Below are 48,533 nucleotides of genomic sequence, written 5' to 3'. Positions count from 1 at the left end.
CACCAGCAACGAGGCACGAGCAGCAGCACTTGCAGCCTGGATCGAGCACTACAACACTGAACGCCGCCACAGCGCACTCGGAGGACGACCGCCCATCAGCCGGCTACCAACCTAACGGCCGGATACATCTAGCGCACCGGGAGGAGCCGCGGGTCCGTCGTGCCGGTCAGCCAGGCTCGCAGGACCTCGTTGAACAGCGCGGTGTCCTCCACGTTCCAGATGTGGTGCATGCCCGGCGCGAGCCGCACCTGGGCCTGCGGGGCGATGCGGGCCAGCGTCGCCAGGGAGCGGCGCACCACCACGTCCTCCTTCTCGCCCGCGATCGCCAGCAGCGGGCCCGCGTAGTCGCCCACGCCCGCGGGCACGCCGCCCGCGTACACGTCGGCGAACATCGCGGACGCGGTCTCGCGGCGCACCGACAACCCGTGCGCCACATAGCGTTCGCGGGCCCCGGCCGGCAGCCCGAACCCCGCGGCCAGGGCCCGCCAGAACCACGGCGCCCGCCAGAACAGCAGCTGCAGCCGGGCGACCAGGCGCACCGCCGCGCCGGGCCGCGCGAGCGGCGCCCCGGTCAGGAACGCCGAGCGCACGCGGCCGGGATGCCGGGCCAGCACCCGCACCGCCGTCACCGCGCCCAGCGAGAGCCCGACGAGATCGAACGGGCCGTCCACGCGGCGCGCGCTCACCCGGGCCACCACGTCGTCGGCCACCGCGTCCAGACCCGGCCAGTCCTCGCCGCCCCGCTCCCCGAACCCGGGCAGGTCCGGGGTGAGCACCGTCCGATCCGTCAGGGCGGCGACCTGCGGCTCCCACATCCAGTTCGCCGCGTTGCCGCCGTGCAACATCACCAGCGGCGGGGTGCGCGGTGTCCGTGCGGGCGGGGTGCACCTCGGGGAAGCCGGTCACGCGATCTCCTCCTCGACCGCGTCGAGCCAGGCGAGTTCGGTGCGCAGGTGCGCGATCCCGTTGTCCAGCGTCGCCAGGCGGAGCCGGGCGCCGCGGTGGTTGCGGATCGCATGTCTTCGAAACGCGCCAGCCGCGCCCGGACCTCCTCCCGTGCCGGGCGAGCAGCGGCCGGAGGCCGTCGTCGTCGAGACCGTCGCCGAAGAACACACGCGCCAGGAACGGGTTCCGTTCGACGTGGCGCTCCGGCTCACTGGCGAGCCACTCGGCGAGAGCCGCCCGGCCGGCCGCGGTGATGCGGTGCTCCTGCCGGTCCGGCGCCCGGTCCCCGGCCACCTCCCCGAGGCCGGCGGCGACCAGCCGGGCCAGCGTCCGGTCGGCCGATCAGAAGTGCCCCACGGTGGAGTCGAAGTGGCGCTGGACAATCCACCTCTTCGACCTGTCATCTAGCTGTGCTCGGAGACGAGCACCGCGCGCGTGCCGGGTTCCAGGGCCTGGAAGATGTGCTCCACGTCGCCGGGGTAGGCGATGTAGTCACCGGGGGCGAGTTCCACCGGCTCGTCGACCAGGCCGACCAGGGCGCGGCCCGCGCTGAGGACCACGTGCTCCACCACGCCCGGCATGTGCGGGTCCGAGCGGCGCGGCGGGCCCGGCTCGGCCGCGATCCGGAAGAGGTCGCGGCGCGCGTTCGGCGGGCAGGACGCCACCAGCGTCGCGACGTAGTCCGAGCGCTCGGAGTAGAACGTCGGGCCCTCGTCGGCGCGGATGACCTGCACCTGCGGCCGCACCGGTTCGACGAGCCGCGCGAACGGCACGTCGAGCACCACGCTCAGCGCCCACAGCGTCTCCACGCTCGGGTTGCCGCCGCCGGCCTCCAGCTGGGACAACGTCGACTTGGCGATACCCGCCCGCTTGGCGACCTCCGTGAGGGACAGCCCAGTGCGGGCGCGTTCGCGCCGCAGGGAAGCCGCGATGACGTCGAGTGGTGCGCCGCGCTCGGCCATGCTTGTTCGCTCCAGAAGTCCGGTTGTTCGGCTTGACGAACGGTCGTGCGTCTGTTCAGTATAGAAGGCGATGCGTACGATCTACCGAACACTCGACCGTCGCCTGGTGCGCGACGTCGCCCTGGTGGCGCTCGCCGACGGGGTCGTCGGCGTGTCCTACGGCGCCATCAGCACCGGATCCGGCTTCGGCGCCTGGCTGCCGGTGGTGATGTCGCTGCTGGTGTTCGCCGGTGCGTCCCAGTTCCTGTTCGTCGGGCTGGTGGCCGCCGGGGGCAGCCCGTTCGCGGCGGCGGTCGCCGGGCTGCTGGTGAACAGCAGGCACTTGCCGTTCGGTATGGCGGTCAGCGACGTGCTCGGCCGCCGCGGGCGCGTCCTGGGCAGCCACCTGATGACCGACGAGAACGTGGCGTTCGCGATGGCGGAAGAGGACGCCGGGCGCCGCCGCGCCGCGTACTGGGCGTGCGGGATCAGCATCTTCGTGTGCTGGAACGTCGGGGTGGTCGCGGGTGCGTTCGCGGGCACGGCCATCGGCGACACCGACGCGTTCGGGCTGGACGCCGCGTTCCCGGCCGTGTTGCTCGCACTGGTGCTGCCGTCGCTGCGGGACCGGCCGACCCGTCACGCGGCGCTGGCCGGCGCGGTGATCGCGCTCGCCGTGACGCCGGTCCTGCCCGCGGGCCTGCCGGTGCTGCTCGCGCTGGCCGGCGTGCTGGTGCTGGTGGGGCGGCGATGACGACCCTGCTGATCGCGATCGCGGTCCTGGCCGTGGGCACGTTCGCGTTCCGGTTCGCCGGGCCGCTGCTGCAGACCCGGATGCCGCCCAGGGTGCAGAACCTGATGACGATCTCGGCGACGGTGCTGCTGGTCGCCGTGGTGGCGACGAGCGCGCTGACGGAGGGGCACGGTTTCGCCGGGTTCGCCCGCCCGATCGGGGTCGCGGTCGGCGGCGTCCTCGCCTGGCGGAAGGCGCCGTTCCTGGTGGTGGTCGTGACCGCCGCGGCGGTCACGGCGCTGCTGCGGCTGGCCGGCGTGCCCTGACCCAGCCGGTGGCCATTGCCCGGTTGCGTTTGAGCCGGTTGATGCAGCACTCCACCGCGTGCCGCTGCTTGGCGACCTCTGGAGCTGGGGCATCCGTAGCGCGGGCCTAACCGTGCAGCCTGCTGGCCTCCGCGCGGATCGCCTCCGACAGGGCCGCCGTGGGGCCGCGTGGTGTGGCCGACCGGGTCGTCAGCAGGAACTGCACCTCGCCGGGGTCGGGCAGGCCGTGGCCGGGCGGCAGTTCCACCAGCCCGGCCGGGATCAGGCTCCGCGCGAACACCACGACCCCCAGCCCGGCCAGGGCCGCGGCGCGCAGGCCGTTCAGGCTGCCGCTCGTGCACACGATCCGCCACGGCTTCCCGTTGTCCTGCAACGACTCCAGTGCCCGGGCGCGGGTGATGCTCGGCGGCGGGTAGGCGATCAGCGGCACCGGCGCGCCCGGCTCCAGCGTGAACCCCTCGCGCCCCACCCACACCAGCGGGTCCGTCCACAACGGACTACCCGGTTCGTCGCCCGCGCGGCGCTTGCCCAGCACCAGGTCCAGCTCGCCCGCGCGCAGCTTCTCGTGCAGCACACCGGACAGGTCCACCGTCAGTTCCAGGTCGACCAGCGGGTGCAGCCGCCGGAACTCACGCAGGATCTCCGGCAGCGGCCCGACCACGAAGTCCTCCGAGGCGCCGAACCGCACCCGCCCGCGCAGCTCCGGCCCGGCGAAGTAGGCCAGCGCCCGCTCGATGTCCTCCAGGATCGTCCCGGCGAAGCCGATCATCGCCTCGCCGTCGGGCGTCAGCGCAACCGAGTGCGTGTCGCGCAGCAGGAGTTGCTGCGACGTGGCCTCCTCGAGTTTGCGCACGTGCTGGCTCACCGTCGACTGCCGCAGCCCGAGCCGCTGCCCGGCGCGCGTGAAACTACGCGTCTCGGCCACCGTCAGGAACGTCCGCAGCCACACCGGATCGAGCACCGCGACCTCCATCGCGAATCGCGATAGCAGTTATGCCCTTCATCATACTTCACAATCGGCGCACTTCAGCGGACGATCGAAGACGTGAAAAGCCCAGCCGCGCTCCTCGCCAAGCTCCGCATCGACCCGTTCATCCTCGGCATCCTCGCCGCGGTCGGGATCGCCTGCCTGGTACCGGCGCGCGGCCAGGGCGCGGAGGTCGCCTCCTGGGTCACCTCGATCGGCGTCGGCGCCCTGTTCTTCCTCTACGGCGCGCGCCTGTCCACCGCCGAGGCCGTGGCCGGGTTCAAGCACTGGCGGCTGCACCTGGTGATCCTCGTCTCCACCTTCGTGCTGTTCCCGCTGCTCGGCCTCGCCACGAAACTCCTCGAACCCGGCGTGCTGACCCCCGCGCTGGTGGCCGGCGTCATCTTCCTGTGCACGCTGCCGTCGACGGTGAACTCCTCGATCGCGTTCACCTCGATCGCCAAGGGCAACGTGGCCGCCGCGATCTGCGCCGCGTCGTTCTCCAGCCTGCTGGGCGTCGTCGTCACGCCGCTGCTGGTCGCCCTGCTGCTGCACAGCACCGGCAACGGCTTCTCGCTCGACGCCGTGACCTCGATCGTGCTGCAGCTGCTCGTGCCGTTCGTCGCCGGGCAGATCGCGCGGCGCTGGATCGGCGGTTTCCTCACGCGGCACAAGAAGATCCTCGGCCGCGCCGACCGCACCGTGATCCTGCTGGTGGTCTACGCGGCCTTCAGCGAAGGTGTTGTCGCCGGGATCTGGCACCAGCTGACCCCGCTCGCGCTCGGCGCGCTGGTGGTGGTCAACCTGGCGCTGTTCTACGCGGTGTTCTGGATCCTCAAGCTGGTCACGCCGAAGCTGGGCTTCGACCGCGCGGACCGCGTCGCGATCATCTTCGCCGGGTCGAAGAAGAGCCTCGCCAGCGGGCTGCCGATGGCCGCGGTCCTGTTCCCGGCGCAGACGGTCGGCCTGATCGTGCTGCCGCTGATGCTGTTCCACCAGGCCCAGCTCATGATCTGCGCGGTGCTCGCGCGGCGGTGGGGCGCCCAGGCCGAAGCCGGCCAACCCGCCGCGGCCGGGGTGCGTTAGCCGTTCCCAAGTGGCGGACCTCGTTTCCCACCTTTCGGACACCGGTTACCATTGCGCGCATGACGTCGGTGATCGAGCGCCTGCGAGGGGAGTCCCCGGCGTTCTCCATTGAGTTCTTCCCGCCCCGCGACGCGGCGGACGAGGCCGTGCTGTGGCGGTCGATCCGCGAGCTGGAGCCGCTGGACCCCGCGTACATGTCGATCACCTACGGCGCGGGCGGGTCGAGCCGGGACGGCACCATCCGCAGCATCGCGCGGGTGGCGACCGAGACCACGCTGGTGCCGATGGCGCATCTGACCGCGGTCGACCACTCCGTCGCCGAGCTGCGCAACGTCATCGGCTGGTACGCCGCCGTCGGCGTGCGGAACATCCTCGCGCTGCGCGGCGACCCGCCGGGCGACCCGTACGGCGAGTGGGTGCCGCACCCGCAGGGCCTGAGCTACGCCGAGGAACTGGTCGCGCTGGTCCGCTCGCTGGGCGACTTCTGCGTCGGCGTCTCCGCGTTCCCCTACGGCCACCCGCGCTCGCTGGACCTGGACACCGACACCAAGTACCTGGTGCGCAAGTTCCGCGCCGGCGCCGACTTCGGCATCGCCCAGCTGTTCTTCGAGGCCGAGGACTTCCTGCGGCTGCGCGACCGGGTCGCCGCCGCGGGCTGTGACGCGCTGCTCATCCCCGGTGTGATGCCGCTGACCACGCCGCGCACGTTGCACACCACGATCCGCCTGTCCGGCGCGCCCGCGCCGCGGCGCCTGCTCGACCGGCTCGAACCGCTGGCCGGCGACCCCAAGGCGTTCCGCGCCGAAGGGCTGGACGTGGTCACCGAGCTGTGTGAGCGGCTCATCGCCGAAGGCGTGCCGGACCTGCACTTCTACACCTTCAACCGCTCCAAGGCGACGCGTGAGGTGGTTCGCAGGCTCGGCCTGGTGCCCGCGCGTGCGTAAACCCGGTTGCCGCGTTCGGTAGGTTGCATCCATGGGCGTGCACCAGATCTGTGACCAGTTCGTCGAGGACTTCGCCGCCGCGCACCCGGTCGCGGCCACCGAGATGGGCATCCCGGGTTACGACGACCAGCTGACCGACTACTCGCCGGAGGGCCACGCCGCCCGCGCCGCGCTCGCTCGCCGGGCGCTGGAGGCCGTCACCGCCGCCGAGCCGGCCGACGCCGGGGAGCGCGCCGCCAAGGCCGTGTTCACCGAGCGGATCGGGCTGGACCTGGAGATCCACGACGCCGGCCTGGACGTCGCGTCGCTCAACGTCATCGCGAGCCCGGTGCAGGACCTGCGCATGGTGTTCGACCTCATGCCCACCGACACGCCCGAGCAGTGGGCCACCATCGCCCAGCGCCTGGCCAAGGTCCCGGACGCGGTCGACGGCATCCGCGCGTCGCTGCTGGCCGCCGTCGAGGCCGGCAACGCGCCCGCGCTGCGCCAGGTCACCAAGGTCGCCGAGCAGGCCGAGACGTGGGCCGGGCTGTCCGGGGAGACCGGTTTCTTCCAGAACCTGGTCGCCGGAGCGCCCGAGGGTGCCGTGCGCGAGGACCTCGACCGCGGTGCCCGCGCCGCCCAGGAGGCCTACGCCGAGCTCGCCGGGTTCCTGCGCGCCGAGCTGGCGCCGAAGGCCCGCACGAAGGACGCCGTCGGCGAGGACGCCTACCGGCTCTGGTCGCGGTACTTCATCGGCGCCAAGCTCGACCCGCGCGAGTCCTACGAGTGGGGCTGGGCCGAGTTCCTGCGCCTGGAGGCGGAGATGAAGGCCGTCGCCGAGCGCATCGCGCCGGGCGGCACCCTCGCCGACGCCGCCGCCGCGCTGGACGCGAACCCGCGCTACCGCGTTCAGGGCCGCGACGCCTTCCAACGGTGGATGCAGCAGCTGTCCGACAACGCGCTGGCCGAGCTGCGCGGCAAGCACTTCGACATCCCGGACCCGCTGATGGCCCTCGACTGCCGGATCGCGCCGCCCGGCGGTGGCGCCGGCGCGTACTACACGGGCCCGAACGAGGACTTCACCCGCCCCGGCACCATGTGGTGGTCGCTGCCCCCGGGCCGCGACGAGTTCACCACCTGGCGCGAGGTCAGCACCGTCTACCACGAGGGCGTGCCGGGCCACCACCTGCAGATCGCCACCGCGGTGCACGAGCGGTCGCTCAACCGGTTCCAGCGGCTGCTGGCGTTCACCTCCGGCCACGGCGAGGGCTGGGCGCTCTACGCCGAGCGGCTGATGCAGGACCTGGGCTACCTCGCCGACGACGGCGACCTGCTGGGCATGTTGTCCGAGCAGCTGTTCCGCGCCGCACGCGTGATCGTCGACTTCGGCATGCACCTGGAGCTGGAGATCCCGTCCGGCACCGGGTTCCACGAGGGCGAGCGGTGGACGCCCGCCCTCGGCCTGGAGTTCATGCTGACCCGCACGATCACCGACGAGCCGCTGGTGCGCGACGAGATCGACCGCTACCTCGGGTGGCCCGGCCAGGCCCCGGCGTACAAGCTGGGGGAGCGCCTGTGGATCGAGGCGCGCGAGGACGCGCGCAAGCGCCAGGGCGACGCCTTCGACCTCAAGGACTTCCACACGAAGGCCCTCCGCCTGGGCGGCATGGGCCTGGACACCTTGCGCGAACAACTCGCCGAACTCGACTAGGGGAGTTTTACTTTGGCTTGCGTGGCGGTGCGGGTAGCAGAACCTGAGGCGGCACCTCGCTGTGGGATCGCCTCCTCATGAATGCCCATTCACCACGTCGGCGCTGTCCTCGCGAGGAGCCACCTCAGAACCCGCGGCGGTGCCGGTTGACAGCCCACCGCAAGCGGCTCCGCCGCTTATGAACAACGACTGAAGGATGTGCTGATGCACCGGGTCTTCCTGGTCACGCCGCCGCCCCCGGCCTAGCGGGGCGGTCGCTGCACGCCGCACACTTGCGGCTTCACCAAGCACCACGGGTTCCGTGGTGCCGCATCGCCCCGCGTCCGCGGCACTGTCCACATCAGACGCTGGAGCGAATCCTTCATGTCCGTTTCCGTCGACGCGCCCGTGCGCGCTCGTTCGTCGTTCACCTTGCTGGTCGCCGGGGTGCTGTGGGGCACCGGTGGCCTGTCCGGGTCCCTGCTCGCCACCCGCGGTGGCCTGTCCCCGATTTCCGTTGCCACGTACCGGTTGCTGATCGGCGGCGCCGCGCTCGTGCTGTTCCTGTGGGTCACCCGGAACCTGCGCGGAATGGTCTGGACCAAGCCGGTGGTCCGCCGGATCGCCCTGGCCGGCGGGCTCCTCGGCTCGTTCCAGGCCTCCTACTTCGCGGCGGTCACGCTGACCTCGGTCGGCATCGCGACCATGGTGACCATCGGCAGCGTGCCGGTGTTCGTCACCGCCGCCACGGCCGTGCGGGCCCGGCAGCTGCCCGGTCCGCTGACCCTGGTGTCGGTCGCCCTCGGGCTGGCCGGGCTGGCGCTGCTGTCCGCCACGCCCGGGCAGGGCGGCTGGCGGCTGCTCGGCGGCGTGGCGTTCGCGCTGGCCGCCGGCGCCGGGTTCAGCGTGCTGGCCCTGGCACTGCGCCGTCCCGTCGCGGGCCTGGACTACCAGCGCACCACCGCGTTCGGCCTGCTCACCGGCGGCTTGCTGCTGCTGCCCGCCGGGCTGGTCCTCGGGATGGCGCTGCCGCTGCGGCTCGACGTGCTGGCGGTCGCGGTGTACTTCGGCGTCGTGCCCACCGGGCTCGGCTACGTGCTGTACTTCCGCGTCCTCGGTGCCGCGCGGCCGGTGATCGCCGCGCTGGCGACGCTGCTGGAACCGCTCACCGCGGCGATCCTGTCCGCCGTCGTCCTGCACGAGGACCTCGGCATCCAGGGCTGGTGCGGCGCCGGGCTGCTGGCCGCCGGACTGCTGGTCGGTTACCTGCGGTCCTGAGGCTCCAGGGGCAGGGTGCGGCCGAGGATGGCGAACGGGCGTGGATCACCGGCGAAGTGGTAGTCGCGCAGCGCGTCGACGAACCCCATGCGCCGGTACAGTTTCCACGCCCGGCTCGGCCCCTCCGGCGTCGACAGCAGCACGTGCCGGTTGGGCACGCCGTCGAGCAGGCGGCGCAGCAGGTCCTCACCGATCCCGCGGGCCTGGCTCGCGGGACGGACGTGGATCTCGGTCAGCTCGAAGTAGTCGGCCAGCCAACGCTGCGCGAGCTGCTCGCCGCCGGCCGAGGTCAGCCCGCGCCGCACCTGCTCGTGCCACCACTGGCCGGGCGCGCCCCGGTAGCCGTAGGCGATGCCGAGCATCGTGCCCTCGGCGTCGAGCGCGGCGATGCAGCGCCAGCCCTCGCGCAGCGCGTGCGTCAGCCACATCGGGGCGCGCTGCTCGGCCGTGCCCGGCGGGTAGCGCATCGCCTCGACGTAGATCGCCAGCGCCTCCCGCAACCGGGCGCGGAAGTCGTCGGCGGACAGCCGCGCGTAGTGCAGGGACGTGGTCATGACGCCACGTCCGCGGGCTGTCCGCCGGTCACGGCCACGAGGTCGGCGAACGTGGTCGGGAAGACCGACTTCGCGTGCCCGGCCGCCGCCCACACGGTGTCGTAGGCCCGCAACGCGGTGTCGACGAGGGTGAGCACCGGCGCCGGGTGCCCGAGCGGGGCGACGCCGCCGATGGCCTGACCGGTGTGCTCCCGCACGAACGCCGGATCCGCCTTCTCGACCGACTCGGCGCCGATCAGCGCGGCCAGGGTTGCGGTGTTGGCGCGGTGGGCGCCCGAGGTCAGCGACAGCAGCGGGGCGGTCCGGTCGGCGAACACCGCGCGGAAGACGAGGCTGTTCGCGATCGCGCCCACCTCGACTCCGAGGGCCTCGGCGGCCTGCGCGGCCGTGCGCACCTCGGCCGGCAGGATGCGGATGCCGGCAGCGGCGTCGTGCCTGCCCGCCTCGGCGAGCGCGGCAGCGACCTTGGCGACCGCCGGATGGTCCAGGCTGCTCATACCGATATGAGATCACGCGCCGCGACGGGCGGCGACGCGTATCCCCGGTCAGTCGTCCGCGACGGGCCCGGAGTTCCCGGGCGTGGGTCTTTTCACGCCCACCCGGCGAACCTGCTTTTCCTTGCCCGCCAACGATATCGTGTGCCGATGTTCTCCTCCCCGGCGTGGCTCGGCTGGTCGCTGGCCGGCCTGTTCACGGTGCTCGCGATCGGCGCACTGGCCCAGGTGCTCGCGCCCGGCGCCCGGTCGTGGGCGGCCTGCCGCGACGGGGTGACCGGTGACCGGGAATCCGCGCTCGCGCACGCGGTGATGGCCGTGGCGATGGCGCTGATGTCCGTGCCGTGGGGCAATTCGGTTCCGGCGCTCGCGTGGCAGGTCGTGTTCGTGGCGATGGCGGCCTGGTTCGCGGCGACGTTGTTCCGCGCCGCGCCCGGCGTGCCCCGGTGGCGTTCGGCGGCGACGCACCACCTGCTGGGCGCGGTCGCGATGCTCGCGATGGTCAGCGCCATGGACGGCGCGCCCGCGACGAGCGGTGACCACGGCGGGCACTCCGCCGCGTCCGCCGGGTTCCTGCCGCCCGCCGTGATGGCCGGCCTGGTGGTCTACTTCGCCGCCGACACCGCCGTGTCCGGCTGGCGCGTGATCCGCGGCGGGGCCGGAGCCACCCGGGCGGTGATGGGTGCCGGCATGGCGGCGATGCTCGTGCCGATGCTGTAGGAAATCGGTTTGAGTCTCCGGTGGCGGGAGACTTTAGCGTCCCGCGTATGACGATCACGGTTCTGGACACCTACCCCGCCATGCGGCGGATCCTGCGCGCCCCGCGAGTGGAGCGGCCCGCGCTGCTCGACGCGATGCTGCGGCCCGCGGCGGGCATGTACCGCTACTTCCCGGGCGAGGTCGACCTCGTCGCCATGCACCGCATGGGCTCGGGCTTCCCGATCGACCGCGACGAGGACCGGTGCCTGGAGGCGCTGGAGGCGTTGCGCGAGGCCGACGCGTGGGGCCGGATCGAGCGGGCGCTGCACGACGCGGTCGCCGTGCAGCTGGACGCGACCCCGGACATCACGGTGCCCGACCTCACCGTGCTCATCGTTCTCGGCGATCCCGGGGACGAGCACTTCCTGGGCCCGAGCCTGGGCATGACGGCCAACGGCAGCGTGTCCGGCTACATCTTCCTGAACTTCTGGCCGTACCCGGAGAACCTGGCGCGGCTGGAGGCGACGGCGGTCCACGAGCTGAACCACAACCTCCGTTACTCCCGCGGCGGTGTCGTGTGGAACCCGGCGACGGTCACGGTGGGGGAGCAGGTGGTGTCCGAGGGGCTGGCGGACGCGTTCGCGCGCCAGCTGTACGGCGACGAGCTCGGCTACGCCCGCGTCGGCGTGCCGCACCTGCACGACGACGCGGTGTTCGACAAGGTCGTGTCCGGCCTGGAGGTGACCGGGATGCAGAACTTCACCGCGTGGGTGCACGGCGACGCCCACGCGATCCGGTACGGCGCCACCCCGGTCGGGCTGCCCACCGGCGCCGGTTACGCCGTCGGCAACCGGCTGGTCGACGCGTACCTGGCCGCGACGGGACGCACCGCGGCGCAGGCACTGCTGGCGGACAGCCGGGAGGTCATCGACACCGCCCTCAGCTCGCGGAGCGCCGCCCCCGGACGATGACCGCGACGGTGCCGGCTATGGCGGCGGCCACGACCACCGCGATGACGACCCAGGCCCACACCGGGAACCCGCCGCCGGACGGCTCGGCGGCCTGCGGGGCCTGGGTCGCCGGGGGAACCGGCGCCGACGACGGTGCCGCCGAGGGCGACGGTGTGGTGGCCGGCGCGGTGAGCGAGAAGTTGATCCGGCCGGTGATCGGGTCGCCGTCGGCCGCGACGATCGACCAGGTGAGCACGTAGGCCCCGGCCGGACCGGACGGCTGGACCGGCGCGGTGAGGGTCCGGTCGGTCACCGTCGCCGGGCCGACCGTCCACTGCGCACCTTCGGGGCCGGTGATCCGGATCGGCTCGGCGGGCAGGGTGAACGAGCCGCCGAACTTGAGGCTCACCTGGCTCGGCGCGGCGGACAGCGCCGCGCCTTCGGCCGGGTCGCTGCTCTGCAACGTGGTGTGGGCCAGCGCGGCCGGCGCGGCGACCAGGAGAGCGGTGATCAGCGCACCGGCCAGGACGGACAGACGCCGCAGCAGCATGGACGCACCTTCCGTGGGGAATCGGGTGTGGGGAGGCCCCCGGGTCAAGGTCGTCCGGAGCCGCGGAAAAGTTCTGCCGCCGGGGCGAGTGACACCGGGCAGGTGGGCTGGGGGCGGACCGGCCCGGCGTGACGTCCTGCAGGTCGCCGCGTCACCCGGTGCGGTTCCGGCGGAGATTCGGCATTCCCCGATCGTGTGATCGAACGCGGTCGAGTGCGGCACACCACGTCATTCGAGGACTTGAACGAACAGGTGTTCGAAGCTACTCTGGAAGTCGATCGAACAAGAGTTCGACATCCGGTGAGCGCTCGCCGGTCAGGCCACCCGGTGCCGGAACGGGGGAAGCGTTTCGGCACCGGGTGGCCGCCACCGCACGTTGTCCGCAAGGGAGGGGCAATGTCCATTGCCGTCGCATCCCACGCCGAGGAGAGGCAGCCGGCGCTGCCGCTACCGGTCCGTCCGCCGGCGGCGCCCGCCGCCACGGCCCTGCTCGCCGACGCCCGGCGGGGCATCGCCGAAGCCCGGCACGCCGCCCAGCCGGCACCCAAGTTCATCGCGGCCTACCTGGCCGCGCTCCGCGCGGGCGCCGCGGTGCTCGCCGCGCGCGGCCGTCCGCACCGCGGCCGGGCCCGCCCGGCCAGCGTGTGGGTGCTGCTCGAGACGGCGGCACCCGAGCTGACCGACTGGACGGCGTACTTCGCCGCGCACTCGGCCGCCCGCGCCGAAGCCCAGGCCGGCAACACCCGTCGCGTCACCGCCGAACGGGCGGAGGAGTTGCTGCGCCAGGCCGCGTCGTTCGTCGAGCTGGCTCGCGACCTCGTGCACGGGCGGGAGCCGGTGACCAGGCCGGGCCGGGCGCGGCAGTGCGACGCGCCGCCTGCCCTGGGGAAGGCACCCCGGCGGCGATGAGCGGGCAAGCACTCGTCGGCCACGACCGCCTGCTGGACGTACTGGGCGCCGAGGCCGAGCTGCTCACCGCGACGGCGCGGGAAGCGGCGCCGGACACGCCGGTGCCCACCACGCCCGGTCTCACGATCGGCGAGGTGGTCCGGCACGTCGGCGGCGTCTACCGGGTCGCCACCGGCTGGATGACCGAGGGCAGGCGCCCCCGGGTCTGGCAGGAGAACCCGGCGGACGGCCAGAGCGGCGAGGAGTACCTGCGGGAGGGGCTCGCGGCGCTGCACCGCGAGCTGACCTCGCACGATCCGGCCGAGTACGCGGCCAGCTGGTGGCCGGCGGACCGCACATACGGGTTCTGGTGCCGCCGCATGGCGCACGAGACCACCGTGCACCGGATCGACGTCCAGAACGCCGCGGACGTGATCGTGGCCGAGGTCGGCGACGACGTGGCCATCGACGGCGTGGACGAGGTCCTGGCGCTGTGGTTCGGGCAGCGGCTGCCGATGCTCGGGCTGTCCGGCACGTCCACCGGGACGGTCGCCATCCGCACCGGCGGCCACAACTGGATCGCCCGCGCCGGGCCCGGCGAGACGGTCGCGTGGCGCTGTTCCGACGCCGACGCCGAACGGGCCGACGGGATCGTCACCGGCTCGCCGATGGCGGTCTACCAGTGGCTGTGGGGCCGGCTCGGGCACGGATCGGTGACCTGGGAGCGCAGCGACGATCCGATCGGCCAGTTCTGGGCGTTGCTGCGGCTGGCGACGAAATAAATCCGGGCGTGGGGAAGCGTTGCCGGATATCGTCGCCGTCATGGCGACGCGACTGGACAGTCTCGTGATCGACGCGAACCGGCGCAGGCAGCTGGCGGAGTTCTGGTCGGAACTGCTGGGCTGGCCGATCACCTTCGAAGACGACGAGGAGGTCGACGTCGAGGCGCCCGCGGACGGCATCGACCTCGTCTTCGTCACGGTCCCCGAGGCGAAGGACCCGGCGGTGAAGAACCGGGTGCACCTGGACCTGCCCAGCGCCTCACCGGAGGACCAGGCGGCGAAGGTGGACCGGGCGCTGGCCCTGGGCGCGCGGCGGATCGACATCGGGCAGGGCGAGGTGCCCTGGGTGGTGCTGGCCGACCCGGAGGGCAACGAGTTCTGTGTGCTCGAACCGCGGCCCGGCTACACCACGACGGAGGCCGTCGCGGCGGTCGTCGTGGACGCCCGGGATCCGCTGGCGCTGGCGGGGTTCTGGGCGGAGGCCACCGGGTGGCGGATCGCCAGCCAGGAGCCGGAGATCGTCGGGCTGCGCGCGCCGACCGGGCGCGGGCCGTGGCTGGAGTTCCTGCGCAGCGACGAGCCCAAGGACCACAAGAACCGGCTGCACCTGGACGTGGCCCCGTTCGCGGACGGCGACACGGCCGTCGAAGCGGACCGGTTGTGCGGGCTCGGCGCGCGGCGGATCGACCTCGGGCAGGGCGAGGTCACCTGGGAGGTCCTGGCCGATCCCGAGGGCAACGAGTTCTGCGTGTTGTCGCCGCGCTGAGTGTTTCGGCGCCGTTGCCTTCCGGCGCGGCACCCTGACAAGGGCGAAACACCCGCGCCCACGGACGGCAACAACCGCGCGCGATCGTTACCCGATGGAGATTCGCACGCGAAGAGCGCAGACGGTGCCGCGGCCGGTGATCGCCGAGGCGGACGGCTCGGTGATCTGGCGCGTCCGCATCCGGATGGACGACCACCCGGGCATGCTGGCGCGCATCGCCATCCGGATGGCCGACCTGGAGTGCAACATCCTCGGCCTGACCGTGCTGCCGGTGCCCGGCGGCGTGCTCGACGAGGTGGTGATCCGGCCCGCGACGGGGCTGACCAAGGAGCAGCTGGTCACGGCGATCGGGGCCGAGGGCTGCGAGTGCGCGTCCATCACGGACGCCGACGTGCGTGAGCTGGTGGACGCCTCCGCCGCGACGCTCACCGCGGCCGGCCGGGCGGTCGACGATCCGTCCCGCCGGGCCGAGGTGCTGCGCGAGGTGCTGGCCGCGGACCTGGTCACGGTCGTCCCGCTGGCCGAGGCGAACCCGGCCCGCGTCGAGGGCGGTCATCGCGTGGTGTTCGCGGTGGACGGGGAGACGGCGCTGGTGGCGCGGCGGCGGTGGGCGCCGTTCGTGCAGCTGGAACTGGCCCGCGCGGAGGCGTTGCTGGGGCTGCTGGACCGCGCCCGGCGCAACGTGACCAGCCCGCTGGCGCTGACCTGCGCGGATGGCGCGGCGATCGTGCTGCGCGAAGGCAAGCCCGGCGACGCGGAGGCGGTGTCCGCGATGCACGCCCGGTGCTCGATGACGACGCTCTTCGCGCGCTACCACACCGGGATGCGCACGATGCCGCGCCGATGGCTGCACCGCCTGCTGGTGCCGCCGCGGGGCCTGAGCCTGCTGGCGGTGTGCGGACGCGAGGTGGTCGGCGTGGGACAGCTCATCCCGGGCGCGACGGGCGAGATCGCCGAGGTCTCGCTGCTGGTCGAGGACGGCTGGCAAGGCAACGGCGTGGGCACCGCGCTGATGAAGCGCCTGGCGGAAATCGCCACGGCGCGGGGATGCCGGCGCCTGGTGGCGGTGTCACTGCCGGGCCGGGACGGGATCTACCGCACCGCCCAGCGGGCGGGGCTGGCGCCGGAGCCCCCGGAGGAGGAGGGGTTGCTGCGGATCGGCCTGGCGGCGGCGGGGGCCCGCGTGCTGGGTGAGGTGTAGCGGACTCGCGCGTGGTGCGGTTGCCGCTGTGGTGGACCGAGCTACGGGGCAGCGGGTGTGGTGGTCGCCCCAGCTCCTCTGGTGGGCACGGCGCTTCGGCCGCCCTGCCGCGCCCGCACAAGCGGCACTCAAGCGTCGCCCATGGCGGGAAACGCTGTGCGGCGCTCCACGGCACAAGGCGCCGAGACGCACCACCGGCGGCGGCCGACCGTTGCGTACGGGAGCCGGGGTGGCCACTGCCCCTCCGGGGCAGGGTCGCTGGTGCTGTGTCAGCGCGACTTCGCCGGGGTCGGCGCCGGGGTATGGCTGCTGGCGCAGCTGGGCTCCGCCCCGCCGGTCATGGCCGTGGTGCCGGGTCGCTCGGCTTCGCCGGGGTGGTGGCCCCGGCGTGGCTGCTGATGCCCCGTCGGTGCGGGCCTTGCCGGGGTGGTGGCCGCAGCGTGGCTGCTGATGCCGCGTCGGTTCGGGCCTTGCCGGGGTGGTGGCCAGGCCGCGGTGCTGCGTCGGCTCGGCTCCGCCGGGGCCGGGGTGGCGTCAGCGGCTCCAGAACCAGTCCTTGTCCCGCGCCTGCTTCAGCGCCTCCCGCTTCCGGTCCTTCTCCAGCCGGTCCAGGTAGAGCGTTCCGTCGAGGTGGTCGGTTTCGTGCTGGAGGCACTGCGCCAGCACGCCCTCGCCCTCCACGGTGACCGGCTCGTTGCGCAGGTCGACCCCCTTCACGACCGCGCGCTTCGCCCGGCGGGTCGGGAACCACAGCTCCGGCACGGACAGGCAGCCCTCGTTGATCTCGTGCGTCTCCTCGGACAGCTCGACGATCTCCGGGTTGATCACGTACCCGAACAGGTTGTCCACCTCGTAGCTGAACACCCGCAGGCTCACCCCGATCTGCGGCGCCGCCAGCCCGGCGCGCCCGGCCGGCCGCACCGTGTCGAGCAGGTCGGTCACCAGCTGCTCGACCCCCTTGTCGAACTTGGTCACGGGCTCGCAGACCGTCTTGAGCACCGGGTCGCCGAAGTACCGCAGCTCCCGCAACGCCATCAGGTCGTCCTCTCACTCGATCGGGTCACGAAAAGTAAATCGTGTTCGCCCGGAGTGAGCCAACGGAGGGTCGAGTGATCTCAGGCTCGTAGTCGCAGTCCCTTCGGCGTCGCGCGGAACCCGGCGTCCCGGAGCACGTCGGCCAGCGCCGAGGTGAGCGCCTGCTCGCCGTCGGCGCGCTGGACGGCCAGCTGCCCCAGCCAGCCCTCCCGCACCGCGCGGGACAGGGCGTGCGCGGCGGCCTTCAGCGTCGGCTCGTCCTCGGTGAACGACAGCAGCGACCGCCCGCCCCGTTCGACGTACAGCGCCGGCACCCCGTTGACCAGCACCACCAGCGCCCCGGCCTTGCGCGCCGGACGGTGCTTGGTGTCACCCAGCGCGTCCGGCCAGGACAGCGCCGCGCCGTACGGCTGGGCCGGGTCCGTCGCCGCGAGCACCACCGCGTCGGTCATGGCGTCCGGCCGCCGGGACCCGCCCGGATCGGACAACGCCCGCAGCCGGTCCACCGCACCGCGTGCCGCGAACTGCGCGGCACCCAGGCCCTCCACGACGTAGCCGCGGATCACCTGCCCCGAGTCCTCCATCGCCCGCAGCACCTTGTAGATCCCGGAGAACCCGCCGGTGACCCGCTCGGTCTCCAGCGCGCCCCGCGTCAGCACACCGTGCCGCTCCAGGAACGCCTCCGTCCGCGCGTGCGTGCGCCGCGTCGGGTCGGACTCACGCAGCGGCGCCAGCGCCCACCGCCCCGCCACCGTCGGCGGCCCGGTGCGCGACGGCATCGCCGGACGGCCCGCGCGCATGCGCCCGTACCGGCTGCGCGGCGCCGCCTGGCGCGGTTTGTGCGCCGCGCCCTTGCCCGACACCAGCGCCCGCAGCGGGGCCAGCGTGTCGCCGGTGACCGAGCCGGCCCACACCAGGTCCCACAGCGCGCCCACCACGTCCGCGTCGTTCGGCGCGCTGTCCAGCAGCGGCGTCACCCGGTCGACCAGCTGCCGGAAGAACAACGCGCCGCCCTCCAGCGCGGAGCGGATCGCCTCGTGCAACGGGCTGGTCGGCGCCTCCTCGTCGGCCTCGGGCAGCAGCAGGTCGGCCACGTCCGCGGGCGCCAGCGACACCCACCCGTCGCCACCGGCCAGCGCCCCGGCACCGCACCACACGACCTCGCCCGCGGTCATCAGCTCGTCCATCAGCGCCGGGTAGTACCCGGGCAGGCGGCTCGGCAGGATCAGCGACTCCAGCGCGCTCGCCGGCAGCGGCGCGCCCGCGAGCTGCTCGACCACCGACAACACGTCGTCGACGCTCGGCGCGGCCCGCATCCGCGCCCCGATGCCGTGCCAGGACGGCAGGAACCGGCCCAGCGCCGCGGGCTCCACGGGCTCGACCTCGGCCCGCAGCCGCGCCAGCGACGCCCGCCGCAACCGCCGCAGCACCGCCGCGTCGCAGTACTCGGTGCCCGCCCCGGAGGTCTCCGGGTGCCCCACCGGCCGCAGCTCGCCGCGCACCAGGCGGCCCTCGGCGGTGAGCCGGTCGAGCACGCCCGTCACCACGGCGGGCCCGAGCCCGAACCGGTCCGCGGCCTGGTGCGCGGAGAACGGTCCGCGCACGCGGGCGTACCGGGCCAGCAGATCCCCGAGCGGATCGGCGACCGGTTCGGTGAACGCCTCCGGCACGCCGATCGGCAGCGCCACCCCGAGCGCGTCCCGTACCCGGCCGGCGTCCTCGATGGACAGGTTCCGGTCCTCACCCGCGATCCGCACGCGGATCACCCGCCGCTGCGCGACCAGTTCGTCGAGCCACTCCGGCCGCACGCCCCGGGCGGCGGCCTCCGCGTCGGACAGATCACCCAGGAACCGCAGCAGGTCCGCGGTCTCCTCGGCGTTGCGCGCGTGCCGGTCCGGCTCCAGCCGCTGCAACGACCGCTCGACCTCGTCGACCACCTCGGCGTCGAGCAGCTCCCGGATCGCCTCGGTGCCCAGCAGTTCCGCGAGCAGCGTGGAGTCCAGCGACAGCGCCGCCGCCCGGCGCTCGGCCAGCGGCGCGTCCGTCTCGTACAGGAACATGCCGACGTAGCCGAACATCAGGCTGCGCGCGAACGGCGACGGCGACGGCGTCTCCACCTCCGCGACCTTCACCCGCCGCGCCCGCACGTCGGCCATCAGCTCGCGCAGCCCGCCCACGTCGTAGACGTCCTGCAGGCACTCGCGCATCGCCTCCAGCACCACCGGGAACCGCTCGTACTTCGCGGCCACCGACAACAGCTGCGAGGCCCGCTGGCGCTGCTGCCACAGCGGCGTGCGCCGCCGCGGATCGCGCCGCGGCAGCAGCAGCGACCGCGCCGCGCACTCCCGGAACCGCGCGGCGAACAGCGCCGAGCCGCCGACCTCGGCGACGATGATCTGCTCGACCTCCTCCGGCTCGATCAGCACGTCGTCGGTGCCGATCGTGACCTCGGCGCCCTCGCTGTCCAGCGCCTCCGGCAGGCGCAGCACGATCCCGTCGTCGGAGTGCATCACCTGCGCGTCCACCCCGCGCTGTTCCCGCAGCCGCGCCGCGATCGCCAGCGCCCAGGGCGCGTTGACCTGCGCGCCGAACGGCGAGTGCAGCACCACCCGCCAGTCGCCCAGCTCGTCGCGGAAGCGTTCGAGCAGGATCGTGCGGTCGTTGGGCACGTGCCGCGTCGCCGAGCGCTGCTCGGCCAGGTACGTCAGCAGGTTGTCGCACGCCAGCTCGTCCAGACCCGCCTGACGGGCCCGCTCGCGCGCCTTCTCGTCGTCCGAACCGGACAGTTCGCGGACGAACGCGCCCAGCGCGCGGCCGAGTTCGAGCGGCCGGCCCGGCGCGTCGCCCTTCCAGAACGGCATCCGCGCCGGCTCGCCCGGCGCCGGCACCACGATGACCCGGTCGTGGGTGATGTCGGTGATCCGCCACGACGACGTGCCCAGCAGGATCGTGTCGCCCACCCGCGACTCGTAGACCATCTCCTCGTCGAGCTCGCCCACCCGCGAGCCCGGGCTGCCGTCGCCGCCCGGCGTCATCACCGTGAACAGCCCGCGGTCGGGGATCGTGCCGCCGGAGGTGACCGCGAGCCGCTGCGACCCCGGCCGCCCGCGCAGCTCGCCCGTCACCCGGTCCCACGTGATGCGCGGGCGCAGCTCGCCGAACTCCTCGCTCGGATACCGGCCGGCCAGCATGTCCAGCACCGCCAGCAACGCGTCGTCCGGCAGCGCGGTGAACGGCGCGGCCCGGCGGACCGTGGCGGCCAGGTCCTCCACCGACCACGGCTCCAGCGCCACCATCGACACGATGTGCTGCGCCAGCACGTCGAGCGGGTTGCGCGGGTAGCGCACCGCCTCGATCGCCCCCGCCGTCATGCGCTCCGACACCACCGCGCACGACACCAGGTCACCCCGGAACTTCGGGAACATCACCCCCGTGGACACCGCGCCCACGTGGTGCCCGGCCCGGCCGACGCGCTGCAGCCCGGACGCGACCGTCGGCGGCGCCTCGATCTGCACGACCAGGTCGACCGCGCCCATGTCGATGCCCAGCTCCAGCGACGACGTGGCGACCACGCACGGCAGCAGCCCGGACTTCAGCTCCTCCTCGACGCGCGTCCGCTGCTCGCGCGACATCGAACCGTGGTGCGCCTTCGCCACCGTCGCCTCGGCGCCCGTGGTGAGCCCGGACTCGCCGATGGCCTCGGCCGGGAACCGCTGCTCGGCCGACAGCTCCGTCTGCTCCGCGGCCAGCTCGTTGAGCCGCGCCGTCATCCGCTCGGCCAGCCGCCGCGAGTTGGCGAACACGATGGTGGACCGGTGCTGCCGGATCAGCTCCAGCACCCGCTGCTCGACCGACGGCCAGATCGACGGCCTGCGCACCGCCGCGGGCTCGTCCGGCGGGCCGTCGTCGGCGGGCAGCATCGCGTCCAGCCGCTCCGGCGGGCCCGGCGCCGGCGCGTCCAGGTTCGCCATGTCCTCGACCGGGACCTCGACCCGCACCTCGATCGTCTTCGCCGTCTTCGGCTGCACCACCCGCACCGGACGGCCGCCGGTGAGGAACGAGCCGACCTCGTCGATCGGGCGCACCGTCGCGGACAGGCCGATCCGCTGCGCCGGCTTCGGCAGCAACGCGTCCAGCCGCTCCAGCGACAGCGCCAGGTGCGCGCCGCGCTTGCCGCCGGCCACCGCGTGCACTTCATCCAGGATCACCGTCTCCACGCCCCGCAGCGACTCGCGCGCCGACGAGGTGAGGATGAGGAACAGCGACTCCGGCGTGGTCACCAGGATGTCCGGCGGGGTCTTCAGGAACGCCCGCCGCTCGGCCGGTGAGGTGTCGCCGGTGCGCATGCCCACCGTGATGTCCGGCGGCGTGCGCCCGAGCCGGTGACTGGCCTGCCGGATGCCGGCCAGCGGCGCCCGCAGGTTGCGCTGCACGTCCACCGCCAGCGCCTTCAGCGGCGACACGTAGAGCACCCGGCAGCGGTGCTGGGCGTCGGCGGCCGGTGGTTCGACCGCCAGCCGGTCCAGCGCCCACAGGAACGCGGCCAGCGTCTTGCCCGAGCCGGTCGGCGCCACGACCAGCGCGTGCTCGCCCGCCTGCGCCGCCCGCCACGCGCCCTCCTGCGCCTGCGTGGGCGCGGCGAAGGCACCCGCGAACCAGTCGCGGGTGGCGGGCGAGAACAGCTCGAGCACGTCGGTCACGCATCCATCATGACCGGGGGGTACGACAATTTCTCGCGGGTGCCGCACGCGTGGTCCCGGGCCGCGTGGCAGCATCACGTCCTGGCCTGGGTGGATCGTGAGGGGAAGAGCTGTGCGCATCCTGTCGGTGGATCTCGGTACGTCCAACACCGTGGCGGTGCTGTCCGCGCACGGGCGGCCGCCGCGCGTGGTCGAGGTGGACGGCTCCGCCACCATGCCCTCGGCCGTGTTCGCCGAGGAGGGCGGCACCCTCGTCGTCGGCCGGGACGCCGAGCGCCGGGCCCGCCTGGACCCCACCCGCTTCGAGCCCAACCCCAAGCGCCGCGTCGACGAGCAGACGCTGCTGCTCGGCCAGGACGTCGTGCCGGTCAACGAGGCGCTGGCCGCGGTGCTGCGCCGCGTGCTCGACGAGACCACCCGCCAGCTCGGCGGCGACCTGCCCGACGAGGTCCGCCTCACCCACCCGGCGCAGTGGGGCCCGACCCGGCGCAACGTGCTGCTGTCCGCGGCCCGGCTGGCCGGCCTGACCGGCCCGCTGCTGCTCGTGCCCGAGCCGGTCGCCGCGGCCGCGCACTTCGCGTCCTTCCCCGGCCGCGCGGCCGCGCCCGGCCAGGCGCTCGCGGTCTACGACCTGGGCGCGGGCACCTTCGACGTCGCCGTCGTCGGCGCCACGCAGAACGGGTTCACCGTGCTGGCCGAGGACGGCCTGCCCGACCTCGGCGGCCTCGACGTCGACCAGGCGCTGATGGTGCACGTCGGCCGCGAGGTCTCGCACTCGGACCCGCAGCGGTGGCAGCGGCTGCTGCGCCCGGAGTCCACCGCCGACCGGCGCACCCGGCGCGCGCTGCAGGAGGACGTCAAGGCCGCGAAGGAGGCGCTGTCCCGGCTGCCGCAGACCGAGGTGCCGATGCCCGAGCCGTTCAGCGACGTCCTGGTGACGCGCGGCGAGCTGGAGGCGCTGGTCCGCCCGGCGCTGCTGCGCAGCGTCGAGCTGCTGGGCCGCACGGTCGCCGCGGCCGGGCTGTCCCCGGACCGGCTGGCCGGCATCTACCTGGTCGGCGGGTCGAGCCGGCTGCCGCTGGTCGGGTCGATGATCGCGGAGAAGCTCGGCATCGTGCCCACCAGCCTGGACCAGCCGGAGACCGCGGTCGCGCTGGGCGCGCACCACGTGGCCCGCGACGGCATCAGCATGCGCACCCAGAACGTCGAGGGGCAGGTCGCGGCCACCGGGACGCCGCCGGGGTTCCCGCCGCCGCCGGTCGCCACCGTGCCGGGCACCCCGCCGGGCGGTTACCCGGGCGCTTCGCCGTACCCGCGGGCCGGGTTCCAGCCGGCGCCGTCGAACTTCCCGAGCCTGCCCCCGGCCGCGCCGCCGAAGAAGGACCGGAAGAAGCTCATCGCCGGCATCGCCGGCGCGGTGGCGGTGCTGCTGGCCGCCGGCGCCACCTACCTGTTCTGGCCCTCGTCCAGCTCGTCGGCGACCACGTTCAGCGCCGCCGAGTGCCGGCAGCCCGGCCCCGCCGATCCGGAGGGCTTCACCGGCTGCCTGCGCCAGCTGGCCGGGACCGTCGCCGACGGCCAGTGCGCCCCGGGCGCGGGCGCCGGGGACATCGCGCCGCCGGAGAACGCCGACATCGGCGTGCTGACCACCTGCTCGGCGCCCGCGCTGGCCGGGGCGCAGGTCACCTACCTGCACGGCGTGTCGGCGGCCAAGGTGAAGGAGTACACCGACCGGCTGCTCGGCGCGGTCGGCGGCAACCAGGTGCGGGCCGCGTGGAAGGGCAACGGCCTGGACGGCAGCTACTCGGCGGCCTCCGCGCGGACCGCGGCGGTGCTGGTGTTCACGGTCGCCGACCGCCCGCTGGCCGGCGTGATCTACCAGAAGGCGGGCACCGGGCAGACGCCGCTGTCGGCCGGTGACCTGGCCACCTACTTCGAGCAGCACGTGCAGCCGGGGGAGTAGCTACCTCCGGTTCCGCATGTTCCACAGCGCACGCAGGGCCACGACGAGCGCGGCGATCAGCACGGCGGCCGAGGCCACCGCCATCACGGTCGGACCCCAGGACGGCATCTCCTGCGCGGAGGTCATGCCGTCACGGTACCCGGCCCGCCGGTCGCTACCCTGGGTTCGATGCGCATCACCGTGTTCCGCCAGCTGATGGCCGACGAGTTCGGGTCCGGCCGGGCGGAGATCCTGGCGAAGGACCACGTCTTCAGCGGCCTGGGCGGCCGCACCGTCGAGCAGGCGCTGGCCGAGGGGACCCCGGCGAAGGAGATCTGGCGGGCGGTGTGCGCCGAGTTCGACGTGCCGCCGGAGCGCCGCTGACCTCTTCCCGGAAAATCCACGCGGCCGGGTGTGTCGCTCTTGCCTCGAACACGTGTTCGGCTATTGTGTTGTCCACATCGGGGTCAACGATCCACAGCCTCGTCTCGGCGCCCGGAATTGTCGGACCCCGCCCGTAGTCTCGGGCCCACAGCGAACACAAACCCGAATACCAGCCCCACAGGCTCTGACGACGAGGTGGATTTCCATGCCAGCAGCACCCGACAAGGACAAGGCGCTCGAGCTCGCCCTGGCCCAGATCGACAAGCAGTACGGCAAGGGTTCCGTCATGCGGCTGGGCGAGGAGACCCGCCCGCCCATCGGCGTGATCCCGACCGGCGCCATCGCCCTCGACATCGCACTGGGCATCGGCGGGCTCCCGCGCGGCCGCGTCATCGAGATCTACGGCCCGGAGTCCTCCGGTAAGACGACCGTCGCCCTGCACGCGGTGGCCAACGCCCAGAAGGCGGGCGGGATCGCGGCGTTCATCGACGCCGAGCACGCGCTCGACCCGGAGTACGCCAAGGCGCTCGGCGTGGACACCGACGCGCTGCTGGTGTCCCAGCCGGACACCGGTGAGCAGGCGCTGGAGATCGCGGACATGCTGATCCGCTCCGGCGCGCTGGACATCCTGGTCATCGACTCGGTGGCCGCGCTGGTGCCGCGCGCCGAGATCGAGGGCGAGATGGGTGACTCGCACGTCGGTCTGCAGGCCCGGCTGATGAGCCAGGCGCTGCGGAAGATCACCGGTGCGCTGTCCAACTCCGGCACCACCGCGATCTTCATCAACCAGCTGCGCGAGAAGGTCGGCGTCATGTTCGGCTCGCCGGAGACCACCACCGGTGGCAAGGCGCTGAAGTTCTACGCCTCCGTCCGGCTCGACGTGCGCCGCATCGAGACGCTCAAGGACAGCGGCGAGGCGGTCGGTAACCGCACGCGCGTCAAGGTCGTGAAGAACAAGGTCGCGCCGCCGTTCAAGCAGGCCGAGTTCGACATCCTGTACGGCGTCGGCGTGTCCCGCGAGGGCTCGCTGATCGACATGGGTGTCGACCAGGGCATCCTGCGCAAGTCCGGCGCCTGGTACACCTACGAGGGCGACCAGCTCGGCCAGGGCAAGGAGAACGCGCGGAAGTTCCTGCGTGACAACCCGGACATCGCCAACGAGATCGAGAAGCGCATCAAGGAGAAGCTGGGCATCGGGCCGCAGGTCGACGCCGAGGCGGCCGAGCCCGCTCCGGTCGACTTCTGATCGATGCCCAGGTTCGACCCGAAGGAGCTGTCCCGGGACGAGGCGTGGAAGAAGGCCAAGGAGGTCTGCTTCGACCTCCTGGCCGTCCGCGCCCGCACCAAGGACGAGCTGCGGCAGGCGTTGCGGCGCAAGGGTTTCGACGACGAGATCCGCGAGCAGCTGCTCGGCAAGCTGGACGACGCCGGCCTGATCGACGACGCCGCGTTCGCCGAGCAGTGGGTGCGGTCGCGCCACGCCTACCAGGGCCTGGCGCGCACCGCGCTGGTCGCCGAGCTGAAGCGCAAGGGCGTCGACGCTGAGGTGGCCGCCCAGGCGGCGGGCGAGATCGACCGCGAGTCGGAGGAGCAGCGGGCACGCGAGCTGGTGCGCAAACGCCTCCGCTCGATGACGACGCTGGACGAACAAACCGCGACGCGCCGCCTGCTCGGCACGCTCGCCCGCAAGGGCTACCCGCAGGGCCTGGCGTACACCGTGGTGCGCGACGAACTCCACAAAGCCGGCGCCGAAACAACCCCCCTGGACGACGCGACCCTGGACTGAGCTTTCGCGTCGTCGCGCCCGGCCGTGGGTGCGGCGCCGAGCCGGCCTGGCGTGCCTGAGCCCATCGCAGGTTTCTTGCGGTGGGCTCAGTCGCGTGCGGGCTGGGCGTCCGATCCGTTTTTGTGGGGATGGGCAAGATCGGATGAGCTTCGTGTCTTCTGGCGCCGGTCGGCCGTGGGTGCGGTGCCGAGCTGGCCTGGTGCGGCTGAGCCCATCGCTGGTTTCCTGCGATGGGCTTTTCGTGGGACTGCGCCGGGAGCCTCAGCGCCTCCAGGCGAGCGCCCCGCGCCATGACGGCGTCGCCCGGCCTGCGTTTTCCTCTCCCCGCCGGAAGGCGGCCCGGCGCGGTGCACGCCCGCGCCGGCCTCGGCCCCAGAAAGTTCCGTCTCCTACCTCCCCCGCGCGGCCACTCCAGCCTGCGAGAAGCGCATCTCGTGGCCGCACGAACCGACGACCTCACGCACGCACCGCTGGTCCCCTCACCCACGGGCGACATGGCCTAGACCGCTCCGCGAGGGCGACCACGTGGTTCCTACGAAACGCCTGAAGCCTGTAGCGCCTCGCTCATCAGGTCGAGTGCCTCGTGCAGTCGTTCGATCGGTTCGTGGGCGAAGCCGAGCCGGAAGATGGCCGGGTCGTCGCCGAACCAGTCTCCCGGGGCGATGGCCACCCCGGCCGCCGCCAGCCGCTCGTAGAACTCTCCGGCGCCGGAATTCACGCGCACGCAACAGAAAGCTCCCGCGTCCGGGCGGATCCAGGACACCCGGCTGCCCTGCTCCGCGACCCAGTCCGACACCGCGGCGAGCCCGGCCCGCATCCGGTCCCGCTTCCCGGCCAGCACCTCGTCCGCGCGCCGCAACAACTCCAGCGCCAGGAACTCGTCCAGCGTGCCGCACGCCACGGCACTCGTGAACTTCGCCCGGCGCAGCTCCTCGTACCAGGCGGCGTCCCGCACGGTCAGCCATCCGATCCGCAACCCGGGCGCCCCGTGGGCCTTCGAGAACGACCCGGACGTGATCACCCGCGGGGACACCGTCGCGAACGACTCGATCTCCGCGTACGCCGCCTCCCGGTACGTCTCGTCGACCAGCACCATCGCTTCCGGGCACACCTCGGCCGTCGCCGACAGCACCGCGTCGATCTCGTCCCGCGTGAGCGCCACGCCGGCCGGGTTCTGCGGCGTCGCCAGCATCACCAGCCGCGTCCGCGGCGTCAGCGCCGCCCGCAGCGCCGCCACATCCAGCCGGTACCCGTCCTCGAACCGCAGCCGCACCGTCCGCACCCGCTCCGCGAGCCCCTGCGCCAGCCCGGCCATCGGCGGGTACCCCGGCTGCACCACCACGACCTCGCCCTCGGTCAGCAGCCCGACGAGGAACAACGCCGTCCCCGCACCCGTCGTGATCAGCACCTCGTCCGCGGCCACCCCGAGCCGCGCGGCGAGCAGCGTCCGCAGTTCCTCGTCGCCGGCGGACGTGCCGTAGCCGAGCGGGAACTTCGCCAGCCGGCCCACGTCGACCACGTCGGCGACCGTCAGGTCACCGCAGGTGCTCTCGCCCAGGTGGTACCGGGGAGTCTCGTCCAGCAGGCTCGTCATCGCGCTCGGCGGGAAACGTCGCATGCCCATCACCATCGCCCGCCGCGGCCGCGCCCGACAGAGCCAATTCGCCCCCATTGGCTCCCGGATAGTTCTCCCACGCCCGCCGCAACCGCCGCACCGCCTCGGACAGCGCCTCTCGCGGCAGCGTGAACGGCACCCTGATGTGCTCGCTGCTGGACTCGTGCGCGGCCAGCGAGGTGCCCTCCAGCAACGCGACGCCGTACCGCAACGCGAACTGCGCGAACCGCCGCGAGTCCACCCCCGGCAGCCGGATCCACAGCGTCTGCCCGCCCGGCGGGGTCCGGAACTCCCACGACGGCAACGCCGAACGCAGGTCCCGCACCACCTGGTCCCGCCGCTCCCGCAGCTCGCACTGCCGTTCCGTGCGCAACCGGTCGAGCCGCGCGAACAGCGCGACTCCGACCGCCTGCGCGACGACGTCCGTCCCGAGGTCGGCGACCGCCTTCAGCCGCGCCAGGTCGGCCGCCGTCCGTGGATCGGCCCGGACCCAGCCGATCCGCACCCCGCCCCAGATCAGCTTGCTCAGCGAGCCCACGCTGATCACCCCGCCGCCGTGACGGGCCAGCGGCGCGGGACGCGGGCCGTCCAGCGTGAGGTCGGCGAGGACCTGGTCGTCGACCAGCGGCACCCCGTGCGATTCGCACAGCGCCACCACCCGCCGCGCCGCGTGCGACGGCAGCACCGAGCCCGTCGGGTTCTGGAACGCCGGCACCAGGTACACGAGCTTCGCCCCGGCGACGACCTCGGCCAGTCCCGGCACCGACACGCCCTCGGCGGTCAGCGGCACCCCGAGGACGCGTGCCCCGCTCCCGCGGAACGCGTCCAGCGCCCCCGGGTACGTCAGCTCCTCGACCACCACCGCGTCGCCGGGGCGCAGGAACAGCTGCGTCAGCAGCGAAATCGCCTGCTGCGCGCCGGAGGTCACCACGATCTGCCCGGGGTCCGTCGGCAGACCCTGCGCCGCGTAGAAGCCGGCGATCGCCTGCCGCAACGCGGGAAGGCCGGACGGGTGGTAGCCGATCCCGAAGTCGCCGAGCGCGGCCTCGGCGACGACCTCCGGCAGGCACGCGGGCTGGGGCGGCGCGGCGCAGGTGAGGTCGATCAGGTCCGGCACGGGATCGAGCAGGTGCAGGAACATCGGGTTGAACTCGGCGATCACCCCGCGCCCGGGCCGCGGCGGCCGCCGCACGAACGTGCCGCTGCCGCGCCGCCGCTCGACCACCCCGTGGTCGCGCAGCACGTCGTAGGCGGCGACCGCGGTGTTGCGGCTGACCGCGAGTTCCGCCGCCAGCGCCCGCTCGGTCGGCAGCCGCCCGTCCGCGGGGATCTCACCGCGCTCGATCAGGGCCTCCAGCCGCGCGGCCAGCTTCAGGTAGAGCGCTTCGCTCCCGCTCGACCACCGTCCGAGCAGCTCCGCGAGCCTGCCGGCGTGCATCCGTCCTCCTCAGTCGACGGCGACCACCGCGCCGTGCGGCCCGATCTTCGTGGTCGGCAGCACCCGGCCCCGCGGTTCGCGCACCCACCACGCCCCAGTCTCCCCGCGCTCGCGCGGTGTCGTGAAGCGGTACCGGTAGAGCCGCGCCCGCAGGCAGGCCGGCCGCTTGCCGTCGAACGGGTCGCGCCGCAACAGCTTGAGCGTGTCCGGGTCGGCCGTGAGCAGCTTCTCCGCCAGGCCGGGCAGCCACGATTCGGCGAAGCGGGTGGACAGCGCGGCGAACCACATCAGCCAGTCCAGCCGCAGGTGGTAGGGCGCGAACTGCGGTGGCCGCCGTCGCGGGTCGCCCGGCTTGCCCTTGAACTCGTACTCGCGCCACACCGTGTCCGCGCCGGGCGCGGGATCGTCCGTCGCCTCGATGACGATCTCGTGCCGGACCTTGGTGACGCTGCCGAACGCGCCGTAGGTGTTGACCAGGTGCAGCCGGTCGAAGCTGGTGTTCATCACCTGCCGGCGGGACACCAGGTTCCGCGCGGGACGGTAGCTGAGCACGACGACCAGCACGGTCAGGCCGAGCACGAGCGCGTGGTGCCACACCGGCGGCCGGGCGAGTTCCGGGACCGGAACCGGGATGTTGTCCACAACGGACACCGCGATGGTGATCGCGAGGAAGTTCAGCCAGGAGAAGTTCCCGCTGGCGACCAGCCACAGCTGGGTGAGGATCATCAGCAGCGCGGCCGCGCTCGCGGCCGGTTGCGGCGCGAACAGCGCGAACGGCACCACGAGCTGGGTGAAGTGGCTGGCCGCGGCCTCGACCTTGTGCAGCGGTTGGGGCAGGTGGTGGAAGTACCAGCTGAGCGGGCCGGGCATCGGCTGGGTCTCGTGGTGGTGGTACAGGCAGGTCAGGTCGCGCCAGCACGCGTCGCCGCGCATCTTGATCAGCCCGGCGCCGAATTCGAGCCGGAAGAGCACCCAGCGCAGCAGCCACAGCACGAGCACGGGTGGCGCGGTGTCGGCCGGGCCGAGGAAGATCGCCAGGAACCCGACCTCGAGCAGCAGCGATTCCCAGCCGAACGAGTACCAGATCTGGCCGACGTTGACGATCGACTGGTACAGCAGCCACGGCACCAGCCACGCCAGCATGGTCACCCACACGGGGGTGTGGTCGAACAGCCCGAGCAGGAGCGCGGCCGAGATGACGACCCCGGCCCAGGCGACGGTCGCGAACAGACGGTCCGAGTAGCGCCAGTGGAAGAGGCTGGGCGCGCGGCGGAACGGCACCCGCCGGGTGAACCGGGGCACGGGCAGCAGGCCGCGCTCGCCGATCAGGGGTTTGAACTGCAGAGCCGCGGCGAGGAAGGCGACGAGGTAGATCGCGGCGAGCCCCCGTTGAAACAGCAGCCGCGCCGCCCAGTATCCCGGATCGGCGGCCCACTCCCATCCCACGGCGATCTCCTTCGGGGGATTTCGGAGGTTTCGGAGACGAGTGCCGTGAGGCTAGTACCCGGAGGGCCGGACCCCCAACCGGAGCCGGGCGGCGTGGCCGGGGAGGTCGCGCCGGTGGCGGCGGCGCGATGCCGCCGGTGGCGGCGGTGTGGTGCCGCCTTGGCCGCGGTGGGCTGCCGGTGGGGCCGGTGGGTTGCCGCTGGCGGCGGCGGTGTGGTGTCGCCTTGGCTGCGGTGGGCTGCCGGTGGGGCCGGTGGGTTGCCGCTGGCGGCGGCGGTGTGGTGTCGCCTTGGCTGCGGTGGGCTGCTGGTGGGGCCGGTGGGTTGCCGCCGGTGGCGGCGGTGGGCTGCCGCCGGAGGCGCCGGTGCGGTGCCGATTTGGGTGGCGGCGCGATGCCGCTGGTGGCGGCCGTGCGGTTTCCGTCGGCGGCGACGGTTGGGCTGTGCGGCCCGAGGGCCGGCGGCGATTGCACCGTGCCGGCGAGAGGCGGCGCGTGACGGCTCGCGGTGCGCCGGACGGGGCAGCCAGCGGTTGCCGACGCCGGGTGGCGGTCTCGCCGCGCGGTGCCGGAGCCCCGCTGCCCGGCTTGCGGCGCGCGGTGGCCGGGCCACGGTGCCGGGGCCCCGCTGCCCGGCTTTGCGAGCGCGGGTGGCGGGACCCCGGGGACAGGCGCGGGTCAGCGCAGTGCGGCCGCCTCCCGGGCCAGCTGCTCGACCCGCCCGAAGTCGCCCGCCGTGATGGCGTCCGCGGGTGTCAGCCAGGAACCGCCCACGCAGCCCACTGTGGACAGTGCCAGGTAGGACCCCGCGTTCGACGTGGAAATGCCGCCCGTGGGGCAGAACCGCAGCTGCGGCAGCGGCCCGGCCAGCGCCTTCAGGTACGCGACCCCGCCGCTGGCCTCCGCCGGGAAGAACTTCAGCGCCGTGATCCCGTGCTCGGCCACGCGCATCGCCTCCGAGACCGTGCTCACGCCGGGCAGGAACGGCAACCCCGTCGCCGACACGGCCTCCAGCAGGCGCTCCGTGCAGCCCGGCGTCACCAGGAACGCCGAACCCGCGTCCGCCGCCTGGCGAGCCTGCTCCGGCGTCACCACCGTGCCCGCCCCGACCACGATGTCCGGCACCTCCGCCGCCACGCGCTCGATCGCCGCCAGCCCGGCCGGCGTGCGCAGCGTCAGCTCGATCGCCCGGATCCCGCCCGCGACCAGCGCCTTCGCCAGCGGCGCCGCGTCCGCGGCGTCGTCCACCACGACCACCGGCAGCACCGGCGACAGCTCGAGCACGTCATGCCCTGTCTTCACGTCTCTCCTCACACTCGCGCCGGGGCCCCGAAATGGCCCGGCGTCATCGGCCCGAACACGCCGGCCCCCTGGTCCGCCGGCCCGACCGCGCGGCGCAGCGCGGTGAACAGCTCCCGGCCGGTCCCGACCCAGGATGCCTCATCCGGCGGCGCGTCCCGCAACGGCCGCGCGGCCAGCGACTCCTCGTCGACCAGCACGTCCAGCCGCCCGGCGACCGCGTCGACCACCACCTCGTCTCCATCGGCGACCCGCGCCAGCGGGCCACCGGCGGCAGCCTCCGGCGTCACCTGGATCGCGGCCGGGATCTTGCCCGACGCGCCGGACATCCGGCCGTCGGTGACCAGCGCGACCCGGTGCCCGCGGTCCATCAGCACCCCGAGCGCGGGCGTCAGGCCGTGCAGCTCCGGCATCCCGTTGGCCTGCGGCCCCTGGTTGCGGATCACCACCACGACGTCCCGGTCCAGCTCACCCGCCCGGAACGCCGCGGTGAACGCCTCCTGCGACGTGAAGACCCGCGCCGGCGCCCGCACCACCCGGTGCTCGGGCGCGACCGCCGACACCTTCATCACCGCGCGCCCGAGGCTCCCGGACAGCATCCGCAACCCGCCGTCGGCCGCGAACGGGTTGCTCACCGGCCGCAGCACGTCCTCGTCCAGGCTGCGCGCCGGCACCTCCCGCCAGGTCAGCGAGCCACCGTCCAGCACCGGCTCCGACCGGTACCGCGACAGCCCGTCCCCGGCCACCGTGCGGACGTCCTCGTGCAGCAGCCCGGCGTCGAGCAGCGAGCCGATGAGCACCTGCACCCCGCCCGCGGCGTGGAAGTGGTTGATGTCCGCGCTGCCGTTCGGGTAGACGCTGGCCAGCAGCGGCACCACCGCCGACAGGTCGGAAAAGTCGTCCCAGGTCAGCTCGATGCCGGCGGCCGCGGCGATGGCGACCAGGTGCATCGTGTGGTTGGTCGACCCGCCGGTGGCCAGCAGCGACACCACGCCGTTGACGACCGAACGCTCGCTGATCACCTCGGCCAGCGGCGTGTACTCGTCCGCCCGCGACAACGCGACCACCCGCCGCGCCGCCTCTTCGGTGAGCGCGCGGCGCAGCGGCGTGCCCGGGTGCACGAAGCTCGCGCCCGGCAGGTGCAGGCCCATGACCTCGACGACCAGCTGGTTGGAGTTCGCGGTGCCGTAGAAGGTGCAGGTGCCCGCCGAGTGGTAGGACGCCGACTCGGCCTCCAGCAGGTCCTCGCGGGTGGCCCGGCCCTCGGCGTAGAGCTGCCGCACGCGGGCCTTCTCCTTGTTCGGCAGGCCCGACGTCATCGGCCCGGCGGGCACCAGCAGGGCGGGCAGGTGCCCGAAGGACAGCGCGCCGATCAGCAGGCCGGGCACGATCTTGTCGCACACGCCGAGCAGCAGCGCACCGTCGAACATCTCGTGCGACAGCGCGATCGCGGTGGCCATCGCGATGACCTCGCGGCTGAACAGGGACAGCTCCATCCCGGCGCGGCCCTGCGTGATGCCGTCGCACATGGCGGGCACGCCGCCGGCGAACTGGGCGACCCCGCCCGCTTCACGGGCGGCGTCCTTGATCCACGCGGGGAACTCGTCCAGCGGCTGGTGCGCGGAGAGCAGGTCGTTGTAGGCGGACACGATCGCGATACCGGGCTTGCGCAGCCCGCGCAGCGCGATGCGGTCTTCACCGCCGCACGCGGCGAAGCCGTGGGCGAGGTTGCTGCACGCGAGTCCGGCGCGCGCGGGCCCCTCGGCGCGGGCGGCGGCCATGCGCGCCAGGTAGGCGCTGCGGGTGGCGGCACTGCGCGCGGCGATGCGCTCGGTGACTTCCTCGACGACGGGGTGGACGGGTGTTCGGGGTGTGTGCACGGGAGAACCACCTGGAACTCGTCGGCTGGTCCGGCTGACGACTTCGCTGGCGTCGCACGGTCGTGACAGTGGACACAGTAGCTGGCGGATCGGCCGGGTCAAAATCGATTAAGAAGATCGTTTCAGGTGACCCCGATCACAACATCAACCTAGGGTGTGCTACTTGTCACATTGCACGCGGAGCGGCAGAGTCGGTACCAGCCCCGGCTCGCCGCCGAACTGACCCGGAGGTAGTCATGACCACCACCGAACTCGCCGAACTCCGCCGCACGATCGGCCAGCTCAAGCAGTGCGTCGGTGCCCTGCGATCGCGCTACGGTGACGCCTCCGCGGTCCGCCGCCTGGCCAACGACGTCGACCGCCTGGACATCGACGCGAGCGACCTGGAGCAGCCCAGCGTCCCGGTCCAGCCCAAGCCGCTGGACCCCTCGGCCGTCGTGAAGATCCCCGACGGCCCGTACGACCCGGCCCTCTGGCAGGGGGCCGACGACGAAGGGGTCGGCGGATACCACCGTGACCAGCGGTGAGCGCTCCCGCTACCGACGCCGCTAGCGGGCGCGCCCGGATCACCGCACGGACCCTGCGCACCGACCGGTGGTGGGTCCCGCCGCTGTTCACCACGCTCGGACTGGCCGCCTTCGTCATCTACGCCGGCATCCGCTCGTTCGTCCGCACCGCCTACTACGTGCCGGAGTACGGCTACCTGACGCCGTTCTACTCGCCGTGCCTGAGCGACTCGTGCGTGCCGGGGTCGGCCCACTTCGGCACGCCGTTCGGCGAGCTGCCGGGCTGGATCCCGCTGGCGTTCCTGTCGCTGCCGTTCCTGCTCGGCTTCCGCCTGACCTGCTACTACTACCGCAAGGCCTACTACCGGTCGGTGTGGTTCTCGCCGCCGGCGTGCGCGGTCGCCGAACCGCACGGCCGCTACACGGGGGAGACCCGGCTGCCGCTGATCCTGCAGAACGCCCACCGTTACTTCTTCTACGTGGCGGTGCTGATCTCGGTGATCAACACCTACGACGCGATCGTCGCGTTCCACGGCGAGACCGGCGGGTTCGGCTTCGGGCTGGGCAACCTGGTCCTGCTCGGCAACGTGATCATGCTCTGGGCCTACACCCTGTCCTGCCACTCGTGCCGGCACGTGGTCGGCGGGCGGTTGAAGCACTTCTCCCGCCACCCGGTGCGGTACTGGCTCTGGACCCAGGTCACCAAGCTCAACAACCGGCACATGCTGCTGGCCTGGATCACCCTGGGGACGCTCGTGGTCACCGACCTCTACGTGATGCTCGTGGCCAGCGGCGCCATCCCCGATCTGCGTTTCGTGGACTGACAAGGACTTCAAGGACTAGGTGGGCAGGCAATGGCGGAAGTCGAGCGGCACAGTTATGACGTGGTGGTGATCGGCGCCGGTGGCGCCGGTCTGCGAGCGGTGATCGAGGCGCGGCAGCGCGGGCTGTCGGTGGCGGTGGTGTGCAAGTCGCTGTTCGGCAAGGCGCACACGGTCATGGCCGAGGGCGGGTGCGCCGCCGCGATGGGCAACGCGAACGAGCGGGACAGCTGGCAGGTGCACTTCCGGGACACCATGCGCGGCGGCAAGTTCCTCAACAACTGGCGCATGGCGGAGCTGCACGCCAAGGAGGCGCCGGACCGGGTGTGGGAGCTGGAGACCTACGGCGCCCTGTTCGACCGCACCCCGGACGGGCGGATCAGCCAGCGCAACTTCGGCGGGCACACCTACCCGCGGCTGGCGCACGTCGGCGACCGCACCGGGCTGGAGCTGATCCGCACGATGCAGCAGAAGATCGTCTCGCTGCAGCAGGAGGACCTCCGCGAGTTCGGCGACTACGAGGCCAAGCTGAAGGTCTTCGCCGAGTGCACGATCACCGAGCTGCTCAAGGACGGTGACCGGATCGCCGGGGCGTTCGGGTACTGGCGGGAGAGCGGCCGGTTCATCCTGTTCGAGACGCCGGCCGTGGTGCTCGCGACGGGCGGCATCGGCAAGTCGTTCAAGGTCACGTCGAACTCGTGGGAGTACACCGGCGACGGGCACGCGCTCGCGCTGCGCGCCGGGGCGGACCTGATCAACATGGAGTTCGTCCAGTTCCACCCGACGGGCATGGTCTGGCCGCCCAGCGTGAAGGGCATCCTGGTCACCGAGGGCGTGCGCGGTGACGGCGGGGTGCTGAAGAACTCCGAGGACAAGCGGTTCATGTTCGACTACGTGCCGGACGTGTTCAAGGGCCAGTACGCCGACTCCGAGGAGGAGGCCGACCGCTGGTACACCGACCAGGAGAACAACCGCCGCACGCCGGACCTGCTGCCGCGCGACGAGGTGGCGCGGGCGATCAACTCCGAGGTCAAGGCGGGGCGCGGGTCGCCGCACGGTGGCGTGTTCCTGGACATCGCCAGCCGCCTGACGCCGGAGGAGATCCGCAGGCGGCTGCCGTCGATGTACCACCAGTTCAAGGAACTGGCCGATGTGGACATCACCGCCGAGCCGATGGAGGTCGGCCCGACCTGTCACTACGTGATGGGCGGCATCGAGGTCGACCCGGACACCGCGGCCTCCGGCGTGCGCGGGTTGTTCGCGGCGGGGGAGTGCTCCGGCGGGATGCACGGGTCCAACCGGCTGGGTGGCAACTCGCTGTCGGACCTGCTGGTGTTCGGCCGTCGCGCGGGTCTCGGCGCCGCGTCCTATGTGGAGGGTCTGGAGACCCGTCCCGCGGTCGCGCAGTCCGATGTCGACAAGGCGGCCCGCACCGCGCTGGTGCCGTTCGACCCGCCCGCCGAGGGTGTCGAGGAGAACCCGTACACCCTGCACAACGAGCTGCAGCAGGCGATGAACGACCTGGTCGGGATCATCCGCAAGGCCGAGGAGATCGAGCAGGCGCTGGCCAAGCTGGACGAGATCAAGAAGCGCATCCGCAACGTCACCGTCGAGGGGCACCGGCAGTTCAACCCGGGCTGGCACCTGGCCGTGGACCTGCGCAACATGCTGCTGGTCAGCGAGTGCGTCGCGCGGGCCGCGCTGATGCGCACCGAGAGCCGGGGCGGGCACACGCGGGACGACTACCCGCAGATGGATTCCCGGTGGCGCAACAAGCTGCTGGTGTGCAGCGCCTCCGGGGACGATCCACTGGCGCTGGAGGTCACGGTCACGCCGAAGGACCAGGAGCCGATGCGGCCCGAGCTGCTGGAGCTGTTCGAGCTGAGCGAGCTGGAGAAGTACTACACCGACGAAGAGCTGGCCGGCCACCCGGGGAGGCAGTCGTGAGCTACAAGGCTTCGTTCCGGGTGTGGCGCGGCGACGCGAACAGCGGCGGGCTGCAGGACTTCACGGTCGAGGTCAACGAGGGTGAGGTCGTGCTCGACATCATCCACCGGCTGCAGGCCACGCAGTGCTCGGACCTGGCGGTGCGGTGGAACTGCAAGGCGGGCAAGTGCGGCTCGTGCTCGGCGGAGATCAACGGCCGCCCGCGGCTGCTGTGCATGACGCGCATGTCGGTCTTCGCCGAGGACGAGGTCGTCACCGTCACGCCGATGCGGACGTTCCCGGTGATCCGCGACCTCGTCACCGATGTCTCGTACAACTACACGAAGGCGCGCGAGATCCCCGCGTTCACCCCGCCGGCGAACCTGAAACCGGGCGAGTACCGGATGAAGCAGGTCGACGTGGAGCGCTCGCAGGAGTTCCGCAAGTGCATCGAGTGCTTCCTGTGCCAGAACACCTGCCACGTGATCCGCGACCACGAGGAGAACAAGGAGAACTTCGCCGGGCCGCGGTTCCTGATGCGGATCGCCGAGCTGGAGATGCACCCGCTCGACGTGGCCGACCGCAGGCACGCCGCCCAGGACGAGCACGGCCTCGGGTACTGCAACATCACGAAGTGCTGCACGGAGGTCTGCCCGGAGAACATCCACATCACCGACAACGCGCTGATCCCGATGAAGGAACGCGTGGTGGACCACCGGTACGACCCGGTGGTCTGGCTGGGCAGCAAGATCTTCCGGCGGAAGGCGGATTAGGAGCCGCACTTCCCCGGCGAGGATGCGGTGGTGGCTACAGCGCCGCCATCGCATCGACCGTCTCCGGGGCCAGGACCTCGTCCGCGACGAGGCCCGCCACGCCGGTCAGCGTGGTGTCGACGCCGAGCGTGCAGGGCCCGATGTCGAGGCTGTCCAGTGAACTGGTGTGCGCGCCGGCCAGCACCACCTCGCGCAGTCCCTCCAGGAACGGCGGCAGCACCCCGATCGCCCCGCCGACCCGCACGTACCGCGGGTTCACGATCGTCACCACGGTCGCCAGCACCGTGCCCACCAGCCGGCCCGCCTCGCGCGTCACGCGGACCGCCTCGGGGTGACCGGCGCGCACCCGGCGCAGCACATCCTCCGCGCTGCGCACCCCCGTCGGCCGCAGCGTGCGGATCACCGCCTGGCCGCTGGCGATCGCCGACACGCAGCCCCGCCGCCCGCAGTCGCAGCGCAGGTCGGAACCCTCGATGCGGATGTGCCCCACCTCGCCGGCGCACCCGGTCTCGCCGCGGTGCACCCGCCCGGAGATCACCATCCCCGCGCCGATCCCGGTGCCGACCTTCACCCCGACCAGCGCCGCGCGCGGCCGGTTCATCTCGCAGTACGCGCCGAACGCCAGCGCGTTCGCGTCGTTCTCCAGGAACACCGGCACCGACAGCGCGTCGGTGAAGGGGTCGCGCAGCCGGACCCCCCGCCACTCCGACATCGACGGCGGCGCGATCGTCGTGCCGGTGTCGTGGTCGATCTGCCCCGGCACGCTCAGCCCGAACGCGCACAGGCTGTCCGCGCGCCCGGCCTCGGCCAGCAGCCTGCGCCCGGCGTCCAGCAGGAAGGACAGCGTCTCCGCCGGCCGGTGCCCGGCCGGCAGCGGGCGACGCACCTGCCCGAACACGGTGCCGCGCAGGTCCACCGCGGCGATCGTCGCGTGCCGCTGGCCGATGTCGCCGACCAGCGCGGTCCGGCCCACGTCGTCGGCGGCGAGCATCTCGGCGGGCCGCCCGCCGCTGGACGCGCGGTGCCCGACCTGGCGCAGCAGCTTCAGCCGCTGCAGCACGTCGAGCCGTTCGACCAGGGTCGCGCGGGACAGGCCGGTCCGGTCCTGCAGCTGCTGCCGCGTCAGCGGTCCCTCGTCGCGCAGGATCGCGAGGATGTGGCCGGCCGAGGTGGGCGAGCCGGTGCGTGCCGGGGGCATGTTGACAGGATCTCCCGCGAGGACTTATGTTCAATGACCAGACAGAAGTGTAGACGGCGACATCGGGGTGGAACTGAATGCGCGCGGCCAGCCTGACCGGCAGCGGCCCCACCCGTCGTACCGTCCTCCGGGGGGTCTTCCTGGCCGGCGCCGCCTCCATGGCCGCCGGGTGCGTCGGATTCGCGACCACGGGCGGCGGCGGCGTGGTCTTCCTGTCCACGCAGTTCCGGCCGGTAGCCGAGGCCGAACGCTTCCGGACGTTCCTGGCCGGGACCTTCCCCGGATCGGTGAGCTACGTCACCATCGAGGAGGGCCCGTTCGCCAGCCAGGTGCAGAGCCAGGTCGGCGCCGGGCGCACCCAGGTCGGCCTGCTCGGCGGCTCGCACAGCGACCTCGCCCCGCTCGCCGGCGAGTACCTGGAGGACGTCTCCGGCGTGCCGGCCGGCCACGGGATCCCGGACGAGTTCCTGGCGCTGGCCAAGGCCGGCACCCAGCAGTCCTGGTACGTCCCGTGGGCGCAGGCCAGCTTCGTGCTCGCCGCGCACGAGGACGCCCTGGCCCACCTGCCACCGGGCGCGGACCCGGACACCCTCACCTACGACCAGTTCCTGGACTGGGCGATCGCCGCCCGCCGCGCCAACGGCAACCAGCCGATGCTGGGCCTGCCGTGCGGGCCGAAGGGCCTGATCCACCGCTTCCTGCAGGGCTACCTGCTGCCCTCGTTCACCGGCGGCCAGATCACCACGTTCCGCTCGCCGGAGGCCGTCACCGCGTGGCAGTACCTCAAGGAGCTGTGGGCCAACACCAGCCCGTCCAGCACCACCTACGACTTCATGCAGGAGCCGCTGCAGGCGGGCGCGGCGAAGATCGGCTGGGACCACGTCGCGCGCCTGGTGTCCGCACCCGGCGGCCAGCCGCAGCGGTGGCGCATGCTGCCCGCGCCGCGCGGCCCCCGCGGCCTGGGCTACATGGCCGTCGTGCTCGGGCTCGCGATCCCCAAGGGCAGCACCGACCGCCGCCAGGCCGAGCAGGTGATCCAGGCGCTGTCCGCGCCGCAGGCGCAGACCGGGCTGCTGCGGTCGAACGGGTTCTTCCCGGTGGTGGACGCGCCGATCCCCGCCGACCTGCCGCCCGCCCTGCAGATGGAGGCCGGCGCGGTGCAGCGCCAGCGGGACGCGCCCGGCTCGATCCTGTCCCTGCTGCCGGTCGGCCTGGGCACCCGCGAGGGCGAGGTCACCAAGGCGTTCAAGGACTCCTTCCAGGCGATCGTCCTCGACGGAGCGGACATCCGGTCGACTTTGGACAGTCAGGCGCGGGTGCTGCAGAAGGTGTTCGACGATCTGAAGGTGCCGTGCTGGGCGCCCGATCCGCCCGCCGAGCGTTGCGAGGTGGCCTGATGGCCGTGGCCGTCCTGGAAGCACCGAAGAGGCGTCGCCTGGCGGGTTCGCCGTGGCTGCTGCTCGCGCCGTCGATCGTGTTCATGCTGGCCCTGTTCGGCTGGCCGGTGATCCAGGCGCTGATCTCGGCGTTCACCGACGGCTCCGGGTTCACGCTCGCGGCGTGGGACCGGCTCTTCGGCGACCCGTACTTCCTGAAAGCGCTGCGCAACACCCTGCTGCTGATCGTCATCGTGGTGCCGGTCCAGCTCGTGCTGGCCGTGGCGATGGCGCTGCTCGTGCAGGCCCGGCCGAGGTTCCTGTCCGGCCACTTCTACCTGTGGACCATCCCGCTCGCGGTGTCCGAGCTGGCCGCCGGCCTGGTGTGGCTGTCGGTGTTCGACAGCCGCGGCTACCTCAACTCGCTGCTGGTGTCGTGGGGGATCTCCGGCACCGGCGTGCAGTGGCTGACCTACACCAACACGTCCACCATGCTGCTGGCCGTGGTGATCGCCGAGATCTGGCGCGCCACGTCGCTGGTGTTCGTCATCGTGGTGGCCGGCATCCAGATGGTGCCGAAGGACTTCGACGAGGCCGCGCAGGTGTTCGGCGCGACCGCGTGGCAGCGGTTGTGGCACGTGACGCTGCCGCAGCTCAAGCCGAGCCTGCAGGTCGCGCTGATCCTGCGCACGATCCTGGCGCTGCAGGCGTTCGCGGTCGCGCAGGCGCTGACCGGGCGGGACTTCCCGCTGCTGGTCGGGGAGACCTACCAGTGGTACGTCAACCTGCAGAACCCGGCCGTCGCCAGCGCGGCCGCGCTGGTCGTGCTGGCGCTGTCCCTCGCCACGGCGCTGTTCTACCTGCGCACCATGCGGCAGCGGGAGGCGGCCAGGTGACCACGACCCTGCCGCCGATCGACCGGGCGCCGCTGCGCCGTCGTCGCCGCCGCGCGATCGCCGTCCAGGTCGCGTGCGTGCTGATCAGCCTGTTCATGGTCGTGCCGATGATCCTGATCGGGCTGGCCGCGGTGTCCTCGCCGCAGGCGCTGCTGGAGTTCCCGAAGCCGCTGATCCCGAGCGCCTTCTCCGCCGACACGCTGCTGGCGTTCATCCAGGCCACCGGCACCGTCCCGGCGCTGGGCAACTCGCTGCTCGTCGGCGTCTACACGGTCGTGCTGTCGCTGCTGGTCGGCGCGCCCGCCGGGTACGCGCTGGCGCGCCAGGTGTTCCGCGGCAAGGACGCCTACCAGGTGTTCATGCTGCTGGCCCGCGCGCTGCCGATCGTGGTGCTGTCCGTGCCGCTGGCGACGATGTTCCTGAACTTCGGCGTCTACGACACGGTGTTCTCGGTGACGCTGCTGCACACCACGCTCGCCATGCCGACCACCGTGCTGATCAGCGCGAGCATCTTCGTCTCGGTGCCCACCGACGTCGAAGAGGCCGCCCGCGTGTTCGGCTGCAGCCGGTTCGAGGCGGCGCGCCGGGTCGTGTTCCCGCTCGCGCTGCCCGGACTGGCGGCGTCTTCGATCTTCACGTTCGTGTTGTCCTGGAACGAGATCCTCGGCGCCGCCGTGATCACGCTCGGGCACCGGACACTGCCCGCCCAGGTGCTGGCCTCGCTCGGGGAGGCGCCGCAGGCCTACCGGTTCGCCGGCGGCTTCGCGCTGATCCTGCCCGCGCTGGTGTTCATCTTCGTGATGCGCCGGTACCTGGTGAACATGTGGGGGACCACGCTGCGATGAGGGAGCGCCATGGCTGAGGTCGTCTTGCACGAGCTCGTGAAGACCTACCCGGGCGGCACCGCGCGCGCCACCGACGAGGTGTCGCTCGAGGTGGCCGACGGTGAGTTCATGGTCCTGCTCGGCCCGTCCGGCTGCGGCAAGACCACGCTGCTGCGGATGGTGGCCGGGCTGGAGACGCCGGACTCGGGCCAGATCGTCATCGGCGGCCGCGACGTCACCTACCTGGAACCGCGGCGGCGCAACCTGTCCATGGTGTTCCAGTCGTACGCGGTGTTCCCGAACAAGAAGGTCGCCGACAACATCGGCTTCGGCCTGCGCGTGCACGGAGTGCCCGCGGACGAGGTGCGCAAGAAGGTCGAGTGGGCCGCGGAGCTGCTGCAGCTCACGCCCTACCTGGACCGGTACCCGGCGAAGCTGTCCGGCGGTCAGCGGCAGCGCGTGGCGGTGGCGCGGGCGATCGTGATGGACGCCGACGTGCTGCTGATGGACGAGCCGCTGTCCAATCTGGACGCGCTGCTGCGGCTGTCCTTCCGCGCCGAGCTGAAGAAGCTGGTCAACGAGATCGGCGTGACCACGCTGTACGTGACGCACGACCAGGTCGAGGCGCTGTCGCTGGGCGACCGGGTCGCCGTCATGCGCGAGGGGCGCATCGCCCAGTGCGGCGACCCGGTCGCCGTCTACACCGAACCGGCGGACGAGTTCGTCGGCGGGTTCCTGGGCAGCCCGCCGATGAACTTCCTCACCGGTGCCGTCAGCGAGGACGGCACGCGGATCGACTTCGGCGGCCAGACGCTGCCGGTCCCGCGCGCCCTGAAGTCGTTCCAGGGCAAGCGGTTGCGGCTCGGCATCCGGCCCGAGTCGATCTCCGTCGAACCCGCATCGGACGGCCTGCGCGGCGAGGTGCAGGTGTTCGAGCCGCTGGGGTCCTCGACGCTGCTCACCACGGAGCTGTGCGGGCAGGTACTGAAAGTCCAGGCACCGGCGAGTTTCCGCGCCGAACCCGGCCAGACCCTGAAGCTGGGCCTGCCGCCGGAGCAGTGCCGGTGGTACGACCCGGAAACCCAGCTCCTGTTGGAGGCGAAGTAGATGACCGTCGACGTCAGCCGACCCCCGGAAGGAGCCGCCGGCGGCAGTAGACCGGTCCGCTACGCCAGGCCCACCCTGGCGGCGCGGGCCGCCCGGGTGCTGAGGGACAACGACACCGGCGCCGTGGTCACCGCGGCGCCGCGGCTCTACCCGCACATGTGGAGCTGGGACGCCGCGTTCATCTCGATCGGCCTGGCGCGGCTGGACCTGCCGCGCGCGGTCGCCGAGCTGGAGACCCTGTTCAAGGCGCAGTGGCGCAACGGCATGGTGCCGCACATCGTCTTCACCGACGACGACGCCTACTTCCCCGGCCCGGACCGGTGGGGCACCGACACCGCGGTCGACGGGCCGCGGAACGTGCGCACGTCCGGGATCTGCCAGCCGCCGGTGCACGCGATCGCCGTGCAGCGGATGCTGGAGATCGCCCGCGCCTCCTCGCCGCAGGACCGCGCCGACGCCGAGCGGTTCGCCCGCTCGATCTGGCCCGCGCTGTACTCCTGGCACCGCTGGCTGGTCGAGTACCGCACGCCGGGGTCGAGCGGGCTGGTCGCGATCGTGCACGGCTGGGAGTCCGGAATGGACAACTCGCCGCGCTGGGACGTGCCCTACGCGGCGGTCAACCCGGGGGAGGAGCTGCCGCCGTACGTGCGCAAGGACGTGCGCATCATCGGCGACCCGAGCGAGCGGCCCACCGACAAGGAGTACGACCGCTACCTGTGGCTCATCGAGGAGATGCGCCGCGCGGGCTACGACCAGAAGGAGATCGTGCGCAGCTCCAGCTTCCTGGTCGGGGACGTGTTCATCACCGCGCTGTTCGCGGTGTCCTGCGACGTGCTGATCGAGCTGGGCACCGAGTTCGGCCAGCCCGCGTCGCAGCTCGCGGACCTGGCGGACTGGGCGGCGCGGGCGCGCGAGGCGGTCGCGGCCAGCTGCCACTCGGTGTCCGGCATGGCGCGGGATCGCGACCTGCGTGCCAACCGGTGGCTGGACACCCAGACGATCGCCGGGTTCTCGCCGCTGTTGTGCGGGGGCGCGCCGGACGAGGTGCAGCTGCGGCTGCTGTCGCTGCTGGACAGCGACCGCTGGTGCGGGCACCCCGGCCTGCTGGCGCCGGTGCCGCCGTCGGTGTCGCCCATGCGGCCCGGCTTCAACCCGCGCCAGTACTGGCGCGGTCCACAGTGGCCGGTCGTGAACTGGCTGTTCGGATGGGCGTTCGAACGCCGCGGCTGGCACGAGCGGGCCCGCAAGCTGCGCGAAGCCGGCCTGCGCCTGACCGACGACGGCGCGTTCGGTGAGTACTACGAACCGTTCACCGGCGAGCCGCTCGGCAGCACCGACCAGAGCTGGACGGCGGCCGTGGTGCTCGACTGGCTCTGCGCCGACGCGGACTGACCCGGACGAACAAGAGGGGCGTGGCGATCGCTCGCCACGCCCCTCTTCGCCGTCGCGCGGATCAGGCCACGCCCACGACCTCCTCCGTCGTCGGCGGGCGCTGGGTTTCCACGTGCTTCTTGCTGCGCCGCTGGCGGCGTTCGATGTAGGTGGCCAGCGCGGTGAGCAGCAGGCACAACGCGATGTACATCGCCGCCACCACGAGGGTCGACGGGACGATCGGCCGGCCGAACGAGCCCTGCGAGCCGATGTAGCGGGCGTAGTACAGCAGCTCCGGGTAGGTGACCAGGAACCCGAGCGCGGTGTCCTTGAGCAGCACCACCAGCTGGCTGATGATCGTCGGCAGCATCGACCGGACCGCCTGCGGGATCAGGACGAGCGTCATCACCTGGGTCTTGCGCATGCCCAGCGCGTAGGCCGCCTCGCTCTGCCCCTTGGGCAGCGCCAGGATGCCGGCGCGGAACACCTCCGCCAGCACCGAGCCGTTGTACAGGGTCAGGCCCAGCACCACCGCGGCGAACGGCGGCAGGGCCACGCCCAGCACCGGAGCGCCGTAGTAGAAGAGGAACATCAGGATCAGCAGCGGGATGGCGCGGAAGAACTCGACGACCGCGGTCGAGACACCGCGCACCCACGCGTGATCCGACAGCCGCCCGGCGGCGAAGATCGCGCCGAAGACCAGCGCCAGCACGGCGCCGAGCGCGAAGGCCTGCAGGGTCGCCAGCAGCGCGTCCACCAGGTCGCGCTGGACCTGGGCGTACTGCAGCCACTCCCAGCGGCGGGCGGAGAACTGGCCGCTGTCGATGAAGCGCCAGATGATGTAGGCGATCACCGCGGCGACGATCAGGGTGCCCAGCACGGCCAGCGCCCGGTAGCGGGCGCGGGCCTTCGGGCCGGGGATGTCGAACAGGACGTTGCTCATCGCGCCACGCTCCAGCGCTTCTCGAGGGCCCGCTGGATGAAGGACAGGACCGCGACCAGGATGATGAACCCGAGCGCGACCCACAGCAGGCCGATCAGCTGGTTGTCACCGCGCTCGGACAGGTACTGCCGGATCGCGCCGGCCTCGGCGACGGAGAACCCGGCGGCGATGGTGGTGTTCTTCAGCAGCGCGATGAGCATGCTCATCAGCGGCGGCACCACCGAGCGGATGGCCTGCGGCAGCACGATCTGGCCGAGGATCTGGGTGAAGGTCAGCCCCAGCGCGCGGGCGGCTTCGGCCTGCCCGACCGGGACGGTGTTGATGCCCGACCGCACGACCTCGCAGATGAACGCCGAGGTGTAGAGGGTCAGCGACACCACCGCGGCGGTGAAGTACGACAGGTCGATGATGTCGAGCAGTGGGTAGGCGAACACCAGGAACACGAACACCAGCGTCAGCGGTGTGTTGCGCACCAGCGTCACGTACGTGGCGCCGACCGCGCGGAACACCGGGACCGGGCTGACCCGCAGGCCGGCCAGGAACGTGCCGAAGATCAGGCTCGCCACTCCCGAGATCAGGAACAGCTTGATCGTGGTCCAGAAGAACGGACCGTAGAGGTCCATGTTGTCGAGCAGGACGTCCATCGGGCCTTCCCCGCCGCGGTTGGTGTGGAACTAGTGGAAAGGGAGTGGCCGGTGAGCGCACCCGCGCTCACCGGCCACAAGGGAGTGTCAGTAGCGCTGGATCGCCGGCGGCGTGGCGGCCGAACCCGACTTGCCGAGCGTGGCGTCGTAGATCTTCTGCCAGGTGCCGTCGTCGATGGCGGCCTGCAGCAGGTCGTCCACCTTGCCGCGCAGCGCGGCGTCGTCACGGGGCAGGCCGATGCCGTAGGGCTCCTGCGAGAACGTCTTGCCGACGACCTTCAGGTTGTCCGGGTCCTGCGCGGCGAAGCCCTTGAGGATCGCGTCGTCGGTGGTGACGGCGTCGACCTCCTTGGTGATGAGCTTCTCGACGCACTGCGAGTACTTCTGGAACTCGACGATGTTCGCCGCCTCGGTCAGCTGCTGGTCGCGCACGCGCTGGATCGGGGTCGACCCGGTCACCGAGCAGACCTTCTTGCCCTTCAGGGTCTCCGGTCCGGTGATCGAGGTGTCGTCCTTGCGGACCAGCAGGTCCTGACCGGCCATGAAGTACGGGCCGGCGAAGGAGACCTGCTGCTTGCGCTTGTCGGTGATGGTGTAGGTGCCGACGTAGTAGTCGACGTTGCCGTTGGTGATCGCGGCCTCACGCGCGGCCGAGTCGACCGTGGTGAAGGTGATCTTGCTTTCGTCGAAGCCGAGGCCGGCGGCGACCAGCTTGGCGATCTCGATGTCGAAGCCCTCGAACTTGCCGGTGGTCGCGTTCTTCTGGCCCAGGCCCGGCTGGTCGTCCTTCACGCCGATGGTCAGCTTGCCCGCGCCCTTGATCTTGGCGAAGGTCGGCGAGCCGGCCACGTCCACGTTCTGGGCCACCGTGTAGGTCGGCAGCGCGGCGGCGTCGGTTCCGGTGTCCCCGGTGCCGCCGGAGGGGGCGCCCTCCTTACCGCAAGCGGTCAGCGTCAGTGCGCCGACCAGCAGGCCCGCTGCCAGGGTGCGGATCTTCATCTGGATTCCTGTTCTCCCGGGATCGGGCGGCGCCGATCGGGCGCCGCGGAACTCACTTAGTGCGTCAGGATCTTGCCGAGGAAGTCCTTGGCGCGGTCCGACTTCGGCTTCGTGAAGAACTCGTCCGGCGACGCGTCCTCGACGATCTCCCCGTCGGACATGAACACCACGCGGTTCGCGGCGCGACGGGCGAAGCCCATCTCGTGCGTGACCACGAGCATCGTCATGCCCTCCCTGGCCAGCCCGGTCATGGTGTCCAGAACCTCCTGGACCATCTCCGGGTCCAGGGCCGAGGTGGGCTCGTCGAACAGCATCACCTTCGGCTTCATCGCCAGCGCCCGCGCGATCGCCGCGCGCTGCTGCTGACCGCCCGACAGCTGAGCCGGGTACTTCTCCGCCTGGTTCGCGATGCCCACCCGGTCCAGCAGCTGCATCGCGGTCTTGCGCGCCTCCTCCTGCCCGATCTTGCGGACCTTGACCGGCGCGAGCATCACGTTCTCGACGATGGTCTTGTGCGCGAAGAGGTTGAACGACTGGAAGACCATGCCGACCTCGGCGCGCAGCGCGGCCAGCGCCTTGCCCTCCGCGGGCAGCGGCTGACCGTCCACCTCGATCTCGCCGGAGTTGATCGGCTCCAGCCGGTTGATCGCGCGGCACAGGGTCGACTTGCCGGAGCCGGACGGCCCGAGCACCACGACGACCTGCCCCTTGGGCACCTCGAGGTTGATGTCCTTGAGCACGTGCAGGTCACCGAAGAACTTGTTCACGCCCGCAGCCCTGATCATCGCTGGTGCTGACGTAGCTGTGCTCATCTGCCCTCCATAGCCCGGCTCACTCGGCGATCTAACACCGTGACGCGGCCCCGCGCCCGTAAATCGAATCAAACGCAACCTAGGTGTCATCCGTTTTGGCCGGTTCCGGACGCACGGTGACCCCGGGTGCCGGTTACTGTAGTCAGGCGAGCGGCCCAGCTCGGAGGGGGTCGCTTCGCTCGAACGGGGCATCGCGCTGCGCTCGGTGTCGTCACGTTCGATACTCGATTCGTGACCGCACGCAACCTCCGCACGACGGCCGCCGCGCTCGTGCTGGGCGCGGGGCTGTGCACGCTCGCCGCCCCCCCCGCCCACGCCGACGGGGTGAGCCTCAAAGCCGGCCCCTACCGCACCCAGGCGGACTGCCAGTCGCAGCTGCCGTCCTGGCCGGGCCACATCTGCACGTTCATCCCGGACCTGCTGCCCGGGCCGATCCCGGAAGGCTGGTACGTCGCGCTGCGAACCTGACGCGCGCGAAGGCGGGCAACCCCGAAGAGTTACGCTGGTAGCCGTCATGGCTTGTCTTACCAGCGAACACGGTGCCCGATGAACGGTGGCAAAACCTACCAGATCCGCACGTTCGGCTGCCAGATGAACGTGCACGACTCCGAGCGGCTCGCGGGCCAGCTGGAGGAGGCGGGCTACGTTCCGGCGGGCGCCGGCGACGCGCCCGACCTCGTCGTGTTCAACACGTGCGCGGTGCGCGAGAACGCGGACAACAAGCTCTACGGCACCCTCGGGCACCTGCGCCCGGCCAAGGACGCCAACCCGGACATGCAGATCGCCGTCGGCGGCTGCCTGGCCCAGAAGGACCGCGGCGAGATCGTCAAGCGCGCGCCGTGGGTGGACGTCGTGTTCGGCACCCACAACATCGGCGCCCTGCCGGTGCTGCTGGAGCGCGCCCGGCACAACGCCGAGGCCGAGGTGGAGATCCTCGAATCGCTCGAGACGTTCCCCTCGACGCTGCCGGCGCGGCGCGAGTCGGCCTACTCGGGCTGGGTGTCGATCTCGGTGGGCTGCAACAACACGTGCACGTTC

At 72.4% G+C, this 48,533-nt stretch carries 47 protein-coding genes and 1 pseudogene; 28 read left to right on the top strand and 20 right to left on the bottom strand.

The genetic code is table 11. The features are described from left to right. A partial coding sequence (locus tag D0D15_RS20040; RefSeq protein ID WP_162830614.1) for an integrase core domain-containing protein occupies positions 1-115 on the top strand: 115 nt, incomplete at its 5' end. 13 nt (positions 116-128) lie between these two features. Here D0D15_RS20040 and D0D15_RS20035 read toward each other — a convergent pair. The 3 genes from D0D15_RS20035 to D0D15_RS20025 form a co-directional block, all read right to left on the bottom strand. Continuing rightward, entirely contained in the window at positions 129-845 is a 717-nt protein-coding gene (locus D0D15_RS20035; protein ID WP_233157419.1) for an alpha/beta fold hydrolase, read from the bottom strand. A gap of 57 nt (positions 846-902) precedes the next feature. Further along, complete coding sequence (locus D0D15_RS20030) at positions 903-1,115, bottom strand: hypothetical protein (protein ID WP_115944652.1); 213 nt, start codon at positions 1,113-1,115, stop codon at positions 903-905. Positions 1,116-1,349: 234 nt separating this feature from the next. After that, on the bottom strand, positions 1,350-1,907 hold the full coding sequence (locus D0D15_RS20025) for a helix-turn-helix domain-containing protein (RefSeq protein ID WP_094007455.1): 558 nt from the start codon (positions 1,905-1,907) through the stop codon (positions 1,350-1,352). A gap of 70 nt (positions 1,908-1,977) precedes the next feature. Between D0D15_RS20025 and D0D15_RS20020 the strand changes: the two genes are divergently transcribed. After that, on the top strand, positions 1,978-2,640 hold the full coding sequence (locus D0D15_RS20020) for an AzlC family ABC transporter permease (RefSeq protein WP_094007456.1): 663 nt from the start codon (positions 1,978-1,980) through the stop codon (positions 2,638-2,640). After that, positions 2,637-2,945: an AzlD domain-containing protein gene (locus D0D15_RS20015; protein WP_094007457.1), complete on the top strand. Its 309-nt coding sequence runs from the start codon at positions 2,637-2,639 to the stop codon at positions 2,943-2,945. Before D0D15_RS20020 ends, D0D15_RS20015 begins: the two co-directional genes overlap by 4 nt. Before the next feature lie 106 nt (positions 2,946-3,051). Here the strand turns inward: D0D15_RS20015 and D0D15_RS20010 are convergent, their stop codons facing one another. Further along, complete coding sequence (locus tag D0D15_RS20010; RefSeq protein WP_094007458.1) at positions 3,052-3,918, bottom strand: LysR family transcriptional regulator; 867 nt, start codon at positions 3,916-3,918, stop codon at positions 3,052-3,054. A 72-nt stretch (positions 3,919-3,990) separates the two neighbouring features. Here D0D15_RS20010 and D0D15_RS20005 point away from each other — a divergent pair, with 72 nt between their 5' ends. The 4 genes from D0D15_RS20005 (at position 3,991) to D0D15_RS19990 (ending at position 8,892) form a co-directional block, all read left to right on the top strand. Further along, on the top strand, positions 3,991-4,998 hold the full coding sequence (locus D0D15_RS20005; RefSeq protein ID WP_094007459.1) for a bile acid:sodium symporter family protein: 1,008 nt from the start codon (positions 3,991-3,993) through the stop codon (positions 4,996-4,998). 59 nt (positions 4,999-5,057) lie between these two features. Further along, entirely contained in the window at positions 5,058-5,942 is an 885-nt protein-coding gene (locus tag D0D15_RS20000) for a methylenetetrahydrofolate reductase (RefSeq protein ID WP_094007460.1), read from the top strand. 31 nt (positions 5,943-5,973) lie between these two features. Continuing rightward, positions 5,974-7,635: a DUF885 domain-containing protein gene (locus D0D15_RS19995; protein ID WP_094007461.1), complete on the top strand. Its 1,662-nt coding sequence runs from the start codon at positions 5,974-5,976 to the stop codon at positions 7,633-7,635. 363 nt (positions 7,636-7,998) lie between these two features. Continuing rightward, on the top strand, positions 7,999-8,892 hold the full coding sequence (locus D0D15_RS19990; RefSeq protein ID WP_094007462.1) for a DMT family transporter: 894 nt from the start codon (positions 7,999-8,001) through the stop codon (positions 8,890-8,892). On the opposite strand, the gene D0D15_RS19985 is transcribed toward D0D15_RS19990, so the two are convergent. Then, positions 8,877-9,446 (bottom strand): GNAT family N-acetyltransferase, encoded by a 570-nt coding sequence (locus D0D15_RS19985; protein ID WP_094007463.1) that lies wholly within the window; start codon positions 9,444-9,446, stop codon positions 8,877-8,879. The two genes, D0D15_RS19990 and D0D15_RS19985, sit on opposite strands and share 16 nt — an antisense overlap. Beyond that, on the bottom strand, positions 9,443-9,943 hold the full coding sequence (locus D0D15_RS19980; protein ID WP_094007464.1) for a YbaK/EbsC family protein: 501 nt from the start codon (positions 9,941-9,943) through the stop codon (positions 9,443-9,445). The genes D0D15_RS19985 and D0D15_RS19980 overlap by 4 nt, the downstream gene beginning before the upstream one ends. Positions 9,944-10,090: 147 nt before the next feature. On the opposite strand from D0D15_RS19980, the gene D0D15_RS19975 reads away from it, so the two are divergent. Further along, positions 10,091-10,660, top strand: coding sequence for a DUF5134 domain-containing protein (locus D0D15_RS19975; protein WP_094007570.1), 570 nt, complete (start codon positions 10,091-10,093; stop codon positions 10,658-10,660). Between the two features lie 47 nt (positions 10,661-10,707). Beyond that, complete coding sequence (locus D0D15_RS19970) at positions 10,708-11,610, top strand: DUF2268 domain-containing putative Zn-dependent protease (protein ID WP_094007465.1); 903 nt, start codon at positions 10,708-10,710, stop codon at positions 11,608-11,610. Here D0D15_RS19970 and D0D15_RS19965 read toward each other — a convergent pair. Then, positions 11,579-12,139, bottom strand: coding sequence for a copper resistance CopC family protein (locus tag D0D15_RS19965; protein ID WP_094007466.1), 561 nt, complete (start codon positions 12,137-12,139; stop codon positions 11,579-11,581). The genes D0D15_RS19970 and D0D15_RS19965 overlap by 32 nt on opposite strands. 396 nt (positions 12,140-12,535) lie before the next feature. Between D0D15_RS19965 and D0D15_RS19960 the strand changes: the two genes are divergently transcribed. The 4 genes from D0D15_RS19960 to D0D15_RS19945 all read left to right on the top strand — a co-directional run bounded on the left by D0D15_RS19960 (position 12,536) and on the right by D0D15_RS19945 (position 15,776). After that, complete coding sequence (locus D0D15_RS19960) at positions 12,536-13,048, top strand: SAV_6107 family HEPN domain-containing protein (protein ID WP_115944651.1); 513 nt, start codon at positions 12,536-12,538, stop codon at positions 13,046-13,048. Beyond that, positions 13,045-13,809 (top strand): maleylpyruvate isomerase N-terminal domain-containing protein, encoded by a 765-nt coding sequence (locus D0D15_RS19955; RefSeq protein ID WP_094007468.1) that lies wholly within the window; start codon positions 13,045-13,047, stop codon positions 13,807-13,809. The genes D0D15_RS19960 and D0D15_RS19955 overlap by 4 nt, the downstream gene beginning before the upstream one ends. A 40-nt stretch (positions 13,810-13,849) precedes the next feature. After that, entirely contained in the window at positions 13,850-14,575 is a 726-nt protein-coding gene (locus D0D15_RS19950; protein ID WP_094007469.1) for a VOC family protein, read from the top strand. Positions 14,576-14,759: 184 nt separating this feature from the next. Then, positions 14,760-15,776 (top strand): GNAT family N-acetyltransferase, encoded by a 1,017-nt coding sequence (locus tag D0D15_RS19945; protein WP_233157420.1) that lies wholly within the window; start codon positions 14,760-14,762, stop codon positions 15,774-15,776. A 534-nt stretch (positions 15,777-16,310) separates the two neighbouring features. On the opposite strand, the gene def is transcribed toward D0D15_RS19945, so the two are convergent. Further along, complete coding sequence (gene def / locus D0D15_RS19940; RefSeq protein WP_094007471.1) at positions 16,311-16,811, bottom strand: peptide deformylase; 501 nt, start codon at positions 16,809-16,811, stop codon at positions 16,311-16,313. An 80-nt stretch (positions 16,812-16,891) separates the two neighbouring features. Then, complete coding sequence (locus D0D15_RS19935; protein WP_115944650.1) at positions 16,892-21,511, bottom strand: ATP-dependent helicase; 4,620 nt, start codon at positions 21,509-21,511, stop codon at positions 16,892-16,894. 112 nt (positions 21,512-21,623) lie between these two features. Here D0D15_RS19935 and D0D15_RS19930 point away from each other — a divergent pair, with 112 nt between their 5' ends. Then, complete coding sequence (locus tag D0D15_RS19930; RefSeq protein WP_115944649.1) at positions 21,624-23,474, top strand: Hsp70 family protein; 1,851 nt, start codon at positions 21,624-21,626, stop codon at positions 23,472-23,474. Here the strand turns inward: D0D15_RS19930 and D0D15_RS37585 are convergent, their stop codons facing one another. Beyond that, positions 23,475-23,600, bottom strand: a complete 126-nt coding sequence (locus D0D15_RS37585) for a hypothetical protein (protein ID WP_255407935.1) — start codon at positions 23,598-23,600, stop codon at positions 23,475-23,477. A gap of 42 nt (positions 23,601-23,642) precedes the next feature. On the opposite strand from D0D15_RS37585, the gene D0D15_RS19925 reads away from it, so the two are divergent. From D0D15_RS19925 to D0D15_RS19915, 3 genes are all read left to right on the top strand, one after another. Further along, positions 23,643-23,837 (top strand): DUF3046 domain-containing protein, encoded by a 195-nt coding sequence (locus D0D15_RS19925; protein WP_094007474.1) that lies wholly within the window; start codon positions 23,643-23,645, stop codon positions 23,835-23,837. Between the two features lie 205 nt (positions 23,838-24,042). After that, a complete protein-coding gene (gene recA, locus D0D15_RS19920; RefSeq protein ID WP_017983956.1) occupies positions 24,043-25,083 on the top strand; it encodes a recombinase RecA in 1,041 nt (346 codons plus the stop codon). A 3-nt stretch (positions 25,084-25,086) separates the two neighbouring features. Further along, positions 25,087-25,623, top strand: a complete 537-nt coding sequence (locus D0D15_RS19915; protein ID WP_094007475.1) for a regulatory protein RecX — start codon at positions 25,087-25,089, stop codon at positions 25,621-25,623. A 532-nt stretch (positions 25,624-26,155) separates the two neighbouring features. On the opposite strand, the gene D0D15_RS19910 is transcribed toward D0D15_RS19915, so the two are convergent. From D0D15_RS19910 to edd, 5 genes are all read right to left on the bottom strand, one after another. Beyond that, positions 26,156-27,241: a pyridoxal phosphate-dependent aminotransferase gene (locus D0D15_RS19910; RefSeq protein WP_233157415.1), complete on the bottom strand. Its 1,086-nt coding sequence runs from the start codon at positions 27,239-27,241 to the stop codon at positions 26,156-26,158. After that, positions 27,159-28,676, bottom strand: coding sequence for an aminotransferase-like domain-containing protein (locus tag D0D15_RS19905; RefSeq protein WP_094007477.1), 1,518 nt, complete (start codon positions 28,674-28,676; stop codon positions 27,159-27,161). Before D0D15_RS19905 ends, D0D15_RS19910 begins: the two co-directional genes overlap by 83 nt. 9 nt (positions 28,677-28,685) lie before the next feature. Continuing rightward, complete coding sequence (locus D0D15_RS19900; protein ID WP_094007478.1) at positions 28,686-30,122, bottom strand: lipase maturation factor family protein; 1,437 nt, start codon at positions 30,120-30,122, stop codon at positions 28,686-28,688. Between the two features lie 676 nt (positions 30,123-30,798). After that, positions 30,799-31,422 carry a bifunctional 4-hydroxy-2-oxoglutarate aldolase/2-dehydro-3-deoxy-phosphogluconate aldolase gene (eda, locus tag D0D15_RS19895; protein ID WP_115944648.1) on the bottom strand — a complete coding sequence of 208 codons (624 nt, stop codon included), beginning with the start codon at positions 31,420-31,422 and terminating at the stop codon, positions 30,799-30,801. Between the two features lie 8 nt (positions 31,423-31,430). Next, positions 31,431-33,299 carry a phosphogluconate dehydratase gene (gene edd, locus D0D15_RS19890; protein ID WP_094007480.1) on the bottom strand — a complete coding sequence of 623 codons (1,869 nt, stop codon included), beginning with the start codon at positions 33,297-33,299 and terminating at the stop codon, positions 31,431-31,433. Positions 33,300-33,535: 236 nt separating this feature from the next. Between edd and D0D15_RS19885 the strand changes: the two genes are divergently transcribed. Genes D0D15_RS19885 through D0D15_RS19870 form a run of 4 tightly spaced genes read left to right on the top strand, consistent with a single transcriptional unit; the run spans position 33,536 to position 37,325 of the window. Then, on the top strand, positions 33,536-33,826 hold the full coding sequence (locus D0D15_RS19885) for a hypothetical protein (RefSeq protein WP_017983947.1): 291 nt from the start codon (positions 33,536-33,538) through the stop codon (positions 33,824-33,826). After that, complete coding sequence (locus D0D15_RS19880) at positions 33,823-34,629, top strand: hypothetical protein (RefSeq protein ID WP_094007481.1); 807 nt, start codon at positions 33,823-33,825, stop codon at positions 34,627-34,629. Before D0D15_RS19885 ends, D0D15_RS19880 begins: the two co-directional genes overlap by 4 nt. A 30-nt stretch (positions 34,630-34,659) precedes the next feature. Next, complete coding sequence (locus D0D15_RS19875) at positions 34,660-36,573, top strand: fumarate reductase/succinate dehydrogenase flavoprotein subunit (protein ID WP_094007482.1); 1,914 nt, start codon at positions 34,660-34,662, stop codon at positions 36,571-36,573. Continuing rightward, positions 36,570-37,325: a succinate dehydrogenase/fumarate reductase iron-sulfur subunit gene (locus tag D0D15_RS19870; protein WP_094007483.1), complete on the top strand. Its 756-nt coding sequence runs from the start codon at positions 36,570-36,572 to the stop codon at positions 37,323-37,325. Before D0D15_RS19875 ends, D0D15_RS19870 begins: the two co-directional genes overlap by 4 nt. 34 nt (positions 37,326-37,359) lie before the next feature. Here D0D15_RS19870 and D0D15_RS19865 read toward each other — a convergent pair whose 3' ends face one another. Then, on the bottom strand, positions 37,360-38,523 hold the full coding sequence (locus tag D0D15_RS19865; protein ID WP_094007484.1) for an ROK family transcriptional regulator: 1,164 nt from the start codon (positions 38,521-38,523) through the stop codon (positions 37,360-37,362). A gap of 77 nt (positions 38,524-38,600) precedes the next feature. Between D0D15_RS19865 and D0D15_RS19860 the strand changes: the two genes are divergently transcribed. The 5 genes from D0D15_RS19860 to ggh are packed head-to-tail and all read left to right on the top strand — an operon-like array spanning position 38,601 to position 44,118. Further along, positions 38,601-39,920, top strand: a complete 1,320-nt coding sequence (locus D0D15_RS19860) for an ABC transporter substrate-binding protein (protein WP_094007485.1) — start codon at positions 38,601-38,603, stop codon at positions 39,918-39,920. Continuing rightward, positions 39,920-40,795 carry a carbohydrate ABC transporter permease gene (locus tag D0D15_RS19855; protein WP_094007486.1) on the top strand — a complete coding sequence of 292 codons (876 nt, stop codon included), beginning with the start codon at positions 39,920-39,922 and terminating at the stop codon, positions 40,793-40,795. Before D0D15_RS19860 ends, D0D15_RS19855 begins: the two co-directional genes overlap by 1 nt. Next, positions 40,792-41,640 carry a carbohydrate ABC transporter permease gene (locus D0D15_RS19850; protein ID WP_094007487.1) on the top strand — a complete coding sequence of 283 codons (849 nt, stop codon included), beginning with the start codon at positions 40,792-40,794 and terminating at the stop codon, positions 41,638-41,640. Before D0D15_RS19855 ends, D0D15_RS19850 begins: the two co-directional genes overlap by 4 nt. A gap of 9 nt (positions 41,641-41,649) precedes the next feature. Next, complete coding sequence (locus tag D0D15_RS19845) at positions 41,650-42,726, top strand: ABC transporter ATP-binding protein (RefSeq protein WP_094007488.1); 1,077 nt, start codon at positions 41,650-41,652, stop codon at positions 42,724-42,726. Further along, the gene (gene ggh, locus D0D15_RS19840; protein WP_094007489.1) at positions 42,727-44,118 is read left to right on the top strand and encodes a glucosylglycerate hydrolase; all 1,392 of its coding nucleotides are present in this window, start codon (positions 42,727-42,729) and stop codon (positions 44,116-44,118) included. Positions 44,119-44,179: 61 nt separating this feature from the next. On the opposite strand, the gene D0D15_RS19835 is transcribed toward ggh, so the two are convergent. The 4 genes from D0D15_RS19835 to D0D15_RS19820 all read right to left on the bottom strand — a co-directional run bounded on the left by D0D15_RS19835 (position 44,180) and on the right by D0D15_RS19820 (position 47,468). Then, positions 44,180-45,040 (bottom strand): amino acid ABC transporter permease, encoded by an 861-nt coding sequence (locus tag D0D15_RS19835; RefSeq protein ID WP_094007490.1) that lies wholly within the window; start codon positions 45,038-45,040, stop codon positions 44,180-44,182. Continuing rightward, positions 45,037-45,684, bottom strand: coding sequence for an amino acid ABC transporter permease (locus tag D0D15_RS19830; protein ID WP_094007491.1), 648 nt, complete (start codon positions 45,682-45,684; stop codon positions 45,037-45,039). The genes D0D15_RS19835 and D0D15_RS19830 overlap by 4 nt, the downstream gene beginning before the upstream one ends. An 87-nt stretch (positions 45,685-45,771) precedes the next feature. Beyond that, entirely contained in the window at positions 45,772-46,683 is a 912-nt protein-coding gene (locus D0D15_RS19825) for a glutamate ABC transporter substrate-binding protein (RefSeq protein WP_094007492.1), read from the bottom strand. 56 nt (positions 46,684-46,739) lie between these two features. After that, entirely contained in the window at positions 46,740-47,468 is a 729-nt protein-coding gene (locus tag D0D15_RS19820) for an amino acid ABC transporter ATP-binding protein (protein WP_198958323.1), read from the bottom strand. A gap of 258 nt (positions 47,469-47,726) precedes the next feature. On the opposite strand from D0D15_RS19820, the gene D0D15_RS19815 reads away from it, so the two are divergent. Together D0D15_RS19815 and D0D15_RS19810 are read left to right on the top strand one after the other, a co-directional pair. Further along, positions 47,727-47,963 (top strand): hypothetical protein, encoded by a 237-nt coding sequence (locus D0D15_RS19815; RefSeq protein WP_115944647.1) that lies wholly within the window; start codon positions 47,727-47,729, stop codon positions 47,961-47,963. 78 nt (positions 47,964-48,041) lie between these two features. Next, positions 48,042-48,533, top strand: a pseudogene (locus D0D15_RS19810) (tRNA (N6-isopentenyl adenosine(37)-C2)-methylthiotransferase MiaB); the annotation flags it as partial.

Origin of the sequence: Amycolatopsis thermalba (assembly GCF_003385215.1) — a bacterium.
GTDB lineage: Bacteria > Actinomycetota > Actinomycetes > Mycobacteriales > Pseudonocardiaceae > Amycolatopsis_E > Amycolatopsis_E thermalba.
The sequence above is the reverse complement of the archived record's forward strand: the minus strand, read 5'-3'. Positions and strand labels throughout refer to the sequence as shown.

Bases quoted from the DNA above. Each gene is read 5' to 3' on its own strand.
- D0D15_RS20035 (WP_233157419.1), bottom strand. From the start codon at position 845: ATGTTGCACGGCGGCAACGCGGCGAACTGGATGTGGGAGCCGCAGGTC.
- D0D15_RS20025 (WP_094007455.1), bottom strand. From the start codon at position 1,907: ATGGCCGAGCGCGGCGCACCACTCGACGTCATCGCGGCTTCCCTGCGG.
- D0D15_RS20020 (WP_094007456.1), top strand. From the start codon at position 1,978: ATGCGTACGATCTACCGAACACTCGACCGTCGCCTGGTGCGCGACGTC.
- D0D15_RS20015 (WP_094007457.1), top strand. From the start codon at position 2,637: ATGACGACCCTGCTGATCGCGATCGCGGTCCTGGCCGTGGGCACGTTC.
- D0D15_RS20010 (WP_094007458.1), bottom strand. From the start codon at position 3,918: ATGGAGGTCGCGGTGCTCGATCCGGTGTGGCTGCGGACGTTCCTGACG.
- D0D15_RS20000 (WP_094007460.1), top strand. From the start codon at position 5,058: ATGACGTCGGTGATCGAGCGCCTGCGAGGGGAGTCCCCGGCGTTCTCC.
- D0D15_RS19995 (WP_094007461.1), top strand. From the start codon at position 5,974: ATGGGCGTGCACCAGATCTGTGACCAGTTCGTCGAGGACTTCGCCGCC.
- D0D15_RS19990 (WP_094007462.1), top strand. From the start codon at position 7,999: ATGTCCGTTTCCGTCGACGCGCCCGTGCGCGCTCGTTCGTCGTTCACC.
- D0D15_RS19985 (WP_094007463.1), bottom strand. From the start codon at position 9,446: ATGACCACGTCCCTGCACTACGCGCGGCTGTCCGCCGACGACTTCCGC.
- D0D15_RS19980 (WP_094007464.1), bottom strand. From the start codon at position 9,943: ATGAGCAGCCTGGACCATCCGGCGGTCGCCAAGGTCGCTGCCGCGCTC.
- D0D15_RS19975 (WP_094007570.1), top strand. From the start codon at position 10,091: ATGTTCTCCTCCCCGGCGTGGCTCGGCTGGTCGCTGGCCGGCCTGTTC.
- D0D15_RS19970 (WP_094007465.1), top strand. From the start codon at position 10,708: ATGACGATCACGGTTCTGGACACCTACCCCGCCATGCGGCGGATCCTG.
- D0D15_RS19965 (WP_094007466.1), bottom strand. From the start codon at position 12,139: ATGCTGCTGCGGCGTCTGTCCGTCCTGGCCGGTGCGCTGATCACCGCT.
- D0D15_RS19960 (WP_115944651.1), top strand. From the start codon at position 12,536: ATGTCCATTGCCGTCGCATCCCACGCCGAGGAGAGGCAGCCGGCGCTG.
- D0D15_RS19955 (WP_094007468.1), top strand. From the start codon at position 13,045: ATGAGCGGGCAAGCACTCGTCGGCCACGACCGCCTGCTGGACGTACTG.
- D0D15_RS19950 (WP_094007469.1), top strand. From the start codon at position 13,850: ATGGCGACGCGACTGGACAGTCTCGTGATCGACGCGAACCGGCGCAGG.
- D0D15_RS19945 (WP_233157420.1), top strand. From the start codon at position 14,760: ATGGACGACCACCCGGGCATGCTGGCGCGCATCGCCATCCGGATGGCC.
- def (WP_094007471.1), bottom strand. From the start codon at position 16,811: ATGGCGTTGCGGGAGCTGCGGTACTTCGGCGACCCGGTGCTCAAGACG.
- D0D15_RS37585 (WP_255407935.1), bottom strand. From the start codon at position 23,600: ATGACCTCCGCGCAGGAGATGCCGTCCTGGGGTCCGACCGTGATGGCG.
- D0D15_RS19925 (WP_094007474.1), top strand. From the start codon at position 23,643: ATGCGCATCACCGTGTTCCGCCAGCTGATGGCCGACGAGTTCGGGTCC.
- recA (WP_017983956.1), top strand. From the start codon at position 24,043: ATGCCAGCAGCACCCGACAAGGACAAGGCGCTCGAGCTCGCCCTGGCC.
- D0D15_RS19915 (WP_094007475.1), top strand. From the start codon at position 25,087: ATGCCCAGGTTCGACCCGAAGGAGCTGTCCCGGGACGAGGCGTGGAAG.
- D0D15_RS19910 (WP_233157415.1), bottom strand. From the start codon at position 27,241: ATGCGACGTTTCCCGCCGAGCGCGATGACGAGCCTGCTGGACGAGACT.
- D0D15_RS19905 (WP_094007477.1), bottom strand. From the start codon at position 28,676: ATGCACGCCGGCAGGCTCGCGGAGCTGCTCGGACGGTGGTCGAGCGGG.
- D0D15_RS19885 (WP_017983947.1), top strand. From the start codon at position 33,536: ATGACCACCACCGAACTCGCCGAACTCCGCCGCACGATCGGCCAGCTC.
- D0D15_RS19875 (WP_094007482.1), top strand. From the start codon at position 34,660: ATGGCGGAAGTCGAGCGGCACAGTTATGACGTGGTGGTGATCGGCGCC.
- D0D15_RS19865 (WP_094007484.1), bottom strand. From the start codon at position 38,523: ATGCCCCCGGCACGCACCGGCTCGCCCACCTCGGCCGGCCACATCCTC.
- D0D15_RS19860 (WP_094007485.1), top strand. From the start codon at position 38,601: ATGCGCGCGGCCAGCCTGACCGGCAGCGGCCCCACCCGTCGTACCGTC.
- D0D15_RS19855 (WP_094007486.1), top strand. From the start codon at position 39,920: ATGGCCGTGGCCGTCCTGGAAGCACCGAAGAGGCGTCGCCTGGCGGGT.
- D0D15_RS19845 (WP_094007488.1), top strand. From the start codon at position 41,650: ATGGCTGAGGTCGTCTTGCACGAGCTCGTGAAGACCTACCCGGGCGGC.
- ggh (WP_094007489.1), top strand. From the start codon at position 42,727: ATGACCGTCGACGTCAGCCGACCCCCGGAAGGAGCCGCCGGCGGCAGT.
- D0D15_RS19835 (WP_094007490.1), bottom strand. From the start codon at position 45,040: ATGAGCAACGTCCTGTTCGACATCCCCGGCCCGAAGGCCCGCGCCCGC.
- D0D15_RS19830 (WP_094007491.1), bottom strand. From the start codon at position 45,684: ATGGACGTCCTGCTCGACAACATGGACCTCTACGGTCCGTTCTTCTGG.
- D0D15_RS19825 (WP_094007492.1), bottom strand. From the start codon at position 46,683: ATGAAGATCCGCACCCTGGCAGCGGGCCTGCTGGTCGGCGCACTGACG.
- D0D15_RS19820 (WP_198958323.1), bottom strand. From the start codon at position 47,468: ATGATCAGGGCTGCGGGCGTGAACAAGTTCTTCGGTGACCTGCACGTG.